The organism is Pseudomonas sp. TAA207 (assembly GCF_001529285.1).
In the GTDB taxonomy this organism is placed as follows: domain Bacteria; phylum Pseudomonadota; class Gammaproteobacteria; order Pseudomonadales; family Pseudomonadaceae; genus Aquipseudomonas; species Aquipseudomonas weihenstephanensis.
The window spans coordinates 57672-115069 of the sequence record NZ_LLWJ01000058.1 but is presented as its reverse complement, the minus strand read 5'-3'; the positions used below and the strand labels follow the sequence as shown (position 1 = coordinate 115069).

Sequence of the window (57398 nt, the reverse complement as noted above, 5' to 3'; positions counted from 1 at the left end):
ACAATGCGTGCATTGAAAACTCTTTGTCCCCAATCGCATTTCAGGTGGCAAAGAGCAACAACCCTAACGACCCCTTCAGCTTCATTTGCGCAAAGCTTGAAGAGCGAACATTGAAACAAAAGTATGATTACATTCTGATTGATGAAGCACAGGATCTCCCCAACGATTTTTTCAAAGTGTGTTACCAGCTTGCGAAGGGGGAGCTTGGAAGTGATAAAAATATTGTCTGGGCCTATGACGACTTACAGTCAATATTTAACGTATATCAACGTACACCCGAAGAACTTTTTGGTAGTGATAGTGACGGAAATCCAAAAGTCGATCTTCGCAAATTCAAAGCGAATTTGAGTTATGGTCAGAGCAATGACCTAGTGCTCTATAAGTGCTATCGAAATCCTTTAGAAGTGCTCGTGACCGCTCACGCGGTAGGTTTTGGTCTTTATGCCGATAAGCCCGTGCAAATGCTTGAGAATCAAGAGCATTGGGAAGACGTCGGGTATACTGTTGAATCAGGGGAGTTAGTCGCTGGTACTCAAGCTAAAATTACCCGCAGCCGCGAAAATAGTCCGCTTTCAATTTACCAGCAACAAAGCAAGAGTGATCTAGTTAAGTTGTATGGTGCAGCATCAATTGACGAAGAATGCTCTTGGATTACAGACGGAATTTCTGCTGCGTTGGCCGAGGGATTGAAACCTCACGATATCCTTGTTATTTCGCTAGATGATTTGAACGCGAGGACATATTTTTCAAAAATTTCCCGCACACTAGCGCAGCATGGAATAAGATCTAATAATCTTCTGACTTCAATTTCGGCGGCGCCTCCATTTACTCTAGACGACATGGTGACCTTATCCACGGTGCATAGAGCAAAGGGTAATGAGGCATCACTTGTTTTCGCAGCCGGTATTGATGCGATATACCAATACAAAAATCACAGAAGTGGAAGAAATAAATTATTCACCGCATTTACCAGAACCAAAGCATGGTTGCGAGTTAGCGGTTGGGGTGATAAAGCTAACTATTTCTTCCGTGAAATTGAGGAAAGTTTATTAAATGCTCCAAGCCTGATATTTGAGGTCCCAAACATTGAAGAAATTGAAACAATCCAGCGCGATCTAGACAGTAAAAGCTCGGAAATATACAAGCTGCACCAAATGGTAGGTGAACTTCGCGATCAGGGCTTCTCTGAGGAGGAAATTCAGTTAGAGTTGAACCTGGCGTTTGGGAAGGGAGAATAATGAGCGCAATCTTCGATAGGAGTGTCAGGAAAACTGTAGATTTTGCGTATGAGACGGGTATCGCGTTGCAGTGCGGTCCGATAAGCTCATTGAAGGCTTCGTCAGATTTTAAAAAAGCCGCAAGACAATCCAATAGTTATAGCCAAGTCTATGATGTTGGTGCGAAAAACCAAGATTTTAATCTGATGCTCAAGGACCATTCATTTTTCCAATTTACAGAAACTGTCGAACGGAAAGATGTCCGTTTGGCTTACTACCCAAATCCCTATTCTTTTATTGAATATCAGGATGATCGGCAAACCGCAGATAGCATGCTAGCTAGCGGTGATATAACGTTACAAGAATTTGAGCAGTTAATCAGTGAAGGGAATTTAACGTTCGATATTCCAATTATAAGATATGATCTTTCAACAGAGCAGTATTGCTCAAAGTACCACCCGGCCGCACATTTTCATATTGGATTTAGAGCTGAGAACAGGTGGCCTGTTAACAGAGTTCTTTCTCCGTTCGCATTTTTCATGAAAGTCCTTTTCTTGTACCACCCTATAATCTGGCAGGAAAAAGGCGGATACGAAAAAGAAGGGGAACTGGAAAATAGCTTTGAGGAAGCATACATACGAGAACTTTCATTGTGCTCTTTGCTGGAAGACGACAATTTTCAGGAGACTGAAGGCCGCCGATTACATTTCCGGTAGTGAGTCTTCCCACGTAGTACCTATGAGGTGCTCCGTGGGAAATAGTGGATCGAACATAGTTTAGCAGAAGATAAATTCTGACCTCAAAGTTTTCGGCAGTATGCCCGAGTAGCATTGCGCTACGAGCACCAGATCAACCACCGCTTGGCTGTAATCGACTATCACTGATACGTCCGATTCGCCGAGCCTCAAGCAGCCCTCCTCGGAGAGAGCGTTTCGCATATTTTCCGTTTACTATCGCATGAGCCCCTTCCTCACTCAAAATTGTGGATAGTTTACGAATACTTCTAAAGCGAGAGTAAGTAGCCTCAATTCCCCCGTTAGCTACTATTACTCCGGTTATCAGAGCTGGCATTCCATTTCTGTAAAATTTCGTTTTATCTTTCCGTATGCTCAATCCATAACGCCTACAGGTGCTTTCTATCTCTTCATGAAACGATGCGGGTATTTTTAAACCTGAGAAAGTCAAGTCATCTACAAATGTCGAAAATCTTAAGCCATTTTTAATGGCCAAGGAGTCCAGACGATCAAACATGTCTTTGCATGACCACATGGACAAAAGTGAGCTTACTGGGCTCCCAACTGCTAATGCACCTTTATAAGTAAGAAGGTTGCTCAAAATACCTGCGACGTCGGGGGAGCAAAGCATAGCGTCTTTGAAGAAATAGTATACAAATTCTCTCTTTACCGAGCGAAAAAAATCTTGTACATCCATCGTTAAAAATTCCCAGGACTCAACATGCGCTAACGCATTCGTTACGTAAGACCTCGCAACGATCGAGCCATGAGCATAACCAGGGGTCTGAATCCCGGACAGAAGAGTATGTACCCGGGAATGAACCTTTTTAAGAAAAAAGTTGGGGACACTAGCTTGTCTAGCTTTTTTCCTTTTTCCCGTCAACTCGTTAAATTCTTCTTCTATCTCGACTAAGTGATAATTTCGGTCGTTATCGCACAGGCTTTTTATGTTCGCCAAGGATACTCTAAGAATTGCACTTAGTTTTTTCTTGGAAGTAAGCTTATAAAGGGCGCACTGGTTTAAGTGGAATCTTTTTTTATGCAGAGACCTTCTTCTTCTTTGACTCATTTCTTTTAAGATTCCATTCCAGTATCGTTAAAATCGAGGAGGCAAACCCAAGTCTAACCTTTTCAGTGACTTTTTTATCATCGACGTGCTCAGAGAAGAATATTATTGATGACAGAGGAATCTCGAAATACTCGCTGTATTTCATGAGGATTTCTATCGATGGCTGTTTTTTGCCAGCCTCTATCTCAGAGAGATAAGAGTTGGATAGCCCTAACTCAGCTGACAGCTGTGATTGTGTTAGCGTGTTGTATTTTCTTATCAAGGATAGTGCTGTGGAAAGCATAATAGCCACCTATATGTAAGTGGATTAAAAGGGGGGTATGCTAAATTAACCTCAGCCACCATTGCCAAAATATTTGTCGTATAGGCGTAGGCCAATATCAACCAGCCGTACTACAAACATTCCGACATCCAGCAGCGACACTGGTTTTTTACGTTTAGCCAAGCGTTGTTCCGCGGTCTTTTTCTCACTTTGCATTTGAAGCTCCTTAATTAGGTTGTCAGACCTTGAAAAAATTCCAAAATCCGTCTCGACACAACCAAAGGATCAAAGTGATTGATGTTTGAACAACGCCTTTCCCCCCCCTAAGAGCCACTGTGCGTCGCGTCTCGACGACGCACAGCCCTGGCAGCTACCCGGGATACCCACGAGGGGCCGGATGCGTGCAGGCATGGGGTTAGAGGTTGATACCTCCACGGTAGACTCACGTCCACCAAATACACTCAAGATGTTTCACCAACCGCAGGCGGATCTTAGCGAAAGATTTCGCTGGCGGCAATTATTTTTCGCTGACAGCGAAAAATAATGATTTGATCATAGGGTTCGGATGCTGCTTTTGCTATGCCATCGGTTCGAAAAGGTAAGCCAGTTGCGCTCAGCAATCTGCAGGTGCTTTGCCATCATTCTCGTTTTGTGCTGATCCTCTAGTGGCACACGCCTATGATCGGGGGGGGTACGAAGCATCTGCCGCATCTCTCTGTGATGTTCTCTCAATGTGGGCAAATCGCTTCGGATTGTCTGGATCACTGAGTCGCCCCTAGTTTCGTAGGCATCACCGAATGACCCCTTTTGGCCGTCTGCTGCCTGTCGCCATGGGCACTTTTGGCGGATTCCTGCCTATTCTCTACAGAGGGATTGATCGGCAACGTTCAAACTCAGTAGACTACCGTTCCGTATGCGGCTCTGAATTACTTACAGACCGACAATGTGCTCACATCTAAAAAATCCCGAATTCGATTCCACCGAGCGCCATAACTAGCTGATTTATTTATAGTTACTAGTTGGGGTACGCCAAATTTTCCACCGAACTCCAGATCCGCAGAAAACCTAGCCCCGCTGACCGCTACCGTTCGTCTGGTGCCGGCACCATACGCAACACCGAAAGAGGCTCACCGCAAGGTGGGCCTTTTTTGTTTCTGGGGTTTAAGTCCTGATTGGCAACGGCTATGTTTGTCAGCACGGCTTACATCTGAGCAGCAATGCGATGTAGTGCAGGTTTCTATCTCGGGGACATTATGCTCAAGCAGCTCAACATCAAAGAATTCACGGTATTTGAAGAAGCGAACCTGCGCTTCGGCAAGCAACTCAACGTGATAGTTGGTGAAAACGGTGCCGGTAAAACGCATCTGCTGAAGCTGGCTTACGCAGGCCTCGCGACGTGTTGGGAAGAAGGCAACAAACCGCACCTCGCCCCTTCAGCACCCACCAAAACCATTTTGCAAAAAAGCCTGGCTGACAAGCTGATAGGCGTGTTTCGCCCTGAAACACTGGGCCGCCTTGTTCGACGCAAGCCCGGTCGAGGTCGTTGCGATATAAAGCTCACCTTTACCGACGCCGCTCACAATCTCGCGTTCGGCTTTGCGACCAATAGCAAAACAGAAGTAGGCATCGAGTTACTGCCCGAGCAATGGCTGCAAACGGCGCCGACGTATTTACCTACTCGCGAGCTGCTTACCATCTACCCTAACTTCTTGGCCGTGTATGAAAACCACTACCTTGAGTTTGAGGAAACCTGGCGAGACACCTGCCGATTACTGGGCGGGCTGATGCGTAAAGGGCCAAAAGAGAAACGCATTCGCGAACTGCTCGCCCCCCTCGAAACAGCCATGCAAGGCAGTATGGAGCTGGATAAAAGCGGTCGTTTCTACTTACGCAACGCTAACGGCCTCATGGAAATGCCGCTGGTTGCTGAGGGCTTGCGCAAACTCGGTATGCTCGCTCGCCTGATCAGTACCGGCGCGCTGTTGGATCAGGGCTACTTGTTTTGGGATGAACCCGAGGCCAACCTCAACCCGAGCTTGATCAAACAAGTTGCCAGAACCATCGTCGAACTCAGCAACAGTGGGATCCAGGTTTTCATCGCCACACACAGTTTGTTCTTGCTCCGCGAGTTGGAAATATTGCTGGCCGACAAGCCGCTCGACACCGCCTTCTTTGGCCTGCATGCCAGTGACAACGGTATTACCGTGCAACAAGGCGCCAGCCTTTATGACATTGGCGACATCACCGCCCTGGAAGAAAGTCTTCAGCAGTCCGACCGCTATCTGGCGCTGGAGGATTAAGCACGCCGGTACTGGATGTCGACGGCTTGACCTTCACCTTCCCCGCCACATGGCAAGCCAGCAAGTTTGATGAATGGGCCTTTTTCAGGCAACACTTCCTCAAACTGCGCGATCACTTGCAAGCCGTGGACATTCTGGTGCTATCGCCAGACCAAATAGCCTTTATGGTGGAAGTCAAAGACTACCGCCATCCTGAGGCTGGCAAGCCTTCAGCGTTAGCAGAAACCATCGTCAATAAAGTCTTATGCACCTTGGCTGCGCTGCTTCCAGCCAAGCTGCATGCCGACACGCCCATCGATGAAAAAATCATGAGCCGTGCTGTGCTGCGTTGTGAAAGGCTCCAGGTCATTGTTCATATAGAACAACCGGCGTCCCACCAACCACGCGTCGATCTCGCCGATCTAAAGCAAAAACTCAAAAGCAAACTGCGCGCCATAGACGCTCACCCAAAGATAGTGAGCATGGCCAAACCTCTCGCAATGGCCTGGCACGTAAGCTGATGGCGCATTTCCATGTCCAGCGCAGGCCAGTCGGACTGCCCCGTTCAGCGGGCTGCTTGGCGGCGTAAATCCAGCACCGTCAACGGTGTGCGCAACTCACGAAGCGGCGTTCTGCGGTGTAGGCGGCCGCCAAACGGTCCAGTGCCGTATTGGCAGCCGCGGCCAGAGGCTGAATCTCGCTCATTTTTCACCTCTGCGCGGCTTGATCCACGCGCCCCTGAAGGCCGCAGAAGATGATTATCGCCATTCAATAGTGTTAATTGGCCACCACCTCCTTTACTATCCCCGCGCTTTTATGCGTGGCGCTTGGCCATCATCCGGCACAAAAAAGATCACGCATGGAAGCGCCTGGATTATCAGCCGATGTTTAAGGAAGAATTTGTGTCCCCTGTTCTATTCCGTAAAAGCCTGCTTGCCCTCGCCATCACCACCTGCGCCCTGCCTGTTTACGCGCAAACGCTGCAACTGACCGATGCGGGCCTGACCCTTGAGCGCCAGCAGTTCAGCGATAACGTCGAAATCACCGGCGCGATGAATCACACCCAACGCGATGCCGAAGCGATTCACGTGCTGGGGTCGGACTTCGCCAAAGACCTGGTGTTCAACGCCACCATCACCTCTAGCAACAGCTCGGGGGGCGGCATCGACATGGACAGTTGGTACAACCCCAACCCTTCGAACGGGGACGTGGCCTGGGCCAACAATACGATTGGCGGCAACCTGATCAACAAAGGCAGCATCAGCTCCCAAGGCAACGGTTCCACCGGTTGGTTGATCGACCCGGCCGTGGTCGGCGGTGATGTGATCAACGCAGGCTTGGTGAGCGCCAAGGGCGATCCTGAGGTGGGCGTGGATTATCGCGACGTAAGCCGTGCCGTCTATATTTCCGGCTCGACGCACATTAAAGGCGATTTCAAAAACACCGCTTCGGGCCAGATCATCGCCCAAGGCACTGACGCCAAAGCCCTGCAAATGGAAGGCGGCCAACTCGACGGACGCCTGATCAACAACGGCCTGATTCAAGTGAGCGGTGAAGGCAGTACGGCCATCGACGTGACCAGCTCCGAACGCTGGAACGGGGTGAGCAACATCAATGACCGCGCCGACGTGCGCGGCATCGAGAACAACGGCACCATCATTGCCACTGGCGAAGATGCAGAAGGCATCCGTGCCGATGGCGTGAGCTTTGCCAGCGAAGACGCGCACATCGTCAACAATGGCCTGATTCAGGCGCAAGACGCTGCCATTGTGATCGGCGGTTTCGACATTGATGGTGCCAATCAGGGCGGCGCGCTGCGCGTGGTCAACAACGGCACATTGGTGTCGCAAGACGAAGCCGTAGACGCTTCGGAAAGCGACGGCCGGGTGTTCCTGACCCTGGGTGACGGCAGCAAGACCACCGGTAACCTGATCGACCTGAGCCTGATCGAAGTGAGCGGCAATGCCGCGTTCACCGGCACCGACACCACCGCCGATGGCGCCAATATCCGCATGAAAAATGGCGGCTGGATGGATGTCGGCAGCCAGGCGGCGCCCGCGCACCTGGACCTCGGCCTGCCCCACACCACGCTGGAAGGCAACCTGTACGTGGCGGACAACTCCTCGTTGGGCCTGAACCTGAGCAGCGCCACCGACGCCAATCGCGCGGTACTGGCCGTGAGCGGCACCGCTGAATTCGGCAAAGGTTCGCAGATTCAACTGGCCGCCAAAGGCAACGACTTCCGCGCCGATGGCACCACTTACACGCTGGTTCAAGCCAAAGACCTGCAAGACAACGGCCTGACGGTCACTAGCAGCTCCTCGTTGCTCAATGTCGACAGCTACGTGGTTGAGAACAACCAAATCGTGAGCAAAGTCACCGCCAAAGGCGCGACTGAAGTGGGCAACGTCATCGCTGACATCGGCGGCTCGCACAACGCGCAGCAAGCGGGCGCCGCCTTCACCGAAGTCACCCGCCAACTGGCGCAGTTGAGCCCGCAAGACCCGTTGTTCCAGCACTACGTCAACGCCTCGAACAACCCTGAAGCGTTGAAAAAACTGGCCGAGCAACTGGCACCTGAAGTCAACGGCGGCGCGACGCAAGCGGCGACCACCAGCCAATCGTTGATCAGCAACGTGACGGGCAACCGTACCGGCGGCGGCCGCGGCCTGTCTTCCGGCGACACCCTGAAAGACACCGGCGTCTGGGTGCAAACCCTGTACAGCGACGCCAATCAGGGTATGCGTGATGGCGTGGCCGGGTTCAATGCCTACAGCCGCGGTATCGCGGTCGGCGCTGACGGCAAGGTCAACGATCAACTGACCCTGGGTCTGGCGTACAGCTACCTGAACACCGATGTGAACGGCAAGGCGGGCAGCAAAACCGAAGTCGATAGCCATGCGTTCACGCTGTACGGCGGTTTCGAGCAAGGCAACTACTTCGTTGACGCGGCGCTGACCTACGGCATGAACGACAACGACGGCCAGCGCACCATCGGCAACACCAAGGCCAAGGCCGATTACGACAGCAACCTGTTCGGCGTGAACCTGGTCGGCGGTTACACCTACCACATCACCCCCGACCTGCTGATCGAACCTCGCGTCGCCGCCCGCTACAGCCTGGTCGACATCGATGGCTACCGCGAAAAAGGCTCCTCGGCAGCGCTCAAAGTCAAAGACCAGCGCTACGAAGTGGCTGAACTGGGCGCAGGCTTTCGTGTAGCAGCCAGCTACCCGCTGGGCCAGGGCACCCTCACCCCGCAAGCCAAACTGATGGCGTTCCACGACTTTGCGGCAGACGAAGCCAGCAGCACCTCGACCTTCACCCTCGGCAACACGCCGTTCGTGACCAGCGGTGCCAAGGCCGTGCGCAACAGCTACGAAGCCGGCATCGGCGCCGACTACCGTCTGGGCGCGGTGACCGTGGGCCTGAACTACGACTACGTCGGCAAATCAGGTTTCGACGCCGACACCTTCTCGGCCAAAGTGCGTTACGACTTCTGATGACCCGTACCGAGCTCAACCCGCACTCGCGGGTTGGCGTCTGGCTGCAAGGCTTGGCGCTGTTGATCAGCGCCTTGCTCAGCGGTTGCCAGTCGCCGCTGCAAGCGTTGCAGGATCAAGCCTTGATCCGGCATCAACACCTTGAAGTTATCCACACCCCCACTTTCCCACTGATGCTGGGCATGCCTTCGCCAGCACCGGTTTCACCGCGCCTTCGGGTTTATCTGGAAGGTGACGGCCATGCATGGGCCACGTCCCGTCAACCCAGTCTGGACCCCAGCCCCCTCAATCTGATGATGGCCAAACTGGCCTTCAGCGACCCCACGCCCAGTGTCTACCTGGCGCGCCCGTGTCAGTTTGTCAGCACTCAAGCCTGCACACCGCTGATGTGGACCGACCGGCGTTTCAGTCCCGAAGTCCTGGCGAGCCTCGATCACGCGCTGGATCAAATCAAAGCACGGCTGGGCAATCAGGACTTTGAGCTGGTGGGCTATTCGGGTGGCGCGGCGTTGGCGTTATTGCTCGCCAGCCGACGCGATGACATTGCGCAAGTGCAAACCCTGGCTGGCAATTTAAGCCCGCGCCAATGGGTGGCGCTGCACGACCTGCGCCCGTTGACCGGCTCTCTGGAGCCACTGGATGAACGCCAGCGTCTGGCGCACGTGAGGCAGCGTCACTTTGTCGGCAGCGAAGACCGGGTGGTGCCGCCCCCGTTACTCGACCGCTACCGGCGCGCACTCGGTGAGGCGCGTTGTGTGCAGTCGATCGTAGTACCCGGCGCTCGCCACGGCGAAGGGCTGGAGCAGGCATGGCGCACGTGGCGCAATCTACCCATCGCGTGCCAACCCTGAACGCCGCATACCAAAACGCCCCGACCGGTGATCCGGCTCGGGGCGTTTTTCGTTCAGCTGTCCGGCCTGTTCAACAGGCCGGTGGCATCAGAACACGTTGATCGGGTAATCAACGAACACGCGCAACTCGTTACCTTCTTTGTTGTACTTGTCGGCGTTGTTCGACACGCGCAACCAGGAACCGCGAACCCGCACGCTCAAGTCTTTGACCGGGCCGCTTTGTACAACGTACTGGGCCTGGTTGTAGATTTCGCGCTCGGTGCCACGGCCACGGTCGGAACCGTCGTCGATGTTGCTGCCGCGCACGTAGGCGATGTTGTAGGTCAGGCCCGGAATGCCCAAGGCACCGAAGTCAAAACCATAACCGGCTTGCCACGAACGTTCGTCCTTGGCGTTGAAGTCAGACCAGTAGGAGTTGGCCAGCAAGATGGTGTTGCCACCGTCACCCACGCCGCCCGCGTTGCGGTAGCCGCCGTACGGGTAGCCGATTTCACCGGTGCTTTGCTGGTACGCCAGGATCAGCGAGTGAGCGCCAAACGCGTAAGTGGTCGCCAGGCTCCAGATCTTGTTGTCCTGGCCGTCGACTTCCAGCACGTCGCGCGCGTAATCGGAGTTGACGTGGGTGCGGTAGCCATTGAAGTCAAACTTCAGCGACTGTTTGTCTTGCAGTGGCAGCACGTAGGTCATGCCCAGGTATTGCTTGCGCAGCACGTCTTCCATGTCGGAGGCGTACAGCGAGGCCGAGAAATTGTCAGTGAACTTGTAGCTGCCGCCGAACACGTTGATGCTTTTCAAGTCGCCGCTGTCACGGGCCTCAGCACTCTTGCGCGACTCCGCCGTGAAGCGACCGAGGTTGATTTCCAGGCCGTCGATTTCTTTGGAGGTCAGCAAGGTGCCGGTGAAGCTTTCTGGCATCAGACGCGAGCTGTCATACACCAGCACCGGCAGCTCAGGCATTTGGTCACCGTACTTGAGCACGGTGTTAGAGATGCGGAACTTGACCGCAGCGCCCGCTTTGGCAATGTCTTTGGCCGCTTTGCCGCTATCGCCCACTTTGAAGAAGTCGATACCGCCCGCGCCGCTGAGGTTGCCCTCGCTGCCCAGACGCAGTGCGTAGATGCCGAATGCATCCACACCCACACCCACGGTGCCCTGGGTGAAACCGGAGGTGAACGTACCGAGGAAGCCTTGGCCCCACTCAGCTTTACGGTCCACACCGTTTTTGTAGTCACGGCTAATGTAGGCGTTACGCGCCAGCACATTCAGATGGCTGTCTTCTACAAAGCCTTTTGCGTCAGCTTGATCGTTAGCCATGGCCTGGGTAGCACTGAGTACGCCCAAAGCGAGAAGACCTATCCGTTTGTTCAACATATTATTTTCCTTATTGCTGGATAAAGGCGCGCTGTGGGTTTCAAGCTGAAACATTGAGTGGTGGTTGCTTCACATAAACAAAAAAGGCCGACATGAGGGTTTCATGCTGGCCTTTCAAAGAGTTGGTGTATGGCTTAGCACCACAGGCGTTGGCTGGAATCCTAGCCGCCGTTACATCTTGATGTCAATTTGATGAAACTTCTTTGATCTCCCAATGTCAGGCGCAGGTTTGACCCTCGCATCAGCATTACGCATCACAGCCCGTCGGGCCGCAGGCGGGCGCGGGGTGGGCAGCGTCATTGCCCGGGGTCGCGTCCTGTTGTCGCAGCCAGGCTGCAAACGCCTCGGGCTTGCCCAGCCAAGGGTTCAAATCGACCACTTGATACTGCCCCGCACGCTCCAGCACCAGCGTGGGAAACCCCTGCCCGCCGACCTGCGCCAACAACCCGCGACTGGCCTTGAAGTGTGCCTGCGTGGGCGCTCCGTTGACCGCGTCATAGGCCGCTAAAAACTCATCGGCTTGCAGGCCCATTTCTGCGGCCACGGCCATCAGCACATCTTCATCGGCAATGCGTCGGCCTTCGACGTAGTGCGCGGTCTGCAAGCGCCCCAGCAGTTCAAGACCGCGGCCTGCCAACTGTTCCGCCGCCAGCACCGCCGTGGTCGGCGGGGCCGAGTCAAACACCGCCGTGGTGTCGCGCAGCAAGCCTTCAAAGTACGCCTGGCCGAAGGGCTGGCCGGTGTATTGGGCAATGCGCCGGTCGTGCGGCATCACATAGTCACGCAATTGGGCTGACACCGGGCGCCGATGCGGGCCGGTCATCATCCCGCCGCCATGACCCACCACGGGCAAGGTCTGGCGGGCTGCGTCTATCAAGGGCTTGGCGCCGTAGCACCATCCGCACAAAGGGTCGTAAATGTAATGCAAGGTTGTAACAGCGGTCATGAACAGTTCCGAGAAGGAGAGGTAAAAACAGCACGCAGACTAACGCCGCAGAGGGCCCAGAAAAACGCTGGAATCCTGTTTAGAGTGTTTCGCGGATCGTGCAGATCCCGTGTTTATAGGCGGTTTAACGTTTAAGCAATATTTAGAAACATACTTTCCGACGAAGCGACTGGTAATGATAAACATCCACCAACAAGAACTATTACCATTCGCACCCTAAAAAATAGAACCCGCCTTAACCTTCTCGGAAGTTTCTCAACCATGCGTTCTCCCTGCCGCTTCACACCCCTCAAACTGGGGCTGTGTGCCTGCCTGTACGTCGGTTCCAGCTGCGCTGCCACCACCCTTCCCGAAACCTCGGTCAATGCCGCTGAAGCCGAGGCGGATGACCCGCGCGTCAAAGAGGTCACCACCGCGACCCGCACCTCGACACCGGCGCGTTATGTGCCGCAGGCCATCGACTCGGTCAAAACCAGCAACGTGCTGGATTACGGGATCAACAGCCTTGGCCAAGCCTTGAGCGGTATCCCCAACGTCAGCAGTACCGCAGACACCCGATTCGACAGCCTGCGCATTCGCGGCTTTGACGCCAGCAACGATTTTTATCTGGATGGCATTCGCGACGACAGCCAGTACGTGCGCGACCTGCACAACATTGAACGCATCGAGGTGCTCAAAGGCCCGGCGGCAGTGCTGTATGGCCGTGGCAGCCAGGGCGGCATCATCAACCGCGTCAGCAAGATGCCGCAGTTCGGGCGCCGCTCAACCGTTCAGGCCCAAGGCGGCACGGACGATTTGCGCAGCCTGTACGCCGACCTCAGCGTCGACCCCAGCGACACCCTCAGCCTGCGCCTGAACATGGGCAACGAAGACAAAAACAGCTTCCGCGACAACGTCAGTGGCAACCGCCAACTGTTCGCGCCCTCGATGAGCTGGCAGATCACCCCCGACCTGAACTGGTTGGTGCAGTACGAATACAGCCGTTACAACCGCACCCCGGATCGTGGCATTCCAAGCGTTGGCGGGCGCCCTGCCGATGTCAGCCGGGGCACCAGCTACGGCGGGCAAAACGATTTCATCGACGACAAAACCCAAACCCTGCGCTCCAAACTCAGTTATGAGTTAAGCGATAACTGGCAACTGCGCCACACCTTGGGCATCTTCAAACTCGACAGCCAGTTCGAAAACACCTACCTGACCGGCTACGACGCCAAAACCCGCAAGGTCAACCGCCAAAGCTGGCAACAGGACATGACCACCCGCAACATTTTCAACAACCTCGAAATCGAAGGCGGGTTTGAAACGTTTGGCCTGGAGCATCGTCTGCTCACCGGTCTGGAGCTGGGCAGCCAGCGGCGTGATCCCAAGCTGTACAGCGCCAAGGGCGTGCCGGGGGTCGACTTGTACAACCCCGATCGCCGCCTGCGCCCTACTGGCGCAATGTTGATTTCCAGCGACAACCACACCGAAGTCGAAAGCCAGGGCCTGTATGTGCAGGACCAGATTCGCCTCAACGACCAATGGCAAGTACTGGCCGGTTTGCGCCATGACCGCTTTGAAGTCGACTCCACCAGCAACCTGAAACACCTCTCCGAAACCCGCAACAGCCACGGCACCAGCCCGCGTCTGGGCGTGGTCTGGACCCCGTTGCAGAATCACTCGTTCTACGCCTCATGGACCAAAACCTTCTCCCCGGTGGGCGGTGGCTTGATCGGTATCACGCCGGGCGCCGCAGGCAACAGCAACGACCTGAGCCCCGAACTGACCAAGCAAAAAGAAATTGGCGTAAAAAGCGACTGGATGGACGACCGCCTGAGCACCACGCTGGCGGTGTATGAGCTGGAGCTTTACAACCGTCGTACCAAAGACCCGGAAAACCCGGAAATCACCCTGTTGTCGGGCTTGCAACGTTCACGCGGCATCGAGCTGACGGCCAGCGGCAAACTCGGCGGCAACTGGTACTTGCGCGGGGGCGTGGGCGTGCAAGACGCCACCGTGGTCAAGGACAACAACGGCTTTGAAGGCAAGCGCATCAATGGCGTGGCCAAGCACAACGGCAATGTGTTCCTGACCTGGAAACCGGAAATGGGCTGGTACGCCGAAACCGGCCTGACACTGGTGGGTCAGCGTTATGCCGACAACCAGAACACCGTGGTATTACCGGGCTATGGCCGTTGGGATGTTCTGGCGGGGTATCGGGAAAAGGACTGGGAAGTCAGCGGCGCATTGACCAACCTGACTAACCGTGACTACTACGCTTCAGCCACCAGCGGTTCGCAAATCATGCCGGGCGAACCCCGCAGCCTGGTGGTGACGGGCAAGTACAGCTTCTGACCCCTTCACCTGTAGTCGCTGGCGAAGGCTGCGATGGGCTGCGCAGCAGCCCTGAAAGGCGCCGCCTGTGTCAGCGACTACCGCTCAACTCATCAATACACCCGACAGGGCCTCCAATTCTGCCTCGCTGAACAACCCGGCCGGGTAGCGTTCGCGAAGAATCTGATAGGCAGACTGGCCTGGCTTGTTGCAAGGTCCTTTGCGTTTAAACCAATTGGCCAGAACGATAAGCGACTCACGACTCACCGATTGTGGCCGCGAACCTCGCTCGCAAAATACGTTCATGACAGCGCTCTCCAGGTACTTGAGCGGCAAATGTACTCAAGGTGTGTGACAGAACAGCGCAGCGCAGCGCGCAACGTGCCCAGACATGGCTCCCTTCAAGATTTTTAACAAACTCTTTTACAAAATTTATACCAACTTTTCGAATAACCTTTTGATCTGGAACAAAAAACCCGCCGTTCTTGCGAACGGCGGGTTTTTATTTCGCCAATCAGGCGCGCAGGTGTCTAGATCAAGCCTTGTGTGGCGCAGGCTGCTGTTGGGTCAGGCAATGAATATTGCCGCCGCCCAACAACAATTCACGCCCTGGCACCATCACCACTTCGTGCTGCGGGAAGAGGTTTTGCAAAATGACTTTGGCCTGGGCGTCCATCGGGTCATCAAAGCTGGGGGCGATAATGCCGCCGTTGACGATCAGAAAGTTCACGTAAGAGCCGGCCAGACGCTGCGAGGGGTGACGGTCCTGGCTGCCAGCCACTTTGTCGACACCATCGCACTCTTCCTGGGTGGCGTACATCGGCCCCGGAATCGGCATTTTATGCACCACAAACGGGCGCCCCTTGGCATCTGTGCTGGCCGACAGCACTTTCATTGCGCCGTGGCAGCGCGCGTAGTTGGGGTCGCGCTCGTCATCGGTCCAGGCCAGCAACACTTCGCCTGGGCGTACGTAGCAACAAAAGTTATCCACATGACCGTCGGTTTCGTCGTTGAACAGGCCGTCCGGCAACCAAATGACGGTGCTCACGGCCAACTGCGCGCGCAGCACGTCTTCGATTTCTTCACGCGACAGGTGCGGGTTGCGATTGCGGTTGAGCAGGCACTCGGCGGTGGTGATCAGCGTGCCTTCGCCATCCACATGGATCGAGCCGCCTTCGAGTACAAAGCCTTCGGTGTAATAACGCGGGCACCGTTCGATTTCCAGCACCTTGCTGCCCACCTGCCGGTCGCGATTCCACGGCGCATACAAACCGCCGTCAAAGCCGCCCCACGCGTTGAAATCCCAGTTCACACCGCGCACTTCGCCGCTGTCGTTGATCACGAACGTCGGGCCGCTGTCACGCACCCACGCGTCATCGCTGGACATCTCGACCACCCGAATATTGGGCACATCCAGGCGAGCGCGGGCGTTTTCGTACTGCCCCGCCGACACGCACACGGTCACTGGTTCAAACCGGGCAATCGCCTTGGCCACGGCCACGTGCGCAGCTTGCGCGGGCTTGGCGCCCAACCGCCAGTTGTCCGGGCGCTCAGGCCAGATCATCCAGGTTTGGGTCTGTGGCGCCCATTCGGCCGGCATGTAAAAACCGTCAGCGCGGGGCGAACTGTGCAAAAGAGTGGTCATTTAAATCAGGACTCCAAAAATCCGTCGAGGTTTGATTGAGCCATTGGGCGGCCAGCGGCGAAAGAACAGTGGACGCGGGACAGGGGCACGTCAACACGCCACCGCCTTATAGACGATAAATATCCAGATTAAAAACCATTTCAGAGCAACGGCCGCTAAAATTCAATAATTTTACCGATATAAATCGATAAAACCGCGTAGCGCCTCTCGCTCAGCCTTTCATGCAACGGGGGCGGGCGCACACTTGCACTTGCACCGCCTCGCGCATGCCCACAAGCTATGCGCCAAACGTTTTAAGTCCGTCAGGGAACAAGGAATATCCATATGCGCATTTTAGTCACCGGCGGCGCCGGTTTTATTGGTTCGGCTCTGATCCGTCATCTGATCCAGAACACCGGGCACGAAGTGCTCAACCTCGATAAGTTGACCTACGCCGGTAACCTGGAATCGCTGCAAAGCATTGCCACCGACACCCGTTACGAATTTGTGCAGGCCGACATCATCGACCAGGCCACCGTCAGCGCTGTCATCGCACGTTTCCAGCCAGAGGCCATCATGCACCTGGCGGCCGAGTCCCACGTTGACCGTTCCATCGACGGACCTTCGGACTTTATCCAGACCAACATCGTGGGCACCTACAGCTTGCTGGAAGCCACCCGTGCGTACTGGCTCACGCTGGCAGAACCGGCAAAAAGTGCGTTCCGCTTCCACCACATTTCCACTGACGAAGTGTATGGCGACCTGCACGGCGTCGACGACCTGTTCACCGAAACCACGCCCTACGCGCCAAGCTCGCCGTACTCGGCCTCTAAAGCGGCTTCGGACCACCTGGTGCGCGCCTGGAACCGTACCTACGGCCTGCCGGTGTTGCTGACCAACTGCTCCAACAACTACGGGCCGTTCCACTTCCCCGAAAAACTGATCCCGCTGGTGATTCTCAATGCCCTGGCGGGCAAACCGCTGCCGGTGTACGGCAACGGCCTGCAAGTGCGTGACTGGCTGTTCGTCGAAGACCACGCCCGCGCCTTGCTCAAAGTCGTGACCGAAGGCGTTGTGGGCGAGACCTACAACATTGGCGGCCACAACGAGCAGAAGAACATCGACGTAGTGCGCGGCATCTGTGCCCTGCTCGAAGAGCTGGCGCCACAGCGTCCGGCTGGCGTTGCACAGTTCGCAGACCTGATCACCTTCGTCAAAGACCGTCCGGGCCACGACCAGCGCTATGCAATCGATGCCAGCAAGATCGAACGCGAGCTGGGCTGGGTGCCTGAAGAAACCTTCGAAACCGGCCTGCGCAAAACCGTGCAGTGGTACCTGGACAACCTGGAGTGGTGCAAACGCGTTCAGGACGGCAGCTACCAAGGTGAGCGTCTAGGCTTTACAGAACCTAAAGACCTGATTGCATGAACACGGGCTCGCCAAAATTGAAAATTCTGATCAGCGGTAAAACCGGTCAAGTCGCACGTGAACTGCAAATCCGTCTTGCTGATTTGGGCGAGCTGGTGGTGCTGGGGCGCGATGAACTGGACCTGAGCCAACCCGAACACATCCGGGCGCAGGTTCAGGCCCACGCGCCCGACCTGATCATCATCGCGGCCGCCTACACGGCCGTGGATCAGGCCGAAAGCGAACCCGAGGTGGCCAATGCGATCAACGCCACAGCGCCTGGCATCTTTGCTGAAGAAGCCAAAAAACTGGGTGTTCCGTTGATCTACTACTCCACGGACTACGTGTTCGATGGCACAAAAGAAGGCGCCTACACCGAAGACGACGCCACCAACCCGTTGAGCGTCTACGGCCAAAGCAAGCTGTTGGGCGAAAAAGCCATTGCTGCAACCGGTTGTGACCATCTGATCCTGCGCACCAGTTGGGTGTACTCCTCCCACGGCAAAAACTTCCTGTTGACCATGCAGCGCTTGCTGCAAGAAAAGCCGGAATTGCGCATTGTGGCTGACCAGATTGGCGCGCCGACATGGGCCGGCACTATTGCCCACAGCACGCGCCAGTTGATTGAGCGTTGGCAGGCAGGTGCAGCCGCAGCCTGGGGGACGTATCACCTCACCGCCCACGGCGAAACCTCATGGTTCGGGTTTGCTCAAGCCATTGGCGAACAACTGCTGGCGATGGACAAACCGTGTGCGCTGCTCCAACCCATCCCGTCCATTTCCTACCCGACCCCGGCCAAACGCCCGCTCAACTCACGCCTCGATTGCAGCCGTCTTGCAGATCAATGGCACGTCACACAACCCGACTGGCACACCGCGCTGCGCGAGTGTCTGGCCGAGCAAGGTTAAGCCTGCACCTTAACCGCAGGTATACTGCGCCGTACTTTTGCGGCGTAGTTTGATGATGATTAAACCCCCTCCCGTTCCTCCCAGACCTCGCTGGCGCAGCCTGGCGTTACTGGCCCTGTGCCTGGCGCCGCTGTTATGGCCGTTGCAACATCTGGCCGAGCGCTATTACCGCAGTGAACTGGCCGGGCAAAATCGTCAAACCCTGGACCTCTACGTGGCCAACCTGCTGGGCACGTTGCATCGTTATGAAGTGCTGCCGCAAATTCTCGGCGAGTTACCGGCGTTGCGCGCCTTGCTGGCCGACCCGGAAAACCCGCAAGTCCTGAGTCACGCCAACCAGTTGCTCAAAGACATCAGCAACCAGACCGGGGCTGAGGTCATGTACTTGATGGACGCTCACGGCGACACGCTCGCCGCCTCCAACTGGGACATGCAAGACAGCTTTATCAGCCGCAACTTTGCCTTTCGCCCGTATTTCAGCGAAGCCATGCAAGGCAAACTCGGACGTTTTTTTGGCCTGGGCACCACCTCGGGTAAACGCGGTTATTTCTTTGCTGCGCCCGTGACTGAGGGCGACAAAAAAATCGGGGTGCTGGTGGTCAAAGTTGACCTGGACCACACCGAACGCCTGTGGGGCCAAACCCCCGAGCAACTGATGGTGACCGACCCCAATGGTGTGGTGATTCTCACCTCGCGGCCCGAGTGGCGCTTCAGGGCGACCCGCGATTTGTCACAGGAAGAACGCCAGTCCATTTTCGCCATCCTGCCCTACCCGACCCGCGACCCGAAGCCATTGGCGCTGAACCTCGCGGCCTGGCAGGTGCAAACGCAAAAAATCGACGAGACCGGCTGGAGCGTGAACATCCTGGCGCCGCGCACCTTGATCGACCGCCCGGTGCGCACCGTGCTGGCCATCGGCGGCGCCACGTTGCTGGTGGTGATGCTGTTGATCGGCCTGATGATGCAACGTCGGCGCCATTACCTTGAACGCATTGCGTTTGAAGCCAAGGCCCGGCGCGAGCTGGAAATGCGTGTCGCCGAGCGCACCAGCGACCTTGAAGGGCTGAACCGGCGCCTGCGCGAAGAAGTGCTGGAGCGTGAGCACGCCCAGCAAGAGCTGGTGCGCGCGCAAGACGATCTGGTACAAGCCGGCAAGCTGTCGGCCTTGGGCACCATGTCGGCGAGCATCAGCCACGAGCTGAACCAGCCGCTGGCAGCCATCCGCAGTTACGCCGAAAACGCCGAAGTGTTACTTGACCATCAGCGCATCGAAGACGCGCGCGGCAACCTCAAACTGATCAACGAACTGACCGGGCGCATGGCCTCGATCATCGCTCATTTGCGCGCCTTCGCTCGCCGCGACCGCCACGCCCCCGAAAGCGTCGCCTTGCAGCCCGCGCTGGATGACGCCCTGGCCCTGCTGGCCAAACGTCGGCGCAGCATGGAAGTCGAGCTGATCCGCGACCTGCCCGCCGCCACGCTGTGGGTAGAAGCCGGTGAAACGCGTTTGCGCCAAGTGCTGGGCAACCTGCTGGCCAACGCCCTCGATGCGTTGACCGAAAAAGGCCCGCCACGGCGCCTGTGGCTGAGTGCCGAATCCACGCCCGAAGGCGTCACTGTGTGCATCCGCGACAACGGCCCCGGTTTCTGCATGGAAGCCTTGGGCCGCGCCGGTGAGCCGTTTTACACCACCAAAACCCGCACGCAGGGTCTAGGCTTGGGCCTGGCCATTTGCGACACCCTGATTCGTGCCTTTGGCGGCGAGCTGCTGTTTGCCAATCACAAGGAAGGCGGCGCTTTAATCACCCTACGACTGCGCGCAGGCGCGCCGGGCGTCAGCCTGCAAGCTTCAGAGGACTCCAGGTCATGAGCCAATTCATCGACGCGAACGTGCAAGTGATCCTGATCGACGATGATCCTCACTTGCGCCAGGCGCTGTATCAAACCCTCGACCTGGCCGGGCTCAAGGTGCTGCCGCTGGCCGAGGCCACCGGGCTGGCCGAACGCATCGAGCGCAACTGGCCGGGAGTGGTGGTCAGCGACATCCGCATGCCGGGCATGGATGGGCTTGAGTTACTCAACCAGCTGCACACCCAAGACCCCGAATTGCCGGTGTTGCTGATTACCGGTCACGGTGATGTGCCGCTCGCGGTACAGGCCATGCGCGCCGGGGCCTACGACTTTTTGGAAAAACCTTTCGCCAGCGACGCGCTGCTCGAAGGCGTGCGCCGGGCCTTGGCCTTGCGCGCACTGGTGCTCGACAACCGCAGCCTGCGCATGGCCCTGAGCGACCGTCAGCAACTGAGCACACGTCTGGTCGGGCTGTCGGCGCCCATGTTGCGCTTGCGTGAGCAAATCGGCGCCCTGGCTGCCACCAAGGCCGACGTGTTGATTCTGGGCGAGACCGGTTCGGGCAAAGAAGTGGTCGCACGCGCGCTGCATGACTTGTCCAGCCGCAGGGATGGCCCGTTTGTGGCGATCAACGCCGGGGCGCTGGCCGAATCGGTGGTTGAAAGCGAACTGTTCGGCCACGAACCGGGCGCGTTTACCGGCGCGCAAAAACGCCGTATCGGCAAGTTCGAATTCGCCAACGGCGGCACCTTGTTCCTCGACGAAATCGAAAGCATGAGCCTGGATGTGCAGGTCAAACTGCTGCGCATGCTGCAAGAACGCGTCGTTGAACGCCTGGGCGGCAATCAATTGATCCCGCTGGACATCCGCGTAATCGCTGCCACCAAAGAAGACCTGCGTCAAGCTGCCGATCAAGGCCGCTTTCGCGCTGACTTGTATTACCGCCTCAATGTGGCCCCACTGCGCATCGCCCCGTTGCGTGAGCGCGGCGAGGACGTGTTGATGCTGTTCAAATATTTTGCCGACGAGGCCAGCGCCCGCCACGGCCTGACCCACAACGTGCTGCAAGCATCACAGCGTGGGCTGTTGCTGCGCCACACATGGCCGGGCAATGTGCGCGAGCTGCAAAACGTCGCCGAGCGCTTTGCGCTGGGGCTTGAGCTGGCCCTGGACAATGAATCGGGCGAGGCCCGGCCTGAAACGGGCCTTGAAGACGGCGGCACGCTGAGCGCGCAGGTCGAGCATTTCGAAAAAAGCCTGATCACCGCCGAACTCGCACGCTCGCACAGCTCCATGCGCAGCCTGGCCGAAGCGTTGGGCGTACCGCGCAAAACCCTGCACGACAAGCTGCGCAAGTACGGGCTGAATTTCGAAAGCGCCAGCCACGCGCACACCGATGAACTGGATTGATTTGACCCAAGAGGCCCTGATGAACCGCGACAGTCGTTACCTGGAATCCGTCCTGCACCACGACATTCCGCTGACCCGTGACATGGGCCTCAAAGTGCTCAGTTGGCACGCTCACCAATTGCAGCTGCACCTGCCGCTGGACGCCAACATCAACCACAAAAGCACCATGTTTGGCGGCAGCCTGTACTGCGGCGCGGTGCTGGCGGGTTGGGGCTGGCTGCATTTGCGGTTGCGTGAAGCGGGGGTTGAAGGCGGGCACATCGTGATTCAGGAAGGCCAGATCAGCTACCCGCTGCCCGTGACCCAAGACGCCATTGTGCTGTGCGATGCGCCGTCAGAGGCTGCGTGGAGCAAATTCCTGGCCATGTACACACGCCACGGCCGGGCGCGCCTGACGCTGGACACCCGCGTCATCAATGCCGAGGGCGAAGCCGACGCGGTGCGGTTCAGCGGGCAATACGTGCTGCACCGCTGATTGCATAGCCACCGCTCGCAGCCTGCGGCAGCGACTACATACTGCGCACTTGTAGTCGCTGCCGAAGGCGGCGATTGCACCATAGCTCTTGTAGTCGCTGCCGAAGGCTACGATTGCACCCAATGCTCTTGTATGCGATTGCACCATAGCTCTTGTAGTCGCTGCCGAAGGCTGCGAAAAGGTCCGCCGGGCCTTCAATCAGCCCCTGCCCGTCAGCCCTGAACCAACGCTAACAACGTCTCACGCCAGGGCGCCTGCGCGGGCAACGCCAAAAACGAGGCGTTGAGCAACGATTCGCGCGCCGGGTATGTGAACGGTTGACCATCCAGCTGCAACACCACACCCCCCGCCCCTTCAAGCACACCTTGTGCGGCGGCCGTGTCCCACTGCGACGTGGGGGCCAAACGCGGATAACAATCTGCCGCCCCTTCGGCCAGCAAACAGAACTTCAGCGAACTGCCGACGCTGGTCAACGTCAACTCACCCAAGTGTTCACTCAAGCCTGCCAGCAAGGCTTCTTGCTCAGGGCTGGAATGACGACGACTGGCCACCACGGTCAACGACTCGCCCGCAGGCACAACAGTGCGCACGCGGATCGGTTTAATCTGCTCACCGTCAGCGCGCCAGGCCCCGATTCCCGCACCGCCGTAGTAACAACGGCCGCGGGTGGGCATCGACACCACACCAAACACCACGCGGCCATGCTCGATCAGCGCCACATTGACGGTGAACTCTTCACTGCCAGAAATGAACTCTTTGGTGCCATCGAGCGGGTCAACCAGCCACCAGCGCGTCCAACCGGCCCGCACGTGCTGCGCGATATTGGCGTCTTCTTCAGACAACACCGCAATGCTGGGGTCGAGCGCTGTCAGCCCATCAACCAACACATGGTGCGCGGCCAGATCGGCGGCCGTCACCGGCGAGTCATCCGCCTTGGCCGTCACGGCCACATCGGCGCGCCAAAACGGCAAAATGGCATCGCCCGCCTGGTGCACCAGTTCAATCACGCCTTGAATCAATTCAGGAAGGGCGCGGCTCACAGCGTAAACACTCCACGCTGGGTCAGCAGGTCACGCGCCAGATACAGCGCAGCCAATGCACGGCCTTCGCTGAATTGCGGGTTTTGGACCAGGTTCGACAGCTCGCGCAAGTTAACCTTGTCGACCCGCATCGGCTCCGGCTCGTCGCCTTCCAGGCGCGACTCATACAGGTCGGTGGCCAGCACCACTTGAATTTTCTGGCTCATGTAGCCCGGCGACAGCGACAGCTCAGTCAGGTGTTCCAGCTGACGGGCACCAAAACCGGCTTCTTCTTTAAGCTCACGCTCGGCCGCAGCCAAGACGTCTTCGCCCGGCTCGATCAAGCCTTTGGGCAGCGACACTTCGTATTCATCGGTGCCGCCGCAATATTCTTCGACCAAAATGGCGTGCTCGGCGTCGATCATCGCCACGATCATCACCGCGCCATAACCATTGCCGCGCCCCACCAGGCGCTCATACGTGCGCTCAACGCCATTGGAAAATCGTAATTGCACTTCTTCGACACGAAACAATCGGCTACTGGCAACAATTTCACGGGCGAGTACGGTGGGTTTTTGGCGCATAGCGGCTCCTCAATATGAACGGGTTACTATACCCCGGCTTTTGTGATTGTTTTGGTCGGATATTTTTCAACGGTGGGAGAAGTTTTGCATGACAGCGTTACCTTGGCGCGACATTGATACCGTGCTGCTGGACATGGACGGCACATTGCTCGACCTGCATTACGACAACCACTTCTGGCTCGAACATTTGCCCAACCGCTATGCCGAACTGCACGGCATCAGCCGGGCCATGGCCGAACTTGAACTGACACCGCTGTTTGAGCGCAACGCGGGCCAACTGCAATGGTATTGCCTGGACTTTTGGAGCACTGAGCTGAAGATCCCGGTGCGCGAGTTGAAACTCGAAACCGCGGACCTGATCGCCTTGCGCCCGGACGCCGACACGTTTTTAGCCGCCATCAAGCAGGCGGGCAAGCGGGTGATTCTGATCACCAACGCGCACCGCGATTCGCTGTCGCTGAAAATGGAGCGTATCGAACTGGCGCCTTATTTTGAAAGGCTCATCAGCTCCCACGACTATGGCTACCCCAAAGAGAGCCCACAGTTCTGGGATGCCTTGCAGGCTGATATCGGCTTTGAGCCGGGCCGCAGCTTGTTCATCGACGACACCTTGCCGATTCTGCGCAGCGCACGGGACTTTGGCGTGGGGCATCTGCTGGCGGTCAAACAGCCGGACAGCAAAAAAGGCCCGAAAGACACCGAGGAATTTGCCGCGCTGGAAGATTACCGCGAGTTGCTGGAAGGTCTCTAAACCAGTGACCCTGTAGGTGCGAGCATGCTCGCACCTACAGGGTCATGGGGTTACTCAGGAATACGCAGTGTTTGCCCTGGGTAAATTTTGTTCACGTCTTTGAGCATCGGTTTGTTGGCCTCAAAGATTTTGTTGTACTTGTTGGCATCGCCATACACCTGAAGCGAAATAGCACTCAGGGTGTCGCCCTTTTTCACCACCACAAAACGCGAAGCCACAACCGTAGGCCCGGTGACAGTGATGTGGTCTTCAACGCTGGCGACACCTTCAATGTTGCCCGCGGCCAGAATGATTTTTTCTTTCTCTTCCTGGGTCGCGACCTCGCCGGTGAGCGTTACTTTGTCGCCCTCAACCGTAGCGTCGATGTTGGGGTTGCCCAAGCCTACTTTCTCTACGTGCTTCTTGAGTTCGTCCGAGGCATTGGCTTTGCCCGGTGTCAGCAAGTCGATTACTTTTTCGCCCGCTTCCTTGATAAAGCTAAAAATACTCATCGTTCACGCTCCTAGGGTTGGAATAGCCAGACACAGAGCGTAGACCAACATTGGCCAGGCCGGTTCCCGCCCAAGCGCGTTAGAATCGCCCCACGATTGACCTGCGGAGCGACGATGGACATCAAACAACTGAAATTCCTGATCGCCCTGGACGAAACCCGGCATTTCGGCCAAGCCGCCGCCCGCTGTCACATCACTCAACCTACGCTGTCGATGCGTTTGCGCAGCCTTGAGCAAGAGCTGGACCTGCAATTGGTCAATCGCGGCCAACGCTTCGAGAGTTTCACCGCACCCGGGGAACGGGTACTGGCGTGGGCCAGAACAGTGCTGGCGGCCTACGACGGCTTGCAAGCCGAAGCCGCCGCCTGTCGCGGCAACCTGATCGGTACGCTGCGTTTAGGCGTGGTGCCGCTGTCCAGCTTTGACCCGCTGCCTTTATTGCAACAACTGCACACCGCACATCCCGAGCTGCGTTTTGAACTCTCAGCGCTCAGCTCCGAGCAGATCCTGGAGCAATTGGCCCGCAATCAGCTGGATGTCGGCGTGTCCTACCTCGAGCGACTCGACCACGAGCGCTTCGACTCCCTGGCGCTGGGCGAGACCCGCATGGGCCTGTTATACGACCAACGGCACTTCGACTTCGGCGAGCAACCGCTGAGCTGGCAAGCGTTGATCCAGCTGCCGTTGGCCCTGCTCAGTGGCGGCATGCACTTTCGCCAGTCCATCGATCACAACTTCCACAGCCGGGGTCTGACGCCGCAACCCTTGTTACAAACAGACGCAGTTCATCAACTGTTACAAGCGGTGCACGGTGGATTGTGTTGCGCGGTGATGCCCCTCGACAGTGGCCTTGAGGCGCTCACCGACGATCTGCGCCTACACCCCATTGCAGACGCGCAGACCCTCGCGCCACTGGGTTTAATCATGCGCCGCGAAGCGCCCCGCTCGGCGTTGGCTGAGGCCTGTTTTGCGTTTTATCGAATATCACCCAACCCTTCTTGATCGACGGCATCTATCAATAGATCAGCACTAGCGATTAGACGTGACACAGTGTCGCGCCTACCCTTAGGGCTGATTAAACCGTCGGTACTGCCTTATGAACGCCAAGCGCCCCACGTGCGCGGCGCCCGCCTCTGTTTCGCCCGCGCCCGCAGCCAGCCAAACCTATCAGTACGTCACGCTGGACCACAGCCAGGGTGCTGAAACCGCCCTTGCCGAAGAAGTCGCGCTGGCCATTGCCTTTAACGGCATCAACCAGGCGGTGATGCTGGTCACGCCCACCGACCTTGAAGACTTCATTGTCGGTTTCAGCCTGGGCAGCGGCATCATTCAAGAGCCCGGCGAAATCTACGACCTCAAGCTCACTGGCTCAGGTTCGGCGCACTATGCACAGGTCGAAATCGCCAGCCGCGCATTCTGGAACCTCAAACAGCAACGCCGACAACTGGCGGGCACCAGTGGCTGTGGCCTGTGCGGCGTAGAAGCGGTCGAGCAAGCACTTCCAGACCTTAAGGTATTGCCCGGCGCGCCCCTGCCGCCCGCGCAATGGCTGGAAGGCTTGCGCCAGCGCATCAGCGATTTCCAGCCCCTGGGCCAACACTGCGGCGCCGTGCATGCGGCGGTTTACATGGACGCTCAGGGCAAGCTGTTGATGGGCCGTGAAGACATCGGCCGCCACAACGCGCTCGACAAACTGATAGGCGCGCTGGTGCGCCAGAACATCGACATGAGCGGCGGCGCCGCGATTGTGACCAGCCGTTGCAGCCTTGAGCTGATTCAAAAAGTGTTGCGAGCGGGCATCCAGACCCTCATCAGCCTGTCCTCGCCGACCGGCCTGGCACTGCAATGGGCACGCCGCCACAACCTCAACCTTATTCATCTGCCGCAAAAAAGCGCGCCACGGGTCTATAGCCCGGCGCAGGAGAACCTCGCGTGAGCACACACCATCAAGCCGACCAAACCCCAACCCCACGCTACAAGCCCTACAAAGGCCCGGCAGGTGGCTGGGGCGCGCTGATCAGTGTGGCGCAAGCCTGGTTGACCAGCGACAACGCCCTGAAAAACCTGCGCATGATGCTCAAGACCAACCAGAACGGCGGCTTTGACTGCCCCGGCTGTGCATGGGGCGACTCACCGGAAAGCGGGCTGGTCAAATTCTGCGAAAACGGCGCCAAAGCCGTGAACTGGGAGGCCACCAAGCGCCGTGTCGATGCCTCGTTTTTCGCCAAACACAGCGTGACGGCGTTGCTGGAACAAAGTGATTACTGGCTCGAATATCAGGGCCGCCTGACCGAACCCATGCGCTACGACACCGCAACCGACCGTTATGTGCCGGTGACATGGGACGCTGCGTTCGCGCTGATCGCCAAGCACTTGCTCAACCTGTCCAGCCCTGACCAGGCAGAGTTCTACACCTCGGGCCGCGCCAGCAACGAAGCGGCGTATTTGTACCAATTGTTTGTGCGCGCGTTTGGCACCAACAACTTCCCCGACTGCTCGAACATGTGCCACGAAGCCAGCGGCGTAGCCCTGGCGCAAAGCATCGGGGTGGGCAAAGGCACCGTGACCTTCGACGACTTTGAGCACGCCGACGCCATTTTTGTGCTCGGGCAAAACCCCGGCACCAACCACCCGCGCATGCTCGAACCACTGCGTGAGGCGGTCAAACGCGGTGCCCAGGTGGTGTGCGTCAACCCATTGAAGGAACGTGGGCTTGAGCGTTTTCAACACCCGCAGCACCCGCTCGAAATGCTCACCAACGGTGACCGCCCTACCAACACCGCTTATTTGCGCCCGGCGCTGGGCGGCGACATGGCGCTGTTACGCGGCATGGCCAAGTTCCTGTTGCAATGGGAACGCGACGCGCAAGCGGCAGGCGAACCCGCCGTCTTCGATCACGCCTTTTTGAATGAACACACCGCAGGCGTGCTGGACTACATCGCCGGCATTGATGAGACCCCGTGGGAGCACTTGGTCGAACAGTCCGGGCTGACGCTGGTGGACATCGAACGCGCGGCGCGCATGTACCTCAAGGGCAAGAACGTCATCATGTGCTGGGCAATGGGCATTACCCAGCACCGGCACTCGGTGCAGACCATCCAGGAAATCGCCAACCTGATGCTGCTGCGCGGCAACATTGGTCGCCCCGGCGCGGGCCTGTGCCCGGTGCGTGGCCACAGCAACGTGCAGGGCGACCGCACGATGGGCATCAACGAACGCCCGCCTGTTGCCTTCCTCGATGCGCTGGAGCGCCGCTTCAAATTCAACGTACCGCGTGAAAACGGTCACAACGTGGTCGAAGCGATCCACGCCATGCTCGAATCACGCGCTAAAGTCTTCATCGGGCTGGGAGGCAACTTTGCCCAAGCCACACCCGACAGCCCGCGCACCGCACAGGCGCTGCGCAATTGTGACCTGACCGTTCAGATCAGCACCAAGCTCAACCGTAGCCATTTGATGCACGGCAAAGAAGCGCTGATCCTGCCGTGCTTTGGCCGAACGGACATTGATATACAGGCTCAAGGTCCGCAGGCCGTCACCGTGGAAGACTCATTCAGCATGGTGCATGCCTCCAACGGCCAGTTGCAGCCGCTGTCGAACCAGATGCGCTCTGAGCCTGCGATCATCGCCGGTATTGCTGCGGCGACCCTGGGCACCCACCCGATTGACTGGAACTGGATCGTGGGCGATTACAGCCGCATCCGCGAGCTGATCGCCGACACCATTCCCGGCTTCAAGGATTTCAACACCCGCGTGCAGCACCCTGGCGGTTTCTATCTGGGCAATTCGGCGGGGGCCCGTCAGTGGAACACTGCGTCGCAACGCGCGAACTTCAAAGCCAACGTACTGCCGCGTGATCTGGTGGATGAGCGCACCCGGGCAACGGGCCGTTTGCCAGACCTGATCCTGCAATCCATGCGCTCGCACGATCAGTACAACACCACCATTTACGGGCTGGACGACCGTTATCGCGGGGTCAAGGGTCAACGTGACGTGTTGTTCGTCAACGAAGCCGACATCATTCGCCTGGGCTTCAAACCGGGGCAAAAGGTCGACATCGTTTCACTCTGGGATGACGCCCATGAACGTCGGGTGAAGAACTTCACCTTGTTGGCGTTCGATATCCCGGCAGGACAAGCAGCCGCCTATTACCCGGAAGTGAACCCGCTGGTGCCGCTGGAAAGCACAGGCGACGGCAGCCACACGCCCACCTCCAAGTTTGTGGCGATATGCCTTGAAGCCGCCACCGCGTCGCGCTTGATCACGGCCAAGGCCAGCTAAACCACCGGCCCGCAGACTGTGAGCTTTTGATCATGAGAAGCTCGCAGCCTGCGGCGGCTCCTACAGGAAACGAGTGTTTTACGGGCACAAAAAAGGCCGCTTTCATGCGAAAGCAGCCTGTCCGAACCTGTAAACAGACCCTCGAAAATTGATTAAGTTCCCTATCAAAAACAATAACTTAGCGAATTGTGTACAACTCGTGCTACTGGTCGGATTTCGATTGTAACCAACCGCGTACAGCCTCAGGATCGCGCCGTCATCCCTTTGAGGCTCACTTATGAAGCTCACCTCGATTCTCTTGTTGTCCCTTGGCCTGGTCAGTGGCGCAGCCTTGGCCGGTGGCACCACCGAAGCCGGTGTAGGCGGCGCATTAGGCGGGGTTCTTGGCGCCGTGGTTGGGCAACAACTCGGCGGCTCGACCGGATCGGCCATTGGCGCAGGCGTAGGTGGCGCGGCCGGCAGTGCTGTAGGTGCCGACAAACGCAGTCGCGGTGAAGCGGCTATCGGCGGCGCACTTGGCGCAGCGGGCGGTAACGTATTGGGCCGCAGCGTAGGCGGCAACACAGGCAGCCTGGTGGGTGCAGCGGCTGGCGGTGGCGCGGGCGGTGCTCTGGGCAATTACATGGGCAACAAGAGCGATGCCGATGATCGCCGTTACCGGGACCGCGATAATCGCCGTTATTACCGCGACGACAACCGTGGACGGGGCCATGCCTACGGCCACCGCAAAAAGAACAAGCATCGTCATCACTGATGATTGCTAACGGGAGCCCACAGAGGCTCCCGTTTTTGTTTTAACCACCGCTCGGCTCATCGCGACGTCCCTTCTGCTCAACGCCAAATTGTTTCAATGCATTACGCCCGCTGCTTTGGCGTCAATCATGCAACCTGCATGACCCAGTAAAACAATCAGGTTTTTAACGTATTGATAAATAACGTAATTAGTTAAAACGCCTGATTGGCACAACCCCTGCAATCTCCTGAGTGAAGGCTGCACTTCCCACCATTTCAGGAGCACAACAACAATGATCGGGACTACTGATAACTATCCCGCTGCCCTGCAAGACTCTTCAGGCCACAGCGGTGTGTCCTGGGGCGCCATTTTTGCAGGTGCCGCCGCTGCCGCTGCTTTGTCCTTACTGCTGCTGATGCTGGGCGCAGGCTTGGGCTTTTCAGCTGTTTCACCCTGGGCCGGTGAAGGTGTAGGCGCCAAGGGTTTGGGCATTACCGCCATCATCTGGCTAGCTGTCACGCAAATCATTGCCTCGGGCATGGGCGGTTATTTGGCCGGTCGCCTGCGGGTCAAATGGGCCAGCCTGCATGGCGATGAAGTGTATTTTCGCGACACCGCGCACGGGTTTCTGTCGTGGGCCGTGGCCACCCTCGTCACCGCGACGTTGATCGCAGGTTCGGTTAGCAGTGTCATTGGCAGCGGCGTGCAAGCCGGGGCCAGTGTTGCATCCGGTGCGGCAACTGCAATGAGCAGCGCAGCCGGGAGTGCGGCAGGTAGCAGCGCGAACAACGGTTCGGGCAACAGCTCGGATTACTTTATCGACACGCTGTTTCGCGATGATCGCGGCACCGCTGTCAGCGAAGACGCTGCACACGGCATCGTCACCCGCATCTTCGTACGCAGCTTGGGCAATGATGGCCAACTGAGCGCAGACGACCGTACCTATCTGGCGCAAATCGTCGCCCAACGTACCAACCTCACTCAGGCAGAAGCCGAGCAACGGGTTGATCAGGTTTACGCCAAAGCCCATCAAGCGATTGAAGAGGCCAAGGTCAAAGCCAAGGAAGCCGCTGACACCGCTGCAAAAGTTGCTGCCTGGACCACCTTGTGGATGTTCATCACGCTGTTGATCGGTGCGTTCTTTGCCAGCCTGTGCGCCACCTTCGGCGGTCGTCGCCGCGACGCGGTGACTTATATCGACCACACCACGACCACCACGGTTGTCCGTTAACTCAGGAGAATAAAAATGCGCTCATTACTGCTGCTGTTCCTCGGCATTCCCATCCCGATCATCATCTTGATTGCGCTGTTTGTTCACTGACAGCACACCAACGGCCTTCCTTGTGAAGGCCGTTTTTGTTTCAGCGCCTTACACCGGCAGGCACGTAGTCGATTTGATTTCAGAAAGCGCGACAATCGAGTTCACTTCCTGAATGCCCGGCACCATCGACAGTTTTTCGAAAAAGAAGCGCTCATAGGCCTCGATGTCCGAGGTCACGATACGCAACAAAAAATCCACCGCGCCCATCAACACGTAGCACTCCAGCACCTCGGGGAAACCACGAATCGCGTCAGTGAACTCGGTGAAGTTGGAACGCCCGTGGGCGTTGAGTTTGATTTCGGCAAATATTTGCGTGTTCAGGCCGATTTTCTTGCGATCCAATAACGTCACCTGCCCACGAATAATGCCTTCATCTTTCATCCGTTGAATCCGACGCCAGCACGGTGACTGCGATAAACCGACCTTCTCAGCGATCTGTGCGCTGGACAGCGAAGCGTCCTCTTGCAGCAGGGCCAAAATTCGTCGGTCGTAAGCGTCCAAATCGCCTTGCATAAAAATTCCTGATTATTGACCAGCAATGAATTGTTTAAGTCTTTTTCGATCAAACGTTGATCATCATAGATAAATAATTTCTGACCGCGCATGTGATTATTTCTCCAGCCAAATCTGGAGTCATTGCATGCCATCTCTCAACGCCGTATCCCCCTCGCCACGTGCCGACGTGTGGGCCGCGAATGCCACGCCGTGCACCGTGCGTTTTTGCATTGTGGCCGAGGCCGAAGCGGACGTGCTGTGCCGCACACTCAACCTGTTTGCCTTGCAGCAATTGATTCCGCAGCAGGTGGAAGTCATGCGCGACGACGACCTGCTGCGCATCGAAATCGTCAGCAATGAGCAAAGCTGGCACCGCGCTCAAGTGATTGGCGAAAAACTGCGCAACCTGGTGAGTGTCTGCGATCTGGAGCTGTATCAGGTGCAAGGCCGCACTACGCCTGTGCTGGCGTGTTCGCAATAGCTCGCAACTATTGGCGAGCTCGAGCGCTCAAGGCGCGGCTAGGCTTTGGCGTACCTGGCCAGACAAGGATCTGTCTGTGCCTGTGCAGTACAAGGAGTATTTATGCAGACCACGTGTACGCCCGATCGCCCGCTTGATCTCGAACCGTTGCTGCCGGGGCTGCTGGCCCACGGCCTCATCACGCCAACACACGCCGACCAGGCCCTGAAGCGTTATCGGGCGGCTCCCAACAACGGCGTACATCCATTGATTTTCCTGGCGGCGCAACAGTTTGCCGACCTCAGCCGGCCCGGAAAAACCTTGACCCTTGAAACCCTGACGGCCTGGCTTGCCCGGCACTACGGGCAACCGTACGTGCGCATTGACCCGCTGAACATTGATGTTGCCAGCGTGACCGGGTTGATGTCGTTCGCGTTTGCCCAGCGCCATCAAATACTGGTGATTGCGGCGGACCGCGACGCCATCACCATCGCCAGCGCACAGCCCGATGTCGGCAGTTGGGAAGCCGATCTGCGCCAGGTTCTCAAGCGGCCCATAAAACGGGTGATTGCCAACCCTCTGGAGATCGCGCGGCTGGGCTCTGAGTTATACAAACTGGCCAAATCAGTGACGGGCGCAACGCTCAATGATCAAAAAACGTACAAAGCGTTGCCCCTCAAACCGTCGCCCGATACAGAGAGCAACAGCCAGGAACACGATGCCAACGATGCTCATATCGTCAATATCGTTGACTGGTTGTTTCAGTACGCGTTTGAACAGCGTGCCAGTGATATCCACATCGAGCCGCGTCGCGAACAAGGCGGTGTGCGCTTTCGCATTGATGGCGTGTTGCATAACGTTTATCACTTCCCGGCACAGGTCACGACAGCGATTGTCAGCCGCCTCAAAAGCCTGGGCCGGATGAATGTCGCCGAAAAACGCAAGCCGCAGGACGGCCGAATCAACACCCAAACCCCGACAGGCACTGACGTGGAGCTGCGGCTCGCCACGTTGCCCACCGTGTTTGGCGAAAAAATAGTGCTGCGTATTTTTGACCCGCAAGTGGTGCTAAAGCGTTTCGATCAGCTCGGCTTCAGCGTGCAAGACATGCAGCGCTGGCAACACATGACCGCCCAGCCCAGCGGCATCATTTTGATCACCGGCCCCACAGGTTCAGGCAAAACCAGCACGCTGTATGCAACGCTCAAACAACTGGCCACGCCTGGCGTCAACCTGTGCACCCTCGAAGACCCTATCGAGATGATTGAGCCCGCGTTCAATCAAATGCAGGTGCAACCCGGCATCGACCTGACTTTTGCCAGTGGCGTTCGCGCCCTGCTGCGCCAAGACCCGGACATCATCATGCTGGGCGAAATACGCGATCTTGAAACCGCCGAAATGGCGATTCAAGCGGCACTCACCGGGCACCTGGTGCTCTCCACACTGCACACCAACGATGCGCCCAGCGCCATCAGTCGCCTACAAGAATTGGGTATAGCGCCCTACCTGATCAAAGCCACGTTACTGGGTGTTATGGCACAGCGACTGGTGCGCACGCTGTGTGCCGAATGCAAGACCCCTCAGCCACTGTCGTTAAGTGACTGGCAACACTTCGCCCCGACCTGCCCGGCCCCTTTGAGCCTCTACCGTGCAAGGGGTTGCGCGCACTGCCGACAGACCGGTTACAGCGGGCGAGGCGGCATTTACGAAATCATGCTGATGAGTGAAAAGCTCAAGGCATTGATCACGCCAGACACCGATTTAAATCAGCTGCGGCGCATTGCCTGTGACGAAGGCATGCGCCACTTGAGGCTGGCGGGCGCGTATCAAGTCGCCGCTGGCACCACCACACTGGAAGAAGCATTCAGGGTCACGCCGCACGTCTGATGCCGCATTAATGACTAAATGTTGCATCGTTAAGTGCCCTCGCGGAACTAGACTGCTATAACCCGCATCAAATCGTACAGATCACTTATTCGGAGTCACCCATCATGCGTCTCAAATATGCTGTAGTCGCCGCCGCGCTGTTGACCCTGCCTGTTGGCTCTGCAATGGCTGACAGCTTCTGGCGCAACGTGCTGTCTTCCGGTGCAACCACCGGTTCCACGTATCTGACCTTCAAAAAGGACCGCAAAGTCATTGCCGCTCAAGACGATGCGGGGAGTTTCGTGGCCAGCAATGGCGCGATCCGTGGCCCGTATCTGGAGTCCGCCATGCAGCAAGTACGCGCGGACAATCCGAACCTGAAGGTCAGCGACATGGACTTGGCCAACGCCATCCTGGCCAAAAACGCGACCGCTGAATAAACACCCGTGTCGTTGCTGCCGCTGGCTGCGAGCGCCTGGTAACAGGTCGCAACCAGCGGCCGCGACGACGCAACATGCTGTGTTTCATTCAGCCCCCATACAGAAATTTCACCTGATGTGAGCCATCCTCTGGGTATGATTTGTGCCATGTGCTATTGCTCTATGGTCACTCACAACCCACTCACATCGGACGTCACGCCTCTATGAGCTCGCTGCCTTTCCTGCCGTTTTCCAAACCAACCATCGATGAAGCCACTATTGCGGCCGTGGGCGACGTGTTGCGCTCGGGCTGGATTACCAGCGGGCCAAAGGTGCAAGCCTTCGAAGAGCAACTCTCGCAATACCTGGGCGGGCGCCCTGTGCGCACGTTCAACTCGGGCACCTGCACCATGGAAATCGCCCTGCGCATTGCAGGCATTGGGCCGGGCGATGAGGTCATCACCACCCCGATTTCATGGGTGGCGACCGCCAACGTGATTATCGAAGTGGGCGCCACTCCGGTGTTTGCCGACATAGATCCGATCACCCGCAACATTGATCTGAAAAAAGTCGAAGCCGCCATCACGCCGCGTACCAAAGCAATCATTCCGGTCTACCTGTCAGGTTTGCCGGTGGACATGGACGCGCTGTATGCACTGGCCAAAAAGCACAATCTGCGGGTGGTCGAAGATGCAGCACAAGCCCTCGGGTCGAGCTGGAATGGCGAACGCATCGGCGCCCGTGGCGACTTTGTTTCGTTCAGCTTCCAGGCCAACAAGAACATCACCTCATCCGAGGGCGGCTGCCTGGTACTGAACAACGAGGAGGAAGCGCGCCTGGCCGAAAAATATCGCCTGCAAGGCGTTACCCGCACCGGTTATGACGGGCTGGATGTTGATGTATTGGGCGGCAAGTTCAACATGACTGACATCGCAGCGGCCATAGGTTTGGGGCAGTTCGCGCATATCCAAGCAATCACTGCGCATCGCCGTGAACTGGCCAAGCACTATTTCGAATGCTTTGGGCCTGATTTTGAGGCCGAGTATGGCGTTCAACTGCCCGTGGCTGATTTCAACAATACCAACTGGCATCTGTTCCAACTGGTGTTGCCAGAGCGTGAAGATGGCCAGCCAGCACGGGCCACCTTCATGAAAGACATGCAGGCACTCGGCGTGGGTGTGGGCTATCACTACCCCTCAATTCACTTGCTGAGTTTGTATCGTGCGCGGGGTTTCAAGGAAGGCATGCTGCCGATTGCAGAGCGCGTAGGTCGCTTGATCGTGTCGTTGCCCATGTTTACAGCAATGACCAAAGCTGATGTGCAGCGCTCGGTTGAGGCAGTGAAAGCGGTGCTCAAGGCCCAATAAATGATAGCCGGGCCATGCAGACGCGAGTTAACGCTCGCGCCTGCAGGTTTTACGGGTTACTCGCCGATGGCGGCTTTGTAGCCTGCGGCATCCAGCAATTTATCCAGCTCGGCGGTATTGCTCGGCTTGAGTTTGAAAATCCAGCTGTCGTAGGGCTCGCTGTTTACCTGTTCAGGGCTGTCGGCCAACGCTTCATTAACTGCAATGACTTCGCCAGACACTGGGGAGTAGATATCCGAGGCCGCTTTTACCGACTCCACCACACCCGCCGTATCGCCCGCCGCAAACACTTTGCCGACTTCGGCCAACTCAACAAAGACCACATCCCCCAAGGCTTCCTGAGCGTGGTCGCTGATACCGACCGTGACGGTGCCATCAGCTTCCAGGCGCGCCCACTCGTGACTTTCAGCGAAGCGCAGTTCAGCGGGGATAGTGCTCATATTCAATGTCCTCAAGAAGAAATGTCAGCGGCTCCCGTACGGCGCCAGCCTGCCAGTAAACGTTAGATCAAGGCTTTGCCCAGACGAACAAACGTGGGTTTCACCACGCGAACCGGATACCACTTGCCACGTATTTCGACTTCCGCACGATCAGCCGTGGCCATCGGAACACGCGCCAGAGCAATCGATTTGCTAAGCGTAGGAGAGAAACTACCACTGGTTATCTCCCCTTCGCCAACACCAGCGATACGAACGACCTGATGTGCGCGTAGGACACCTCGTTCCTCCAGCACCAAACCCACCAGTTTGAGTTGCATGCCCGCCGCTTTTTCAGCCTCCAGCGCTTCACGACCGATGAACCGGCGCGAGGCGGGTTCCCAAGCAATGGTCCAGGCCATGTTGGCGCAAAGTGGCGAGACAGAGAGGTGAATATCTTGCCCATAGAGGTTCATGCCGGCTTCCAGGCGCAAGGTGTCACGCGCCCCTAAACCGATGGGAGAAATACCTGCACCCACCAAATCGTTGAAAAAACCGGGAGCCTGCTCGGCGGGGAGCAGGATTTCCAGGCCGTCCTCACCGGTGTACCCGGTGCGAGCAATAAACCAGTCGCCATTGCTCTGCCCTTCAAAGGGCTTGAGCTGCGCAATAAGTTGACTGCGCGCCTGGCTCACCAGCTCGGCCACTTTATGCCGTGCCTGCGGGCCCTGGATCGCCAACAAGGCAAGTTCGGCGCGCTCTTGCAGTTGCACGTCATACCCTTGGGACTGGGTCGTCATCCAGGCCAAATCCTGTTCACGGGTGGCCGCGTTGACGATCAGGCGGTAACCGGCGTCCATCAGGTAGACGATCATATCGTCGACCACGCCGCCTTTCTCATTGAGCATGGCGCTGTATAGCGCACGGCCCGGGGTATTCAGTCGTTCGACGTCGTTGGCCAGCAAGCGCTGTAACCATTCCTTGGCCTGAACCCCAGTGACGTCAATCACGGTCATATGCGAGACATCAAATACGCCGCAGTCCTGGCGCACCTCGTGGTGCTCCTCAACTTGCGAGCCGTAATGCAAAGGCATATCCCAACCGCCAAAATCGACCATCTTCGCGCCAAGGGCGAGATGCAGGTCATACAAAGGCGTACGCTGTCCCATGGGTTCCTCCTTCCGGGCTTGGCGAAGGTGCGGACAGGCGTGCAGAGCGCTTCAAACTACATAACGTAGCTTTCTTACGCTGCGCAGGGAACCTGGCCTGATTGACAGACCGCACCGAATGCCGCGCATTGTAGCCGCATGCCGGGAGGCTGGCACCTAGCCGATGCGATGGGCAGAGCGTCGGATCAACCCGATGACCGGCAACAAACCCACCAGGACCAACGTCAGTGCGGGCAAAGAAGCCCGTGCCCACTCGCCTTCACTGGTCATTTCGAAGATGCGAACAGCCAGCGTGTCCCAACCAAAGGGCCGCATTAGAAGGGTGGCGGGCATTTCCTTGAGCACATCGACAAAGACCAATAGCGCAGCACTCAGCGTGCCCGGCAGCAATAACGGCAGATACACTTTGAAAAACAGTCGCGGGCCACTCACCCCCAAACTGCGAGCTGCTTCAGGCAAGGACGGTCGAATACGCGCCAGACTGTTTTCGAGCGGGCCATAGGCCACTGCGATAAATCGCACCAGATACGCCATCAGCAAGGCCGACAGGCTGCCCAGTAGCAGCGGCTTGCCTGCCCCGCCCAACCAGCCTGACAGAGGAATGACCAGTTCGCGGTCCAGGTAACTGAACGCCAACATGATCGATACGGCCAACACTGAACCCGGCAAGGCGTAGCCCAGATTCGCCAGGCTGACCCCGGCGCGAATGGCCTGCGTGGGCGCCTGACGTCGGGCAAACGCCAAAACCAGCGCCACGCTCACGGTGATCAACGCCGCCATGCTGCCCAAGTACAAGGTGTGCAGGATGAGGCCGGTGTAGCGCTCATCGAGATCAAAACGCCCGCGCTGCCAGAACCACACCACCAGTTGCAGCATCGGGATCACGAACGCGCAGGCAAACACCAGTGCGCACCAACCGCTGGCCAGCCAGGCCTTGGGACCTTTGAGGGCATATAAGGCCTGGGTGCGCGGGCGCTCATTGCTGGCGCGGTTGGCGCCCCGGGCACGACGCTCGCCGTAGAGCACCAGCATCACCACCAACAACAGCAAACTGGCCAATTGCGCAGCGGTGGACAGGCTGAAAAAGCCATACCAGGTCTTATAAATAGCCGTGGTAAAGGTGTCGAAATTGAACACCGACACTGCGCCGAAATCGGCCAGGGTTTCCATCAGCGCCAGCGCCACACCGGCACCAATCGCCGGGCGGGCCATCGGCAATGCCACTCGCCAGAATGCCTGCCACGGGCTTTGGCCCAATACCCGTGCGGCTTCCATCAAGCCTTTGCCCTGCGCCAGAAACGCCGTTCGCGCCAGCAAATAGACATACGGGTAAAACACCAGAATCAACACAATGATCACGCCACCGGTAGAGCGCACGCGGGGCAATCGCAACCCCATGCCAAACCACTCGCGTAGCAGCGTCTGCACCGGCCCGGCGAAATCCAGCAAACCGACGAATACAAACGCCAGCACGTAGGCCGGAATCGCAAACGGCAGCATCAAGGCCCAGTCCAGCCAGCGCCTACCGGGGAATTCACACAGGCTGGTGAGCCATGCCAGGCTGACCCCGAGCAGCGTGACCCCGATGCCCACCCCGACAATCAATGTGAGCGTGTTGCCCAGCAGCCGCGGCATTTGTGTGTCCCACAGATGGCTCCAGATCTGGGTGTCCAGGCTTTGCCATGACAGCAACAAGACGCTCAAGGGCAGCAGTACCAGAGCGGCAATGGTGAATACCAGCGGGTACCAGCGACGTTGGGCAGGATGGGCCACGAAAAACTCTCGAAAGGTGGGCAAGGCGAGGGATTGTATGTTGCGTAGCTACACGAAGTGCGAAGAGTCTTTCAACAGAACCAAAAAGCCCCTCTCCCGCAGGGAGAGGGGTGGGGAGAGGGCTTGAGGGTTTGCCTCACTTCACACGCACATCAATTCCAGCCAGCACGGTCCATCATGCGGATCGCTTCGGCCTGGCGCTTGCCTGCCACTTCAACCGGTAAGGCATCAGCCTTGAACTCACCCCAACTGGCCACTTCGGCAGAAGGCGGCACGCTCGGGTTAGCCGGGAACTCTTGGTTAGTGCCCGCAAAAATCGACTGCGCCTCAGGTGTGGTCATCCATTCAACCAACGCTTTGGCCGCTTCTGGGTGCGGCGCGTATTTGGTCAGGCCAATGCCCGACAGGTTAACGTGAACACCGCGGTCGGCTTGATTGGGCCAAAACAACTTCACCGCCAGATCCGGCTTCTGCTTGTGCAAACGGCCGTAGTAGTAAGTGTTAACGATGCCCACGTCGCACTGCCCGGCATTGATTGCTTCCAACACCGCAATGTCATCCGAGAACACGTCGGTAGACAGGTTGTTGACCCAACCCTTGAGGATTTCTTCGGTTTTTTCAGGACCGTTCACCTCAATCATGGTGGCGGTCAGCGACTGGTTATACACCTTCTTGGCCGTGCGCAGGCACAGGCGGCCTTCCCAGTTTTTGTCAGCCAATGCCTCGTAGGTCGACAGTTCTTCGGGCTTAACCCGGTCGGTGGAATAAGCGATGGTCCGGGCGCGCAGGCTCAAACCCGTCCATTCGTGGGACGAGGAGCGGTATTGAGGGGGGATGTTTTTGTCGATAACCGGCGAAGTGAACGCTTGCAGGATGCCCATCTGCTCGGCTTGCCACAGGTTGCCGGCATCGACCGTGAGCAGCAGGTCGGCGGTGGCATTTTGACCCTCAGCCTTGATGCGCTGCATCAGCGGCGCTTCCTTGTCGGTGATGAACTTGACCTTAACCCCGGTTTTGGCGGTGTAGGCGTCAAATACCGGCTTGATCAGCTCGTCGATACGCGAGGAGTACACCACCACTTCATCGGCAGCAGAAACACCGCTGGCAAAAACGGTGAGGGCCAGGGCAGTCAGTAGACGCTTGGGTGCCAACATGAGGGGCGGTCTCTCTCAATGCGAATCGGGCGTAAATGGTAGTGAATCACATTTGCCATCTCAACCTAACTCGCCCCTGAGGCGTTACCAGATGTTGCAGAAGGCCTCTGTAGCCGCTGCCGCAGGCTGCGATAAGGACCTCAGGGCCTTCGCTTTTAAAGAACGGGGTCGCTGCGCAACCCATCGCAGCCTGTGGCCGCGGCGACAGAAATTCAAGCCTTGGCCAACGGTGGCAAATCGCCGGTGAGGCCCAGCGCCTGACGCACGAACACGGCTTTGGCTTCGGGCATCTGATTCACCCATTTCAAGCCGCTGTTGCGCAGCAGCCGGGCGCTTAACGAGTCGGCCTGAAACAACCGCTGGAAACCTTCCATGGCGGCCATGAGTGCCAGATTGTGAGGCATGCGACGCCGCTCGAAACGGCTCAGCACTTTGACATCCGCCAACCGCTCACCACGGTCAACCGCGTGCAAGATCACCTGCGCCAGCACTGCTGCGTCAAGGAAGCCCAGGTTGACGCCCTGCCCGGCCAACGGATGAATGGTGTGGGCCGCATCGCCAATCAGCGCCAGCCCCTCAGCCACGTAGCGTTTGGCATGCCGTTGACGCAGCGGCACGCAAACCCGTGAATCGGCGCTCAATACAGGGCCCAGACGCCCTTCAAACGCCAACGCCAGTTCGCGGCAGAACGCGTCATCCTCCAGTGCCATCAAGTGTTGCGCTTGTTCGGGGGTGGTGGACCACACGATTGAGCACCAGTCTTGCTGGCCGTCACGCTGCAAGGGCAAAAACGCCAGTGGGCCGTGATCGGTGAAGCGTTGCCAGGCGGTCTGCTGATGCGGTTGAGCGCAACGCACGCTGGCGACAATGGCGTGATGCATGTAGTCCCATTCGCGGGTCTGGCAACCGGTCAGACGTCGCACGGCCGAGTTGGCGCCGTCGGCGGCAATCACTAAGGGCGCACGCAGGGTGCGGCCATCGGCCAGGGTCAGCAGCCAGTCATCGCCAGAGCGGCGCATTTGCTCAAGACGGGCATTGGCCAGCAATTCAATGTCCACGCCCTGCAAGCTGTCGAGCAAGGCGTCTTGCACCACGCGGTTTTCGACGATATGGCCCAGCACTTCAGCGTGCACACTGGCGGCCGAGAAGTGGATCTGACCGGTGCCGCTGCCGTCCCACACGTGCATGTGCGAATACGGGCTGACACGGCGAGCGACAATGCCGTCCCATGCACCAAGGCGTTGCAAAATGCGCTGGCTGGCCGCCGACAAGGCGCTGACCCGAGGCTCGAAGGCGTCGTCACCGCTAAACGGTTTGACGCTCAGCGGCCCGCCGTCGAGCAGCACGATTTTCAAACCGCTGTCTTTGAGCGCCAGCGCCAAGGCGCTTCCGACCATTCCGGCCCCAACAATCAGCACATCTGCGCGCATTTCCATGCTTTAAGCCTGTCTCGTGAGCAGCATTCGCCGCACCTGAATAAAAATGGACCGACACGGGACGTATTCGCCCCGGTCGTCATCAACTGTCTGCGCGAGTGCCCAGCCCCATCGCCTGACGGGCAAACCAGCGCTTGGCCGGTGGTAGCAGATCAAGGCCCAGCAAGCCAAGGTTACGACCCAACGAAATCAGGGTCTGATCGCTGCCAAACAGGCGTGTTACCTGATCCGAGAAGCCTATGGTCAGTTGCTGATCGAGTGTTTGGCGCTGTTGATAACTCAACAAGGTGGCGAAGTCGCCGAGTTTTTCATCACTCGCCAACAGCGTCCGGGCCAAGGCGTCCGCGTCCCGCAACGACAAGTTAAAACCCTGCCCGGCAATCGGGTGCAGGCTGTGCGCAGCGTTGCCGAGCACCGCAAGGTGCGGGCGTACTTGCTCTTGCGCCTCGATCAACGTGAGCGGGTACAAATGGCGCGCCCCCACCTGTTTGAGGGTGCCCAGGCGATAGCCAAACACGCCCTGCAACTCGCTGAGGAAGCTGCGTTCATCCAGCGCTGCCAGACGCTCGGCATCCATACCTAGCCGGGTCCAGACCAGCGCACAGCGGTTTTCGGGCAACGGCAGCAATGCCATCGGCCCTTCTTCGGTGAAACGCTCGAAGGCCATGCCGCCGTGGGCTTGGCTGGGGGTGATGTTGGCGATCAACGCGCTTTGGTCATAAGGGCGCTTGCTGACATGAATGCCCAACTGCTCGCGCAGCCCCGAACGACCGCCGTCGGCCAGTACCGCCAGGTCGCAGTCCAGCGTGGTTTCATCGTTCAAGGTCAGACGGTAGCCGTCTTCGAGGGGCTGCATGCGGGTCACTTCGGCCGGGCAGCGCCAACTGATCACGTCCGGGTCCAGGCCCTTCCACAAGCACTGGCCCAACCAGGCGTTTTCGACCACATAACCCAGCGCAGGCACACCTTCTTCAAGGGCTGACAACCGTGCGGTGGAGAAACGACCACGGTCGGAAACGTGAATATCCTTGATCGGCTCGGCACGGGGAGCGATGGACTGCCACAGCCCCAGCCGCTCATAAATTTGCCGCGCGCCGTAGCTCAGCGCAGACGAGCGGGCGTCGTAGCTCGGCTGGTAGCTGTTGCCGGGGGCAAAAGGCTCGATCAGGACGATCTTCCAGCCCCGCGCCTTGGCCCCGGCTTGCAACGCCAGCGCAAGGCTTGCGCCTACCAGGCCGCCACCAATGATTGCCAGGTGGGTGCGACTCATGCCACGCGCGCCTTTGCCGCTGCCATCAAGGCTTCGATGTCAGCGACGGTTTTGGGCACGTCGCCGGTCAGAATGTCACAGCCATGTTTGGTGACCACTACGTCGTCCTCGATCCGCACACCAATGCCGCGCCATTTTTTGGCGACATTCAGATTGTTCGGGCTGATGTAAATACCGGGCTCAACAGTGAGGGTCATGCCTGCTTCCAGCACGCGCCACTCTCCACCGACCTTGTATTCACCCACATCATGCACATCCAGCCCCAGCCAATGACCGGCGCGGTGCATGTAAAACGCTTTATAGGCCTCGCTGGCAATCAGCTCATCCACCTCGCCCTGCAACAAGCCCAAATCAACCAGACCTGCCGTGATCACCCGGACCGTGGCCTCGTGCGCCTGGTTCCAGTGCTTGTTGGGCGCAATATCGGCAAACGCTGCTTCTTGCGAAGCCAACACCAATTCGTAAATTGCTTTTTGCTCTGGCGAAAATTTCCCGCTTACAGGGAACGTTCGGCTGATGTCACTGGCGTAGCAGTCGATCTCACAGCCCGCATCAATCAAGACCAGATCGCCGTCTTTAAGCACGGCATCGTTCTGCTGATAGTGAAGAATGCAGCTGTTGTCACCCGACGCGACGATTGAGCCATAGGCCGGCATTTTCGCGCCGCTTTTACGAAACTCGTAATCCAGCTCGGCTTCAAGGCTGTACTCATGCAAGCCTGCACGGCTGGCTTGCATGGCACGGACATGCGCACGGGCCGAAATTTGCGCCGCGTGGCGCATGACTTTGATTTCTGCCGCCGATTTATACAGGCGCATGTCATGCAGCAGATGATCCAGAGCAACGAATTCGTTGGGCGGTTGCGCACCCAGGCTGGCCTTGGAGCGAATGGTGTTGATCCACTCCATCAAGTGGCGGTCGAATTCGGGGTTGCTGCCCATCGCCGAATACACCCGCTCGCGACCTTCAATCAGGCCCGGCAGGATGTCGTCGATGTCGGTAATCGGGAACGCGTCGTCAGCGCCAAAGTCACGTATGGCGCCTTCTTGCCCTGCGCGCAATCCGTCCCACAGCTCGCGCTCCGGGTTGCGCTCACGGCAAAACAGCACGTATTGGCCATGAGCCCGGCCCGGGATCAACACAATCACGGCCTCAGGCTCAGGAAAACCGCTCAGGTACTGAAAATTGCTTTCCTGACGGTACACGTACTCAACATCTCGATTGCGAATCGCCACCGGCGCCGCAGGTAATATCGCGATGCTGTTGGGCTCCATCTGCGCCATGAGCGCCTTGCGGCGACGTGCGTATTCCGATTTCGGGATATGGATCATGGGCAGACGGGTTTCCTCTTGGCGGTCGATCAGTGCAACGAAGGCTTGGCTGGAGCAGGCTCAGCCGTTTTTTTGGTTTCGGTGAACAGCAGCAGCGGCGCGACGCGCAGGTATTCCATCACTTCCATATAGTCGCTTTCACCGTCTTCGGACTCTTCCAGGGCATCTTGCACCTGGGCGATGGCGGCCAGGTCGCGCAGCACTTCATTGGCTTCATCGCTCAACGAATAGGCACGGCGGGTCAGGCCGAAACCGGACAGGAAGCCTTGGCACCACTGGCCCAAGGCAGCAGCACGGTCGGCCAGCGGCGCATCGTCGGTCGGCAGCAACAGCACGACGGTCATGTCCTCGCTGGTCAGTTCGCCTTTGACCATCTCTTGCAATCCGATCAAGGCATTGCGTACGTTGTCTTGTGGCTCGCCTGCCAGCAGTTCGGCGGCTTCGGCCAACCAGCCGTCGGCGTCAAAGCCTGCGCCGGCACAACTGCGGCCCAACAGGTGGCCGTGCAGTTCAGCAGGCGAAACTTCATGGCCGCTGTTAGTCAGCAGGGTTACAAAAGCGTGATACGGGGAGTTCTGAATAGGCATGGTCAGCTAGGCGCCAAGCGGCGCTATGTCTAGAATGGAGGCCTTGTATCCTAGCATCGGCAGGCGAGCCAGACCATCGAGGCGTCAAAGCGCCTGATGGTGACCATCCATCAGAAAATACACAGTAGGACACAATGGAAGACACCGACCTGCATGAACTGATGGCTAGACTCGAACTCCTGATTGGCCGGGTCGAGCAACTTAAAAGTCAAAACGGACTCTTACTAGCTCAAGAAAAGACTTGGCGCGAGGAACGCGCGCACCTCATTGAAAAAAACGAAATCGCCCGACACAAGGTCGAATCGATGATTTCGCGCCTCAAAGCCCTGGAGCAAGACTCATGAGTTCAAGCAATAGCGTCACTGTGCACATCCTCGATAAAGAGTATTCGATCATGTGCCCCCAGGAAGAGCGCACCAACCTGGTGAGCGCGGCCCGTTATCTGGACGGCAAGATGCGCGAAATTCGCAGCAGCGGCAAAGTGATTGGTGCCGATCGTATCGCCGTGATGGCCGCCCTCAATATCACCCACGATCTGCTGCACAAGCAGGAGATCGCCGAAGTTCAGACCAGCAGCTCCACCCGTGAACAGGTGCGCGACCTGCTTGAGCGGGTCGATCTGGTGCTTGCCACTGATCCGAACGAACGTCAGAGCTGATTCAAAAGGTTTCTTTGGGGTATACTCGCGCCACTCCCTGGAGTATTCGCCAGTTAGCGATGTCCCTGAGCCGATTCGCACTACCCTGGAGCTTGCACGTTGGACCGGTGTGCATGTCCGCTCGACGGAAAGCCTTAAGGTCTACTGCAACTTCCACCTTGAACTTTCGGGTTCAAGGGCCAAGCCGACAGCGGTACGTCGGGGAGCCTGATTTCTTAGCGCAATGCCAGCTTTGTGCTGGCATTGGCTTTAACGAGTTGACCGTCCGGTGACTCGACCTTGAACAGCACGCCACCATGACCGAACCTGCGCCGCCTACCCGCCCGCAACTTCGCCGACTGTTGCGCAATGCCCGCCGCGAACTTTCGCCCTGCGCGCAACGCCTGGCAGCCCGTGGCCTGTATCGACAACTGGCACAGCATCCGCTGTTTCGCCGCGCCAAACACATCGCACTCTACCTGCCCACTGACGGTGAAATCGATCCGCGCTTGTTGCTGCGCGAAGCACAGCGCCGGGGCAAGGCCGTGTACCTGCCCGTGCTCAGTGCCTGGCCGAAGACCAAAATGGTGTTCCAGCGCATCGCACCCGACGAAACATTGATCCCCAACCGTTTTCGCATCCTCGAACCGCGTATTCACCGCGCACGGCAACGCAAGGTCTGGGCGCTCGACCTGGTGTTGTTGCCATTGGTGGGGTTTGATGCAACAGGCGGACGGCTGGGCATGGGCGGCGGCTTTTATGACCGCAGCCTGGCGTATCTGGCGCGGCGCCAATGCTGGCGCAAGCCAACGTTGCTGGGCCTGGCCCACGAATGCCAAAAGGTCGATGGCCTGACGCAAGCCAGTTGGGATGTGCCGCTACAAGGCACCGTCTCGGACAAACAGTGGTACGTCGCCCACATACCGCCAGGGCATCACGACCGGCGCGATGCCTGAACACTGTTTAACACACGAAAATTTAGCGCTTAAAAGGTGGGACTTGCTGTTGAGCCAGTTCAATCGGCGCATCGGTCGAGTTGGACCAAAGACTTTGCGCATACCCCGTTGTAACCACGCCCAAACCGAACAAAAAAGCCAATACCCACAGTACATCCGGTTTGCGTTTCATCGATTGCCCCCCTTCAGGCAAATCAACACGATGACAGCAACGGTTTTTGTTATAGGCCGTGCAGCAGCGTCAAGCTTAAAATCCCGGCATTCTGCGACAACCTGTTAAGACACGCAAACGATGACGTCAACCGGCTGTCGGTTTAACAAAATGTTTCAAGAAAAACTTTCACACCGTGTTTCAGGAGAAGAAAAATGGCCTATTGGCTGATGAAGTCCGAGCCTGACGAGTTCTCTATCAAAGATTTACAGCGCATGGGCGAAGCGCGCTGGGACGGCGTACGCAACTATCAGGCGCGCAACTTCATGCGGTCGATGGCGGTGGGCGATCTGTTCTTTTTCTATCACTCCAGTTGCCCCCAACCGGGTATTGCCGGCATCGGGCGCATCATTGAAGCGGCTTATCCTGACCCCACGGCACTCGACCCGCAAAGCCATTACTTCGACCCCAAGGCCAGCGCCGAGAAAAACCCGTGGAGCGCATTGCAGGTAGCGCACGAGCAAACTTTTGCCAGGGTGATCAAACTCGACTACCTGAAGCAACAAACCGCACTGGCTGAAATGCCGCTGGTACAAAAAGGCAGCCGTCTTTCCGTGATGCCCGTAACCGATGAGCAGTGGGCGGTGGTGATGGGGTTGTTGTAATACCCCAACGTGTGGCCGCTGCCGATGGCTGCGAAAATGACGGGCCGCGGGCCCCTTCGCAGCCTTGGGGTGCGAGCACAGGATTTACCGGGCAACATCCGATATAAGCGTCTACGCTTTGCCCTTCCTTTGACTGGCATCAAACCGCCACGGCAGTGAGACCGTCAAACTAGAGCGCTCTGTGACACAGGATGTCGGCATGTCGAAGAATCACCGTATTTCCCATTATTTCGTTATTCCTTTGGCAATCCTGCTGGTAGCAGCGGGCGGGTTCGGTTACTGGAAATCCCAGCATGACCGCCTCCCTGAAGGCATCAGCATGGGCAACGGCCGACTCGAGTCCACAGAAGTACAAATTGCCGCCAAGATCCCGGGGCGCCTCGCCGATGTACTCGTGGACGAAGGCGACCGTGTGACCAAAGGCCAACTGCTGGCCCGCATGGACACCCGCACCCTTGAAGCATCACGCAACCAGGCCGAAGCCGAAGTGTTGCGCGCCCGCCAAACCCTGGCGGCCAATGAAGCCAACGTGCAGTTGCGCCAAAGCGAAAAACGGCTCGCCAGCCAAGAACTCAAACGCTTCCGCCAACTGGCTCAGCGCGGATTTGCCAGCGGCCAACTGCTGGATCAGCAACAAGCGCGCTTTGACACCAGCAACGCCGCCGTGGTCGCCGCGCAAGCCCAAGTCGCTGCAGCCAGGGCCGCCATCCACGCCAGCGAAGCGCAAGTGGCGCAATTCACCAGCGAAATAGATGACAGCAGCCTGCGCGCGCCCATCGACGGCGTGATTCAACTGCGCCTTGCCGAGCCCGGCGAAGTGCTGGGCGCAGGCGGACGCGTATTTATGATGATCGACCCCAGCGACCAGTACATGAACCTGTACCTGCCCGCCTCGGTGGTCGGCAAACTGACGGTCGGCGCCCAGGCGCGGATCGTGCTCGATGCCCTGCCCGATCAGGCATTGCCTGCCAAAATCAGCTTCGTCGCGGCCAAGTCACAGTTCACCCCCAAAGAGGTCGAAACCCGCGACGAGCGTCAAAAACTGGTGTTCCGCGTCAAATTGCGCCTCACCGACCCCAGCGCCGTGCCGCAAGCCAAACCGGGCATGCCGGGCGCCGGGTATGTGCGAACCGCCGACGTGGACTGGCCGGCTAATCTGCAATGAGCGACCTGGCGCTGAACGCCAGTGGCATCAGCCACCGGTATGGCAAGCAGCAGGCACTGCGCGATATCACGTTCAGCCTGCCCAAAGGCACGCGTTGCGGGCTGATTGGTCCGGATGGCGCAGGCAAATCCAGCTTGCTGGGCCTGATTGCAGGGGTCAAAAAACTGCAACACGGCGCCCTTGAGGTGCTCGGCGGCCCGATTGACGACCGCCACCACCGCAACACGCTCTACCCGCTGATTGCCTTTATGCCCCAGGGCTTGGGCGGCAACCTGTACCCGGAGTTGTCGATCAGCGAAAACATCCGTTTTTTCGGCACCCTGTTCGGCCTGTCCAAAGACGACTGCGAACAGCGCATGGCCAACCTGCTCAAGGCCACTGACCTCGAACGTTTTGCCGAACGCCCGGCCGGTAAGCTGTCAGGCGGGATGAAGCAAAAACTGGGGTTGTGCTGCGCGCTGATTCACGAACCCGACTTGCTGATCCTCGACGAACCCACCACGGGCGTCGACCCGCTGTCACGCCGACGTTTTTGGGAGTTGGTCGACGATGTTCGCAGCCAGCGCCCTCAACTGACCTTGCTGGTAGCCACCGCCTACATGGAGGAGGCCGAGCAGTTCGAGCACTGCTTGATGCTCGATCGCGGCACATTGATTGCGTCCGGGCTGACCCCCGCACTGGCAGGGGTTACCGCCACTGGCAAACTCGACGCTGCGTTCACGCACTATCAGGGCGACACGGGCCACAGCAATGAACCGCTGGTCATTGCGCCGCGCACTCACGACAACAATGACATCGCCATTGAAGCCCATGACCTGACCCTCAAATTTGGCGATTTCACGGCCGTAAACAAGGTCAGCTTTGCCATCGGCCGGGGGGAGATTTTCGGTTTTCTCGGCTCCAACGGCTGTGGCAAAACCACCACCATGAAAGTCCTGACCGGGCTGATGCCCGCCACCGAAGGCAGCGCCAAGTTGCTCGGTAACCCGGTGGACGCCAAAGATTTAGCCACCCGCAAACGCGTGGGTTTCATGTCGCAAAGCTTCTCGCTGTACGGCGAGTTGAGCGTGCGCCAAAACCTGGTGCTGCACGCACAGTTATTCGACTTGCCCAAGGCAGACAGCCGCGCGCGCATCGAGGAACTGATCACACGTTTCGACCTTGCAGAAATCGCCGATCAGCAGTCCGGCGAATTACCACTGGGCCTGCGCCAGCGTTTATCGCTGGCGGTCGCGGTGCTGCATCGCCCCGAGGTGTTGATTCTAGATGAGCCGACTTCCGGCGTCGACCCGGCAGCGCGTGATGATTTCTGGCGGTTGCTGATTGAACTGTCGCGGGATCAGGGCGTGACGATTTTTTTGTCCACCCACTTCATGAACGAAGCCCAGCGCTGCGACCGCATTTCGCTGATGCACGCCGGCAAGGTGTTGGCGTGCGACACCCCCGATGCGCTGCAACAACAGTTCAAGGGCGAGACGCTGGAAGCCGCGTTCGTCACCTGCCTGGAGCAGGCCCAAAACGAACAGGGCGCCAGCGCGCAGCCCACCGCCGAGTCAGCCCAAAGCCCGGCTGTTAACGCGCCACCACCGCCGAGCAAAAGCGGGTTCAGCCTGTCGCGTTTGATTGCCGTGGCCAGCCGCGAGTCCAAAGAGCTGTTGCGCGACAAAGTGCGCATGGCCTTCGCCTTGTTGGGCGCGGTGTTCATGATGGTGATCTTCGGATACGGCATTTCGCTGGACGTGGAAAACCTCGCGTTCGCCGTGTATGACCAGGACCAAAGCCCGCAAAGCCGCGCTTACCTCGAAGCCTTCCGCAGTTCGCGCTACTTCGAAGAGCATGCGCCGATCCAGAGCACTGACGAACTGCATAAACGCCTACAACGCTCGGAGATAAAAATTGCGTTGGAAATCCCCCCCGGATTTGGCCGCGACCTGTACGCCGGACGCCAGCCCACGGTGGCTGCATGGCTGGATGGCGGCATGCCGTTTCGCGCTGAAACCAGCCGCAACTATGTCGAAGCCGTGCACACGGCCAACCTGGAGCAACTGGCCGCCCTCAGCAGCTTGAGGCAAAACAAACAGGCTGGCGCCAAACTCGAAACCCGTTTTCGCTACAACCAGGATGTGGTCAGCGTCAACGCCATTGGCCCTGGCGTAATGGCGCTGATCCTGGCGTTTATTCCGGCCATGCTCACGGCGCTGGGCATCGTGCGCGAAAAAGAACTGGGTTCCATCACCAACTTTTACGCCACACCACTGACCCGGCTTGAGTTCTTGCTGGGTAAACAGGCGCCGTATCTGGCAGTGAGCCTGGTCAACCTGGCGTTGTTGGTGGCCATGAACCGCTGGCTGTTTGGTGTGCCCTTTAAAGGCAGCGGCTTGACGCTGGCGCTCGGCGGGCTGCTATACGTGCTGGCGACCACCAGCATGGGCTTGTTGATTTCTGCCTTCACCCGCACCCAAATCGCGGCCATTTTAGGCACGATGATCATCACCAGCCTGCCAACGATTCAGTTCTCGGGCCTGATTGTGCCGCGCTCCTCGCTGGACGGTTCGGCCGCACTGATGGGCATGCTGTTCCCGGCCGGGCATTTTCTGGACATCGCCGTCGGCACCTTCACCAAGGCTTTGGACGTGCGCCAACTGTGGCCGCAATGCCTGGCGCTGCTGGGGTTCTTCGCTGCCTTTACCGGTTTGAGTTTGATCATGCTCAAGAAGCAGGAGGTGTGATGCACAAGCTCTCGCATATCCTGCGCCTTGGCCTTAAAGAACTCACCAGCCTGCGGCACGACAGCGTGTTGCTGCTGTTTTTGCTCTATGCCTTCACCGTTGCGATTTACATGCCTGCGGCGGGTTCGATCATTGGCGTGCACAACGCCAGCGTCGCGATTGTCGATGAAGACCACAGCGCGCTGTCACGCAAACTCAGCGAATCATTGCTGCCACCCGAATTCAAACCCCCACAGGCTCTGCCCTACGATCAGCTGGATGCGTCGATGGACGGTGGCCAATACACCTTCGTGATCAACGTGCCCGCCAACTTTCAGGCTGACCTGTTAGCCGGGCGTGAGCCGGGTGTACAGGTCAACGTGGATGCAACGGCCATGAGCCAGGCGTTCATGGGCGCGGGGTATATCGGGCGGATCTTCCAGCGCGAATTGCTCAACTACACCGGGCAGGCCAATGCGGCCGCCAACACCCCGGCATTGATCAGCGCGCGGGCGCTGTTCAACCCCAACCTGGAGGGCGGCTGGTTTTTGGCAGTGATTCAGATCGTCAACAACATCACCATTCTGGCGATTGTGTTGACCGGTACGGCGCTGCTGCGCGAGCGCGAACACGGCACCCTCGACCATTTGCTGGTGCTGCCGCTCACGGCGCTGGAAATCATGCTGGCCAAGATCTGGAGCAACATGCTGGTGGTGGTGCTCTGCACCTGGGTGTCGCTGGAAGTGATCGTCAAATGGGCGCTGGGCGTACCGCTGGCGGGTTCGTTGGCTTTGTTTCTGGGCGTGACGGCGCTTTACCTGTTTGCCAGCACCGCGCTGGGGATATTTCTTGCGACACTGGCCCGTTCAACGCCCCAGTTCGGACTGTTGGCGATCCCGGTAATCATCCCCATGCTCTTGCTCTCGGGCGGCAGTACGCCGCTGGACAGCATGCCTGAGTGGCTGCAATGGGTGATGCAGTGTTCGCCGTCGACTCACTTTGTAAGCTTGAGCGCAGCGATTCTGTTTCGTGGTGCCGGCATCGAGGTGGTGTGGCCTGACGTGTTGGCACTGACGGCAATCGGGCTGTTGTTCTTCGCCATCGCGCTCAGCCGGTTTCGCAAAAGCCTGGCCTCATAACGCAACCCCTGTAGGCACCGGGCCTGCTCACGGCCCGTTCAGTGCCTACAGAGCGTGCGCTTACTGAACAATCAAATTGTTGAACAGCAAGTCATCGATCTGCGGCTTGCCGGTTTCATCCGTCATCACCTGCTGGATCTGCTTCAGGGCCTCCTGACGCAGTTTTTCCTTATTCTCGACATTGCCCAGGGTTTCGCTGGTCTGCTGGGTGAACAAACCCACCAACTGATTGCGGATCAGCGCATCGTTGGCCTTGACCAGTTTGGCGGCTTCATCACCCGTCACGCGCAGGGCAATATCCGCCTTGTACACCTTGAGTTTCGGGCTGCCATCCAGGCCGTAATTACCCACAAATGGCGGGCTCAGGCTGATGTAGCTGACCTTGGTGTCACCCTCTTTGGCTTCTTCGGCGACTGCTGCCATCGGCAGGGACAGGGCCAGCATCAACATGATCCACGCTTTCACAATTCGCTCCTTTGTACGGTTTGCGGGCAAGCATACGGGGCTGCTCACGGGCCTATCCACTGTTATCGGCCAGTGTTTACAGAAAAGTAGGCCATTGAGACCAATGCGCGCACCCGTGTCAGGTCTGCGTATTGGGCACCAATAACGCCTGCACGCTCTGCGGCAATGCCTCCACAAACGGGCGACTGACTTTTTTCTGACAGGTGCGTGTGGTTTTGATCATGCCCTGTGAAAGATCAAACATCGCGTCCGAGAATTGTTGGGTAGAGAGCTTTTTCTCGACATACAAGTCGATCAACCGGTTCTGAGTGACCACAAACAAGGTGAGTTGATTGAGCGGTGCATTTATATTTCGCCGCCTGTGTTGGGCGATTTCATTATTGAGGTGAAGGCAGGTGGCACCGCCAAGGTCGAATGTGCGTATGTCCCCCACCGCTGCACGCCCTTCACCCAAACTAAACACCAGCCACGCGATCATCTCAACCTGCTTGGGGTTGTCACCCTCAAGCGGCCAGCTCGAAAACCGCCACTCACGAATGACATCAAGGGTGGCGCTCGAAAACGCCGGATGAGTGCTGTAAAGAATGTTCGGATCAACCACCGAACCCTGCGCGCTCACCCTAAAGTGCGCCCGGACTACGCCGCTCATACCCATGCGTTGCAACTCAATGGGGTATTGAGGCTTCACCTGGTAGATGAGCGATGGCACAAACGTATCCGCACCCGCGTTTAAGCACATGAGTAACCCGACCCACACCACTAAACACTTCATTGCCATGCCCCACATTTGCTGATGCGCCAGGTCCACGCAGAAGCGGTCAATAATAAAAATGTGTAGCTAATTCTTGCAGGTCATAGGCTCCGAACCTCTCGTGGGAGGCTTCCGATCAAACCGCTCGCACTGCGCTTATAAACATCAGAACAGCGGCTTAATCTGCCGGTTTCAGGGCATTTCCCACATTTGAAACCTGTATTGGGCAGCGGGTTGTTTTATACCTGTGCGACATGTTCATAAGTGAACATGCCATGTGAGTTGTTTCCTTTCGTTTCAGATGAGAAGACCTGTCATTTTCGGTAACGAAAATGTAACGTTCGGGCCCGCCGATATAACAAGAAATTTGGAGCTCTTGAATGTTTGCTTTTTTCCGACCTGCCGCACATCAGGCCCCGCTGCCTGCTGAAAAAATAGACAGCACTTATCGACGCCTGCGATGGCAAATTTTCGCCGGTATCTTTTTTGGTTACGCAGGCTATTACCTGCTGCGTAAAAACTTCTCGCTGGCCATGCCGTACTTGATCGACGAGGGCTACACCCGCGGTCAACTGGGCCTTGCCATGTCGGCGATTGCCATCGCTTACGGCCTGTCGAAGTTCCTCATGGGCCTGGTGTCCGACCGCTCCAACCCGAGGTTCTTTCTGCCCTTTGGTTTGCTGATTTCAGCGGCCGTCATGTTCATTTTCGGTTTCGCACCTTGGGCCACGTCCAGCGTCACCATGATGTTCATCCTGCTGTTCATCAACGGCTGGGCGCAGGGCATGGGCTGGCCGCCCAGTGGCCGCACGATGGTGCACTGGTGGTCGCAGAAAGAACGCGGCGGTGTGGTCTCCGTGTGGAACGTGGCGCACAACGTGGGCGGCGGTCTGATTGGCCCGCTGTTCTTGCTGGGTATGGCCTGGTTTAACGACTGGCACGCAGCGTTTTACGTACCGGCCACCGTGGCGCTGCTGGTGGCGCTGTTTGCCTTTGTGACCATGCGCGACACCCCGCAGTCAGTCGGCTTGCCGCCGATTGAGCAATACAAGAACGACTACCCGGTCGGTTACGACGCAAGCCACGAAGACGAATTCAGCGCCAAAGAGATTTTCGTCAAATACGTGCTGCGCAACAAAATGCTGTGGTACATCGCCCTGGCCAACGTGTTCGTTTATCTGCTGCGCTACGGCGTGCTCGACTGGGCGCCGACGTACCTGAAAGAAGCCAAGCATTTCACCGTGGATACTACGTCGTGGGCGTACTTCTTCTATGAGTGGGCGGGTATCCCAGGCACGCTGCTGTGCGGCTGGATGTCGGACAAGATCTTCCGTGGTAATCGCGGCCTGACCGGCATTGTGTTCATGGCGCTGGTGACCGTTGCGACGCTGGTGTACTGGCTCAACCCGCCGGGCAACCCGACCGTGGACATGATCGCGCTGTTCTCCATTGGCTTCCTGATCTACGGGCCGGTGATGCTGATCGGTTTGCAGGCACTGGAACTGGCCCCCAAGAAGGCCGCCGGTACGGCAGCAGGCTTCACCGGGCTGTTCGGTTACCTGGGCGGTTCGGTAGCGGCCAGCGCAGCCATGGGCTATCTGGTTGACCACTTCGGCTGGGATGGTGGCTTCGTGCTACTCATCAGCGCTTGCCTGTTGGCCATTGCGTTCATGATTCCCACCCTGCGCCACAAAAAAGAAGCCAGCGAAGAGCGTCATGCTTAACGCTTGATCGTTGTGCAGCGCTTGAGCCGCGCCTCCAGGTTTCGATCTGGCATGGCGTGGCTACGCAGGGCGCTTACGGTTTGCTCGACGTAATCGCGGGTGCTGCCGTAACGCCCGCTGGCGTTGGCCAGTACCTGGTCCAACACGTCATCTGGCAGGTTGCCCGCATAGCTGGGCAAATGCCGCTCCAATACAAAACCCAACGCCTGAACCTGGCTGCCATCCTCAAGACGGCAGGTGAGCCAATGTGGCCGATAGGACGGCACCGGCATTTCGCGCAACCACAGCGCATAAAGTGCCGCATCGAGGTTTTCTTCCGCCAGCCGATAGGCAAAGCCGCTGCACGAACCACCGCGATCCAGCCCAAAGACCAAGCCTGGCCACTGCGGCGTGCCGCGATGTTCGTGAGACCACAAATACAGCCCGCGATGGTAGCCGTGCACACGGCCACGCACGCGTTCGACCGCTGCACATTCGGGTCGCCAGATCAGTGAGCCATAAGCAAACAGCCACACCGGGCCACCTTTATGGCGCGCCATAGCGCCATGCAAAGAACGCAGCAATTGTTCGGGGGTCAACGGCGCCCCGAGGTCAAGTCGCGGGGGATAAGCAGGGGTCAGACAGGCAGATTCGATAACAGTCATAACAAATGAGGATGGGCCTTACGCGCCAGCATGAGTTAAACAACATCGCGTGCCAAATCTTATAGCACTAAAAAAGAAATGACTCGCGCCGCCAGATATATGGCCTGTCAGCGCTGTCAACCAACGCTACGCTCAGGTGTGTCTGTGTTGATCTGTTCGGGTCAGGTTCAGGTTCCCCGCCACCAATGTCTCTATAGTGGCTCGCCACAGGCGCACGCCTAACTGCCAACAGAGGTCCACGCATGAAGAAATCAGGAATCTGTGGCTTGTTGATGTTGCTCAACGCCAGCGCCGCGATGGCGCAAGATGACACGCAAGAGAAAGACAAAGACTTTTGGTACGTACAAACCAGCGTCTACACCAAGCACTTTTCGCCCGACCCCGAGCACAATAACAACCAGGATCTGATCGGCCTTGAGTACCACGACCGCTCTGGATGGCTGGTGGGCGGGGCAACATTTCGCAACTCGTTTCGCCAGCGTTCGTACTACGCCTACGCCGGTAAACGCTTCGACAGCGACACGTACCCGGTGTATTTCAAGCTGACAGGCGGGTTGCTGGAAGGCTATCACGGCGAGTATCAAGACAAGATCCCGCTCAACCGCTTTGGGGTGGCGCCGGTCATTATTCCCTCAGTGGGCGCTCACTACGGGCCGGTCGCTGCCGAGTTGGTGTTGCTGGGGTTCAATGCGGCGATGATCACCACCGGATTGCGTTTTTAACGTCGGGCGCGCGTGATTTTGGCGGGCCAACAACGCCTAGCCGCTGCCGCAGACGGCGTCCGATTGCGAAGCAATCGTGAACACTGTCTGCGAGCAGGGCCCTTGCGCAGGCTGCGTCATTGATCACAGCCTCGCATTACTCCTCAGTTGCAACCTGTCTAGTGCGTTGAATCAGGGCCGCGGGCAGTACGCGAATACATCGGCGCGCATTTGGTGAGCGTCCATCCCTGCATTCACCAAAGCATCGAGGGTGCCGTAAACCATCGCAGGCGAACCGCTGGCGTAAACATACACGCTGCTCAGGTCGCTGATGTCTTCGCACACTGCTTCGTGCAACAACCCACAGCGCCCTTCCCAACCACATAAGTCACTCACGACTTTGTGCACGTACAGGTTGGGGATTTTTTGCCACGCGTCCCATTCTTCCAAGGTGTAGAAGTCTTCTGGACGACGCACACCCCAGTACAAGTGCACGGGGTACGGGAAACCTTTCTTACGGCAATGCTCGATCAGGCTGTGCATCTGCGC

55 protein-coding genes and 1 other RNA gene (2 of these 56 cut by a window edge) are annotated in these 57398 nt (G+C 57.9%); 32 read left to right on the top strand and 24 right to left on the bottom strand.

What is annotated here, in order from left to right; translation table 11 throughout:
- Together AP059_RS06210 and AP059_RS06205 are read left to right on the top strand one after the other, a co-directional pair.
- Nucleotides 1-1238 carry the 3' portion of a DEAD/DEAH box helicase gene (locus tag AP059_RS06210; protein WP_059762284.1) on the top strand. The gene continues 880 nt to the left of window position 1, outside the view, so only the last 1238 of its 2118 coding nucleotides appear in the window; its start codon lies off the left edge, out of view; the stop codon is at nt 1236-1238.
- A complete protein-coding gene (locus tag AP059_RS06205) occupies nt 1238-1933 on the top strand; it encodes a DUF2290 domain-containing protein (RefSeq protein ID WP_059762283.1) in 696 nt (231 codons plus the stop codon). Before AP059_RS06210 ends, AP059_RS06205 begins: the two co-directional genes overlap by 1 nt.
- A gap of 133 nt (nt 1934-2066) precedes the next feature.
- On the opposite strand, the gene AP059_RS21940 is transcribed toward AP059_RS06205, so the two are convergent.
- Genes AP059_RS21940 through AP059_RS22430 form a run of 3 tightly spaced genes read right to left on the bottom strand, consistent with a single transcriptional unit; the run spans nt 2067 to nt 3498 of the window.
- Entirely contained in the window at nt 2067-3020 is a 954-nt protein-coding gene (locus AP059_RS21940; RefSeq protein WP_082706753.1) for a reverse transcriptase family protein, read from the bottom strand.
- A complete protein-coding gene (locus tag AP059_RS06200) occupies nt 2989-3303 on the bottom strand; it encodes a helix-turn-helix transcriptional regulator (RefSeq protein ID WP_059762282.1) in 315 nt (104 codons plus the stop codon). Before AP059_RS06200 ends, AP059_RS21940 begins: the two co-directional genes overlap by 32 nt.
- Nucleotides 3304-3354: 51 nt before the next feature.
- On the bottom strand, nt 3355-3498 hold the full coding sequence (locus AP059_RS22430; protein ID WP_156425774.1) for a hypothetical protein: 144 nt from the start codon (nt 3496-3498) through the stop codon (nt 3355-3357).
- Nucleotides 3499-4535: 1037 nt separating this feature from the next.
- Between AP059_RS22430 and AP059_RS06195 the strand changes: the two genes are divergently transcribed.
- The 4 genes from AP059_RS06195 (at nt 4536) to AP059_RS06180 (ending at nt 9915) form a co-directional block, all read left to right on the top strand.
- On the top strand, nt 4536-5582 hold the full coding sequence (locus AP059_RS06195) for an AAA family ATPase (protein WP_059762281.1): 1047 nt from the start codon (nt 4536-4538) through the stop codon (nt 5580-5582).
- Between the two features lie 26 nt (nt 5583-5608).
- Nucleotides 5609-6082: a hypothetical protein gene (locus tag AP059_RS06190; RefSeq protein ID WP_218186553.1), complete on the top strand. Its 474-nt coding sequence runs from the start codon at nt 5609-5611 to the stop codon at nt 6080-6082.
- A 381-nt stretch (nt 6083-6463) separates the two neighbouring features.
- Nucleotides 6464-9064 carry an autotransporter family protein gene (locus AP059_RS06185; protein WP_059762297.1) on the top strand — a complete coding sequence of 867 codons (2601 nt, stop codon included), beginning with the start codon at nt 6464-6466 and terminating at the stop codon, nt 9062-9064.
- Nucleotides 9064-9915, top strand: coding sequence for an alpha/beta hydrolase (locus AP059_RS06180; protein ID WP_059762279.1), 852 nt, complete (start codon nt 9064-9066; stop codon nt 9913-9915). Before AP059_RS06185 ends, AP059_RS06180 begins: the two co-directional genes overlap by 1 nt.
- Nucleotides 9916-10002: 87 nt before the next feature.
- On the opposite strand, the gene AP059_RS06175 is transcribed toward AP059_RS06180, so the two are convergent.
- Complete coding sequence (locus tag AP059_RS06175) at nt 10003-11286, bottom strand: OprD family porin (RefSeq protein WP_059762278.1); 1284 nt, start codon at nt 11284-11286, stop codon at nt 10003-10005.
- Nucleotides 11287-11533: 247 nt separating this feature from the next.
- Nucleotides 11534-12232, bottom strand: a complete 699-nt coding sequence (locus tag AP059_RS06170) for a DsbA family protein (protein ID WP_059762277.1) — start codon at nt 12230-12232, stop codon at nt 11534-11536.
- A gap of 261 nt (nt 12233-12493) precedes the next feature.
- On the opposite strand from AP059_RS06170, the gene AP059_RS06165 reads away from it, so the two are divergent.
- Complete coding sequence (locus AP059_RS06165; protein WP_059762276.1) at nt 12494-14566, top strand: TonB-dependent receptor; 2073 nt, start codon at nt 12494-12496, stop codon at nt 14564-14566.
- 84 nt (nt 14567-14650) lie between these two features.
- Here the strand turns inward: AP059_RS06165 and AP059_RS06160 are convergent, their stop codons facing one another.
- Both AP059_RS06160 and aguA read right to left on the bottom strand, forming a co-directional pair.
- Nucleotides 14651-14851: a hypothetical protein gene (locus AP059_RS06160; RefSeq protein ID WP_059762275.1), complete on the bottom strand. Its 201-nt coding sequence runs from the start codon at nt 14849-14851 to the stop codon at nt 14651-14653.
- 229 nt (nt 14852-15080) lie between these two features.
- The gene (aguA, locus tag AP059_RS06155; RefSeq protein WP_059762274.1) at nt 15081-16190 is read right to left on the bottom strand and encodes an agmatine deiminase; all 1110 of its coding nucleotides are present in this window, start codon (nt 16188-16190) and stop codon (nt 15081-15083) included.
- 324 nt (nt 16191-16514) lie between these two features.
- Here aguA and rfbB point away from each other — a divergent pair, with 324 nt between their 5' ends.
- From rfbB to AP059_RS06130, 5 genes are read left to right on the top strand one after another with little or no spacing between them, the layout of a single operon-like run.
- Nucleotides 16515-17597, top strand: a complete 1083-nt coding sequence (gene rfbB, locus AP059_RS06150) for a dTDP-glucose 4,6-dehydratase (protein WP_048364665.1) — start codon at nt 16515-16517, stop codon at nt 17595-17597.
- Nucleotides 17594-18484, top strand: coding sequence for a dTDP-4-dehydrorhamnose reductase (gene rfbD, locus AP059_RS06145; protein WP_059762273.1), 891 nt, complete (start codon nt 17594-17596; stop codon nt 18482-18484). Before rfbB ends, rfbD begins: the two co-directional genes overlap by 4 nt.
- A gap of 55 nt (nt 18485-18539) precedes the next feature.
- On the top strand, nt 18540-20354 hold the full coding sequence (locus AP059_RS06140; protein WP_059762296.1) for a sensor histidine kinase: 1815 nt from the start codon (nt 18540-18542) through the stop codon (nt 20352-20354).
- Nucleotides 20351-21745: a sigma-54-dependent transcriptional regulator gene (locus AP059_RS06135; RefSeq protein WP_059762272.1), complete on the top strand. Its 1395-nt coding sequence runs from the start codon at nt 20351-20353 to the stop codon at nt 21743-21745. Before AP059_RS06140 ends, AP059_RS06135 begins: the two co-directional genes overlap by 4 nt.
- Before the next feature lie 19 nt (nt 21746-21764).
- Nucleotides 21765-22220 carry a thioesterase domain-containing protein gene (locus AP059_RS06130; RefSeq protein ID WP_059762295.1) on the top strand — a complete coding sequence of 152 codons (456 nt, stop codon included), beginning with the start codon at nt 21765-21767 and terminating at the stop codon, nt 22218-22220.
- Between the two features lie 212 nt (nt 22221-22432).
- Here AP059_RS06130 and cysQ read toward each other — a convergent pair whose 3' ends face one another.
- Nucleotides 22433-23260, bottom strand: a complete 828-nt coding sequence (cysQ, locus tag AP059_RS06125; RefSeq protein WP_059762271.1) for a 3'(2'),5'-bisphosphate nucleotidase CysQ — start codon at nt 23258-23260, stop codon at nt 22433-22435.
- A complete protein-coding gene (gene nudE / locus AP059_RS06120) occupies nt 23257-23823 on the bottom strand; it encodes an ADP compounds hydrolase NudE (protein WP_048364669.1) in 567 nt (188 codons plus the stop codon). Before nudE ends, cysQ begins: the two co-directional genes overlap by 4 nt.
- An 88-nt stretch (nt 23824-23911) precedes the next feature.
- On the opposite strand from nudE, the gene yrfG reads away from it, so the two are divergent.
- Nucleotides 23912-24574: a GMP/IMP nucleotidase gene (gene yrfG, locus AP059_RS06115; protein WP_048364670.1), complete on the top strand. Its 663-nt coding sequence runs from the start codon at nt 23912-23914 to the stop codon at nt 24572-24574.
- A gap of 50 nt (nt 24575-24624) precedes the next feature.
- On the opposite strand, the gene lysM is transcribed toward yrfG, so the two are convergent.
- Complete coding sequence (lysM, locus tag AP059_RS06110) at nt 24625-25065, bottom strand: peptidoglycan-binding protein LysM (protein WP_048400738.1); 441 nt, start codon at nt 25063-25065, stop codon at nt 24625-24627.
- A 114-nt stretch (nt 25066-25179) separates the two neighbouring features.
- On the opposite strand from lysM, the gene AP059_RS06105 reads away from it, so the two are divergent.
- The 5 genes from AP059_RS06105 to AP059_RS06085 all read left to right on the top strand — a co-directional run bounded on the left by AP059_RS06105 (nt 25180) and on the right by AP059_RS06085 (nt 31310).
- The gene (locus tag AP059_RS06105) at nt 25180-26067 is read left to right on the top strand and encodes a LysR family transcriptional regulator (RefSeq protein WP_059762270.1); all 888 of its coding nucleotides are present in this window, start codon (nt 25180-25182) and stop codon (nt 26065-26067) included.
- Nucleotides 26068-26161: 94 nt separating this feature from the next.
- The gene (gene fdhD, locus AP059_RS06100; RefSeq protein WP_059762269.1) at nt 26162-27001 is read left to right on the top strand and encodes a formate dehydrogenase accessory sulfurtransferase FdhD; all 840 of its coding nucleotides are present in this window, start codon (nt 26162-26164) and stop codon (nt 26999-27001) included.
- Entirely contained in the window at nt 26998-29346 is a 2349-nt protein-coding gene (locus AP059_RS06095) for an FdhF/YdeP family oxidoreductase (RefSeq protein WP_059762268.1), read from the top strand. Before fdhD ends, AP059_RS06095 begins: the two co-directional genes overlap by 4 nt.
- 277 nt (nt 29347-29623) lie before the next feature.
- Nucleotides 29624-30100 carry a glycine zipper domain-containing protein gene (locus tag AP059_RS06090; RefSeq protein WP_048364675.1) on the top strand — a complete coding sequence of 159 codons (477 nt, stop codon included), beginning with the start codon at nt 29624-29626 and terminating at the stop codon, nt 30098-30100.
- A 271-nt stretch (nt 30101-30371) separates the two neighbouring features.
- The gene (locus tag AP059_RS06085) at nt 30372-31310 is read left to right on the top strand and encodes a hypothetical protein (RefSeq protein ID WP_059762267.1); all 939 of its coding nucleotides are present in this window, start codon (nt 30372-30374) and stop codon (nt 31308-31310) included.
- Between the two features lie 138 nt (nt 31311-31448).
- Here AP059_RS06085 and AP059_RS06080 read toward each other — a convergent pair whose 3' ends face one another.
- The gene (locus AP059_RS06080; protein WP_059762266.1) at nt 31449-31913 is read right to left on the bottom strand and encodes an Lrp/AsnC family transcriptional regulator; all 465 of its coding nucleotides are present in this window, start codon (nt 31911-31913) and stop codon (nt 31449-31451) included.
- A gap of 127 nt (nt 31914-32040) precedes the next feature.
- Between AP059_RS06080 and AP059_RS06075 the strand changes: the two genes are divergently transcribed.
- The 4 genes from AP059_RS06075 (at nt 32041) to AP059_RS06060 (ending at nt 36007) form a co-directional block, all read left to right on the top strand.
- On the top strand, nt 32041-32376 hold the full coding sequence (locus tag AP059_RS06075) for a hypothetical protein (protein ID WP_059762265.1): 336 nt from the start codon (nt 32041-32043) through the stop codon (nt 32374-32376).
- Nucleotides 32377-32478: 102 nt separating this feature from the next.
- Nucleotides 32479-34242: a GspE/PulE family protein gene (locus tag AP059_RS06070; protein WP_059762264.1), complete on the top strand. Its 1764-nt coding sequence runs from the start codon at nt 32479-32481 to the stop codon at nt 34240-34242.
- Between the two features lie 104 nt (nt 34243-34346).
- The gene (locus AP059_RS06065; RefSeq protein ID WP_048400748.1) at nt 34347-34661 is read left to right on the top strand and encodes a DUF2388 domain-containing protein; all 315 of its coding nucleotides are present in this window, start codon (nt 34347-34349) and stop codon (nt 34659-34661) included.
- Between the two features lie 203 nt (nt 34662-34864).
- The gene (locus tag AP059_RS06060; RefSeq protein WP_059762263.1) at nt 34865-36007 is read left to right on the top strand and encodes a DegT/DnrJ/EryC1/StrS family aminotransferase; all 1143 of its coding nucleotides are present in this window, start codon (nt 34865-34867) and stop codon (nt 36005-36007) included.
- A gap of 56 nt (nt 36008-36063) precedes the next feature.
- Here the strand turns inward: AP059_RS06060 and gcvH are convergent, their stop codons facing one another.
- The 8 genes from gcvH to AP059_RS06020 all read right to left on the bottom strand — a co-directional run bounded on the left by gcvH (nt 36064) and on the right by AP059_RS06020 (nt 45143).
- Nucleotides 36064-36447: a glycine cleavage system protein GcvH gene (gene gcvH, locus AP059_RS06055; RefSeq protein ID WP_059762262.1), complete on the bottom strand. Its 384-nt coding sequence runs from the start codon at nt 36445-36447 to the stop codon at nt 36064-36066.
- A 62-nt stretch (nt 36448-36509) separates the two neighbouring features.
- Complete coding sequence (gene gcvT, locus AP059_RS06050; protein ID WP_059762261.1) at nt 36510-37592, bottom strand: glycine cleavage system aminomethyltransferase GcvT; 1083 nt, start codon at nt 37590-37592, stop codon at nt 36510-36512.
- 156 nt (nt 37593-37748) lie between these two features.
- Nucleotides 37749-39365, bottom strand: coding sequence for an ABC transporter permease (locus AP059_RS06045; RefSeq protein WP_059762260.1), 1617 nt, complete (start codon nt 39363-39365; stop codon nt 37749-37751).
- A 152-nt stretch (nt 39366-39517) separates the two neighbouring features.
- Nucleotides 39518-40519: an extracellular solute-binding protein gene (locus tag AP059_RS06040; RefSeq protein ID WP_059762259.1), complete on the bottom strand. Its 1002-nt coding sequence runs from the start codon at nt 40517-40519 to the stop codon at nt 39518-39520.
- Between the two features lie 212 nt (nt 40520-40731).
- Nucleotides 40732-41949 carry a 2-octaprenyl-3-methyl-6-methoxy-1,4-benzoquinol hydroxylase gene (locus tag AP059_RS06035; protein WP_165599917.1) on the bottom strand — a complete coding sequence of 406 codons (1218 nt, stop codon included), beginning with the start codon at nt 41947-41949 and terminating at the stop codon, nt 40732-40734.
- 88 nt (nt 41950-42037) lie between these two features.
- Nucleotides 42038-43225 carry a 2-octaprenyl-6-methoxyphenyl hydroxylase gene (gene ubiH / locus AP059_RS06030; RefSeq protein ID WP_059762257.1) on the bottom strand — a complete coding sequence of 396 codons (1188 nt, stop codon included), beginning with the start codon at nt 43223-43225 and terminating at the stop codon, nt 42038-42040.
- Nucleotides 43222-44556, bottom strand: a complete 1335-nt coding sequence (pepP, locus tag AP059_RS06025) for a Xaa-Pro aminopeptidase (RefSeq protein WP_059762256.1) — start codon at nt 44554-44556, stop codon at nt 43222-43224. Before pepP ends, ubiH begins: the two co-directional genes overlap by 4 nt.
- Nucleotides 44557-44585: 29 nt before the next feature.
- A complete protein-coding gene (locus tag AP059_RS06020) occupies nt 44586-45143 on the bottom strand; it encodes a YecA/YgfB family protein (RefSeq protein ID WP_059762255.1) in 558 nt (185 codons plus the stop codon).
- Nucleotides 45144-45277: 134 nt separating this feature from the next.
- Between AP059_RS06020 and AP059_RS06015 the strand changes: the two genes are divergently transcribed.
- The 4 genes from AP059_RS06015 (at nt 45278) to AP059_RS06000 (ending at nt 46736) form a co-directional block, all read left to right on the top strand.
- Nucleotides 45278-45487, top strand: a complete 210-nt coding sequence (locus AP059_RS06015; protein WP_059762254.1) for a TIGR02449 family protein — start codon at nt 45278-45280, stop codon at nt 45485-45487.
- Entirely contained in the window at nt 45484-45801 is a 318-nt protein-coding gene (locus tag AP059_RS06010; RefSeq protein WP_059762253.1) for a cell division protein ZapA, read from the top strand. Before AP059_RS06015 ends, AP059_RS06010 begins: the two co-directional genes overlap by 4 nt.
- A 31-nt stretch (nt 45802-45832) precedes the next feature.
- Nucleotides 45833-46010: non-coding RNA, 6S RNA (gene ssrS / locus AP059_RS06005), on the top strand.
- An 87-nt stretch (nt 46011-46097) separates the two neighbouring features.
- Nucleotides 46098-46736, top strand: a complete 639-nt coding sequence (locus AP059_RS06000; protein WP_059762252.1) for a 5-formyltetrahydrofolate cyclo-ligase — start codon at nt 46098-46100, stop codon at nt 46734-46736.
- A 22-nt stretch (nt 46737-46758) separates the two neighbouring features.
- Here the strand turns inward: AP059_RS06000 and AP059_RS22425 are convergent, their stop codons facing one another.
- Complete coding sequence (locus AP059_RS22425) at nt 46759-46908, bottom strand: hypothetical protein (protein ID WP_087148757.1); 150 nt, start codon at nt 46906-46908, stop codon at nt 46759-46761.
- 194 nt (nt 46909-47102) lie between these two features.
- On the opposite strand from AP059_RS22425, the gene AP059_RS05995 reads away from it, so the two are divergent.
- From AP059_RS05995 to AP059_RS05980, 4 genes are all read left to right on the top strand, one after another.
- Entirely contained in the window at nt 47103-47552 is a 450-nt protein-coding gene (locus AP059_RS05995; RefSeq protein WP_059762251.1) for an EVE domain-containing protein, read from the top strand.
- Between the two features lie 199 nt (nt 47553-47751).
- Nucleotides 47752-48717 (top strand): HlyD family secretion protein, encoded by a 966-nt coding sequence (locus AP059_RS05990; RefSeq protein WP_059762250.1) that lies wholly within the window; start codon nt 47752-47754, stop codon nt 48715-48717.
- Complete coding sequence (rbbA, locus tag AP059_RS05985) at nt 48714-51446, top strand: ribosome-associated ATPase/putative transporter RbbA (protein WP_059762249.1); 2733 nt, start codon at nt 48714-48716, stop codon at nt 51444-51446. Before AP059_RS05990 ends, rbbA begins: the two co-directional genes overlap by 4 nt.
- Complete coding sequence (locus AP059_RS05980; RefSeq protein WP_059762248.1) at nt 51446-52564, top strand: ABC transporter permease; 1119 nt, start codon at nt 51446-51448, stop codon at nt 52562-52564. The genes rbbA and AP059_RS05980 overlap by 1 nt, the downstream gene beginning before the upstream one ends.
- Nucleotides 52565-52624: 60 nt before the next feature.
- Here the strand turns inward: AP059_RS05980 and AP059_RS05975 are convergent, their stop codons facing one another.
- The gene (locus tag AP059_RS05975) at nt 52625-53029 is read right to left on the bottom strand and encodes a flagellar basal body-associated protein FliL (protein WP_048364697.1); all 405 of its coding nucleotides are present in this window, start codon (nt 53027-53029) and stop codon (nt 52625-52627) included.
- Between the two features lie 118 nt (nt 53030-53147).
- Nucleotides 53148-53738, bottom strand: coding sequence for a TonB family protein (locus tag AP059_RS05970; protein ID WP_165599916.1), 591 nt, complete (start codon nt 53736-53738; stop codon nt 53148-53150).
- 422 nt (nt 53739-54160) lie between these two features.
- Here AP059_RS05970 and glpT point away from each other — a divergent pair, with 422 nt between their 5' ends.
- Entirely contained in the window at nt 54161-55504 is a 1344-nt protein-coding gene (gene glpT, locus AP059_RS05965) for a glycerol-3-phosphate transporter (RefSeq protein WP_059762246.1), read from the top strand.
- On the opposite strand, the gene AP059_RS05960 is transcribed toward glpT, so the two are convergent.
- On the bottom strand, nt 55501-56148 hold the full coding sequence (locus AP059_RS05960; protein ID WP_059762245.1) for a gamma-glutamylcyclotransferase: 648 nt from the start codon (nt 56146-56148) through the stop codon (nt 55501-55503). The genes glpT and AP059_RS05960 overlap by 4 nt on opposite strands.
- A 272-nt stretch (nt 56149-56420) precedes the next feature.
- On the opposite strand from AP059_RS05960, the gene AP059_RS05955 reads away from it, so the two are divergent.
- A complete protein-coding gene (locus AP059_RS05955; RefSeq protein WP_048364768.1) occupies nt 56421-56870 on the top strand; it encodes a hypothetical protein in 450 nt (149 codons plus the stop codon).
- A 171-nt stretch (nt 56871-57041) separates the two neighbouring features.
- On the opposite strand, the gene AP059_RS05950 is transcribed toward AP059_RS05955, so the two are convergent.
- On the bottom strand, nt 57042-57398 hold the 3' end of the coding sequence (locus AP059_RS05950; RefSeq protein WP_059762244.1) for a CDP-6-deoxy-delta-3,4-glucoseen reductase. 612 nt of this gene lie beyond the right edge of the window; only the last 357 of its 969 coding nucleotides appear in the window; its start codon lies beyond the right edge, outside the window — the gene reads right to left on this strand; the stop codon is at nt 57042-57044.

Coding starts and splice junctions, on each gene's coding strand:
- AP059_RS06205 (WP_059762283.1), top strand. CDS start 1,238: ATGAGCGCAATCTTCGATAGGAGTGTCAGGAAAACTGTAGATTTTGCG.
- AP059_RS21940 (WP_082706753.1), bottom strand. CDS start 3,020: ATGAGTCAAAGAAGAAGAAGGTCTCTGCATAAAAAAAGATTCCACTTA.
- AP059_RS06200 (WP_059762282.1), bottom strand. CDS start 3,303: ATGCTTTCCACAGCACTATCCTTGATAAGAAAATACAACACGCTAACA.
- AP059_RS22430 (WP_156425774.1), bottom strand. CDS start 3,498: ATGCAAAGTGAGAAAAAGACCGCGGAACAACGCTTGGCTAAACGTAAA.
- AP059_RS06195 (WP_059762281.1), top strand. CDS start 4,536: ATGCTCAAGCAGCTCAACATCAAAGAATTCACGGTATTTGAAGAAGCG.
- AP059_RS06180 (WP_059762279.1), top strand. CDS start 9,064: ATGACCCGTACCGAGCTCAACCCGCACTCGCGGGTTGGCGTCTGGCTG.
- AP059_RS06175 (WP_059762278.1), bottom strand. CDS start 11,286: ATGTTGAACAAACGGATAGGTCTTCTCGCTTTGGGCGTACTCAGTGCT.
- AP059_RS06170 (WP_059762277.1), bottom strand. CDS start 12,232: ATGACCGCTGTTACAACCTTGCATTACATTTACGACCCTTTGTGCGGA.
- AP059_RS06165 (WP_059762276.1), top strand. CDS start 12,494: ATGCGTTCTCCCTGCCGCTTCACACCCCTCAAACTGGGGCTGTGTGCC.
- AP059_RS06160 (WP_059762275.1), bottom strand. CDS start 14,851: ATGAACGTATTTTGCGAGCGAGGTTCGCGGCCACAATCGGTGAGTCGT.
- aguA (WP_059762274.1), bottom strand. CDS start 16,190: ATGACCACTCTTTTGCACAGTTCGCCCCGCGCTGACGGTTTTTACATG.
- rfbB (WP_048364665.1), top strand. CDS start 16,515: ATGCGCATTTTAGTCACCGGCGGCGCCGGTTTTATTGGTTCGGCTCTG.
- rfbD (WP_059762273.1), top strand. CDS start 17,594: ATGAACACGGGCTCGCCAAAATTGAAAATTCTGATCAGCGGTAAAACC.
- AP059_RS06140 (WP_059762296.1), top strand. CDS start 18,540: ATGATTAAACCCCCTCCCGTTCCTCCCAGACCTCGCTGGCGCAGCCTG.
- AP059_RS06135 (WP_059762272.1), top strand. CDS start 20,351: ATGAGCCAATTCATCGACGCGAACGTGCAAGTGATCCTGATCGACGAT.
- AP059_RS06130 (WP_059762295.1), top strand. CDS start 21,765: ATGAACCGCGACAGTCGTTACCTGGAATCCGTCCTGCACCACGACATT.
- nudE (WP_048364669.1), bottom strand. CDS start 23,823: ATGCGCCAAAAACCCACCGTACTCGCCCGTGAAATTGTTGCCAGTAGC.
- yrfG (WP_048364670.1), top strand. CDS start 23,912: ATGACAGCGTTACCTTGGCGCGACATTGATACCGTGCTGCTGGACATG.
- lysM (WP_048400738.1), bottom strand. CDS start 25,065: ATGAGTATTTTTAGCTTTATCAAGGAAGCGGGCGAAAAAGTAATCGAC.
- AP059_RS06105 (WP_059762270.1), top strand. CDS start 25,180: ATGGACATCAAACAACTGAAATTCCTGATCGCCCTGGACGAAACCCGG.
- fdhD (WP_059762269.1), top strand. CDS start 26,162: ATGAACGCCAAGCGCCCCACGTGCGCGGCGCCCGCCTCTGTTTCGCCC.
- AP059_RS06090 (WP_048364675.1), top strand. CDS start 29,624: ATGAAGCTCACCTCGATTCTCTTGTTGTCCCTTGGCCTGGTCAGTGGC.
- AP059_RS06085 (WP_059762267.1), top strand. CDS start 30,372: ATGATCGGGACTACTGATAACTATCCCGCTGCCCTGCAAGACTCTTCA.
- AP059_RS06080 (WP_059762266.1), bottom strand. CDS start 31,913: ATGCAAGGCGATTTGGACGCTTACGACCGACGAATTTTGGCCCTGCTG.
- AP059_RS06075 (WP_059762265.1), top strand. CDS start 32,041: ATGCCATCTCTCAACGCCGTATCCCCCTCGCCACGTGCCGACGTGTGG.
- AP059_RS06070 (WP_059762264.1), top strand. CDS start 32,479: ATGCAGACCACGTGTACGCCCGATCGCCCGCTTGATCTCGAACCGTTG.
- AP059_RS06065 (WP_048400748.1), top strand. CDS start 34,347: ATGCGTCTCAAATATGCTGTAGTCGCCGCCGCGCTGTTGACCCTGCCT.
- AP059_RS06060 (WP_059762263.1), top strand. CDS start 34,865: ATGAGCTCGCTGCCTTTCCTGCCGTTTTCCAAACCAACCATCGATGAA.
- gcvH (WP_059762262.1), bottom strand. CDS start 36,447: ATGAGCACTATCCCCGCTGAACTGCGCTTCGCTGAAAGTCACGAGTGG.
- gcvT (WP_059762261.1), bottom strand. CDS start 37,592: ATGGGACAGCGTACGCCTTTGTATGACCTGCATCTCGCCCTTGGCGCG.
- AP059_RS06040 (WP_059762259.1), bottom strand. CDS start 40,519: ATGTTGGCACCCAAGCGTCTACTGACTGCCCTGGCCCTCACCGTTTTT.
- AP059_RS06035 (WP_165599917.1), bottom strand. CDS start 41,949: ATGCGCGCAGATGTGCTGATTGTTGGGGCCGGAATGGTCGGAAGCGCC.
- ubiH (WP_059762257.1), bottom strand. CDS start 43,225: ATGAGTCGCACCCACCTGGCAATCATTGGTGGCGGCCTGGTAGGCGCA.
- pepP (WP_059762256.1), bottom strand. CDS start 44,556: ATGATCCATATCCCGAAATCGGAATACGCACGTCGCCGCAAGGCGCTC.
- AP059_RS06020 (WP_059762255.1), bottom strand. CDS start 45,143: ATGCCTATTCAGAACTCCCCGTATCACGCTTTTGTAACCCTGCTGACT.
- AP059_RS06015 (WP_059762254.1), top strand. CDS start 45,278: ATGGAAGACACCGACCTGCATGAACTGATGGCTAGACTCGAACTCCTG.
- AP059_RS06010 (WP_059762253.1), top strand. CDS start 45,484: ATGAGTTCAAGCAATAGCGTCACTGTGCACATCCTCGATAAAGAGTAT.
- AP059_RS06000 (WP_059762252.1), top strand. CDS start 46,098: ATGACCGAACCTGCGCCGCCTACCCGCCCGCAACTTCGCCGACTGTTG.
- AP059_RS22425 (WP_087148757.1), bottom strand. CDS start 46,908: ATGAAACGCAAACCGGATGTACTGTGGGTATTGGCTTTTTTGTTCGGT.
- AP059_RS05995 (WP_059762251.1), top strand. CDS start 47,103: ATGGCCTATTGGCTGATGAAGTCCGAGCCTGACGAGTTCTCTATCAAA.
- AP059_RS05990 (WP_059762250.1), top strand. CDS start 47,752: ATGTCGAAGAATCACCGTATTTCCCATTATTTCGTTATTCCTTTGGCA.
- rbbA (WP_059762249.1), top strand. CDS start 48,714: ATGAGCGACCTGGCGCTGAACGCCAGTGGCATCAGCCACCGGTATGGC.
- AP059_RS05980 (WP_059762248.1), top strand. CDS start 51,446: ATGCACAAGCTCTCGCATATCCTGCGCCTTGGCCTTAAAGAACTCACC.
- glpT (WP_059762246.1), top strand. CDS start 54,161: ATGTTTGCTTTTTTCCGACCTGCCGCACATCAGGCCCCGCTGCCTGCT.
- AP059_RS05960 (WP_059762245.1), bottom strand. CDS start 56,148: ATGACTGTTATCGAATCTGCCTGTCTGACCCCTGCTTATCCCCCGCGA.
- AP059_RS05955 (WP_048364768.1), top strand. CDS start 56,421: ATGTTGCTCAACGCCAGCGCCGCGATGGCGCAAGATGACACGCAAGAG.